The sequence below is a fragment of the Aeromonas sp. FDAARGOS 1408 genome, assembly GCF_019048665.1.
In the GTDB taxonomy this organism is placed as follows: Bacteria; Pseudomonadota; Gammaproteobacteria; order Enterobacterales; family Aeromonadaceae; genus Aeromonas; species Aeromonas dhakensis.
Genome location: NZ_CP077394.1, coordinates 4250001 through 4307671, shown reverse-complemented (window position 1 = coordinate 4307671; position 57671 = coordinate 4250001). Strand labels below are relative to the sequence as shown.

Sequence of the window (57671 nt, the reverse complement as noted above, 5' to 3'; positions counted from 1 at the left end):
CGGCAGCAAGGATTCACACCCGGCCAACGCCGCCTGGGCCGTCAGCGACCCTGCCGGCATGCTGCTGCCGCTGGATATGCCCAACGCCGACCTCACCTGGCCGGTGCACTGCGTGCCGGGCACTCGCGGCTTCGAACTGCTCGACGGCCTGCCGGCCCCGGTCGATTACGACTTCTTCGTCTGGAAGGGGGTCGAGCCGGATCTGCACCCCTACGGCACCTGCTTCCACGATCTGGCCGAGCGTCGCAGCACCGGGCTCATCGAGTTCCTGCAGTCCCGCGGCGTCGCGACCGTGCTGGCCGGCGGCCTCGCCACCGACTACTGCGTCAAGACCAGCGTACTGCAGCTGCGCCGCGCCGGTTTCCGGGTGATCGTCCACCTCGATGCCTGCCGTGGCATCGCCCCCGAAACGGTCGCTCAGGCCCACACCCAGATGATCGAGGCCGGCGCCGAACTGGCCCAGACCCTTGCCGATGTACAACGCCTGCTGGACGCCTGATATGCCTCCCATTCTCAACAGCCTGCTCGATACAGATGCTTACAAGCTGCACATGCAGCAGGCGGTGTTCCATCGCTATCCGGATGCCGAGGTGGTGGCCGAGTTCCACAGCCGCAACGAGGAAGATCTGCTGCCCATGATGGGTCAGATCGAGGAGCAGCTGCGCCTCGCCGGCTCCCTGCGGCTGACCCGGCCCGAGCTCAACTTCCTGGCGGAGCGCCCCTTCTTTACCCCTGACTACCTCGACCACCTGCGCCGCAAGCCGCTGGATGCCTCCCTGCTCAAGGTGTTCGAACAGGATGGTCGCATCAACGTGCGGGTCGAGGGCCCCTGGCAGGACGTGATCCTGTGGGAGATCCCGGTGCTCGCCATCATCAGCGAGATGCGCAACCGCTTCCGCTACCCCCAGTTTGGCGTCAGCCAGGCGCTGGAGCGGCTCGATCAGAAGCTCGACAAGCTGGAGCGGGAGCTGAGCCGGGAAGAGATGAGCGAGTTCAACCTCATCGACTTTGGCACCCGTCGCCGCTTCTCCCTCGCGGTACAGGATGCGGTGGTGGGTCGCCTCCAGGAGCGGCTGCCGGCGTTTCGCGGCACCAGCAACTACCTGCTGGCCCAGAAGTACGGCCTGCCGGCGGTGGGCACCCAGGCTCACGAGTGGTTCCAGGCCCACCAGCAGCTCGGCTTCCCGCTCGAGCACAGCCAGCGCGCCGCCCTCACCAGCTGGCTGGATGAATTCACCAACCACCTCGGCATCGCGCTCACCGACTGCATCACCATGGATGCCTTCCTGCGCGACTTCGACTTCGAGCTGGCCAGCCGCTATCAGGGGCTGCGCCACGACTCCGGCGATCCTGTGGTGTGGGGCGAGAAGGCCATCAGCCACTATCAGCGGCTCGGCATCGACCCCACCGAGAAGACGCTGGTGTTCTCCGATGGCCTCAACCTCGACAAGGCGGTCGAGTTGTTCCGTCACTTCCGCGGTCGCATCAACACCAGCTTCGGTATCGGCACCAAGCTCACCTGCGATCTGCCCGGCGTCAGCCCGATGAACATCGTCTTCAAGCTGATCGAGTGCAACGGCGGCCCGGTCGCCAAGATCTCCGACAGCCCGGGCAAGACCCTGTGCCGGGACGCGGACTTCATCCGCAACCTCAAGCAGGCCTTCCACGTCGGGGTCTAAAGCCTATTTTTGGGGACGTATCTTGCGCCAGTGGCCAGTGGCCCCCTACCATTCTCTCCTCGTCAGGTCCGACTGGTGTCGGGCCTTTCTATTGCCCGAACGACAGCCCACCAAGGAATGCACCATGACCCGCAAATGGATATTCGCCCTCACCACCCTGTTCACCAGCCTGAGCGCCATCGCCACCGAACCGCTGCGGGTCTCCGCCATCCCGGACGAGGCCCCCACCGAGCTGCAACGCAAGTTTGCCCCGCTGGGTGACTACCTGGCCGAGAAGACCGGCCGCGAGGTGGTGTTCGTGCCGGTCAACGACTACGCCGCCGTGGTCGAGGCGCTGGCCGCCGGCAAGCTGGACATGGCCTGGCTCGGTGGCTTCACCTATGTGCAGGCCCATCGTCGTGCCGACAAGGTGGTGCCCCTGGTTCAGCGCCAGGAGGATGCCCAGTTCACCTCCAAGTTCATCGCCAATGCCGACAGCGGCATCAAGACCCTGGCCGACACCAAGGGCAAGGACTTTGCGTTCGGCTCCCCCTCCTCCACCTCCGGTCACCTGATGCCACGCCACTTCCTGGCCGAGCAGGGCATCAACCCGGAGCGTGACTTCGCCCACGTCGCCTTCTCCGGCGCCCACGACGCCACCGTCGCCTGGGTCGCCTCCGGCAAGGTGCCGGCCGGTGCGCTCAACGCCTCCGTGTGGGAGAAACTGGTGGAAGAGGGCAAGGTCGACACCGCCAAGGTCAAGGTGATCTGGACCACCCCGACCTACTTTGACTACAACTGGACCGTGCGCGGCGGCCTGGATCCGGCCCTGCAAGAGAAGATCAAGCAGGCCTTCCTGAGCCTAGACCCTGCCGTCCCGGCCCAGGCCGAGATCCTCAAGCTGCAACGCGCCAGCCGCTTCATCGAGACCAAGCCCGAGAACTACCTGGGCATCGAAGCCGCCGCCACCCAGGCCGGCCTGCTGAAGTGATCGCCGTCGCGCTGGACGGGGAAGGATTGCGGCTCGGCCAGAGCCGCATCCTGCAGCCGTTCAACCTGCAGATAGCGGCAGGCGAATGCGTGGCTATCATAGGGCCAAGCGGCGCGGGCAAGACCAGCCTGCTGCGGCTGATCGGCACCGAGCTGCGTGGCGAAGGCAGGCTCGCCCTCTGGGAGCAGGATCCCTGGTCCCTCTCCACCCGGGATCGCCAGCGGCTGCGCAGCCGGATCGGCATGGTCTGGCAGCAACCGCCGCTGCCCGCCTCCCAGCAGGTGGTGACCGCCGTGCTGGCCGGCCGGCTCGGCCAGTGGTCCCTCGGCCGCTCCTTGCTCTCCCTGCTGCGCCCCTGCGACCCGCAAGGCGCGCGGGCCGAACTGGCCCGCCTCGGCCTTGCCGACAAGTGGCAACAGCGCTGCGGCGAGCTCTCCGGTGGCCAGTTGCAACGGGTCGGCATCGCCCGGGTGCTCTATCAGCAGCCTGATCTGATCCTGGCGGACGAGCCCGTCTCCGCCCTCGATCCCGTGCTCGCCCAGAGCAGCCTGGATGCCCTGCTGGCCCAGGCTAGAGCCCGGGGCAGCACACTCATCGCCAACCTGCATGCGGTCGAGCTGGCGCTCGGCCGCTTCCCCCGCATCATCGGCCTGCGCGAGGGGCGAGTGCAGTTCGACTGTCCGGCGACGGCCGTCACGCCAGCCATGCTGGCCGAGCTCTACGCCGGTGATGACGAGGCGGCTGCGTGTTTGAACTGACTCACCGCTGGCGCCATCCCCTGCCCTGGCTGTTGCTGCTCATCGGCTACAGCCTGTGGCAGCAGGCCGACGGCTGGCTCGGCCTGTTCGACGGCCAGAGCTGGCGGCAGATGGGTAACTTCCTCGCCACCAGCTGGCCACCCCGTTTTGATCGGGACTTTCTCGCCCTGACCCTGACCGCGACCCTGGAGAGCCTGGCGGTCGCCACTCTGGGACTGGCGGGCGCCCTGCTGCTCGGCGTGCCGTTTGCCCTGCTCGGCTCGCGCGCCCTGTCGCTGGCCGAACTGGGGCCGGTGCCCAGCCCGCTGCGCAGCGCCTTGCGAGCCCTCTCGCGCCTCGTCGCCATCGTGCTGCGCAGCCTGCCCGAGCTCATCTGGGCACTGCTGTTCGTGCGCCTGTCCGGGCTTGGGCCGCTGGCCGCCATCCTGGCCATCGCGGTCAGCTACGGCGGCATGCTGGCCAAGGTCTACAACGAGATCATGGAGAGCGGCGCCCAGCAACCGGCCCGCGCCCTGCTGCTGGGCGGCAGCGGCCGGCTGCAGGCACTCTGGTACGGCGTGCTGCCCGCGGTGCGCCAGGAGCTGCTCTCCTACACCGTCTACCGCTGGGAGTGCGCCCTGCGCGCCTCCGTCATCATGGGCTTCGTCGGCGCCGGCGGGCTCGGCCAGCAGCTCGAACTCTCCCTGCGCATGTTTGCCGGTGGCGAGGTGGTGACCCTGCTGCTGGCCTTTATCCTGCTGGTGACCCTGGCGGATGGCCTCAGCGCCTGGCTGCGCCACAGCCGCTCCCCCGGCCTGCTGTTGCTGATCTGCCTGGGGCTGGCCGCAACTCTCGCTCTTTATCAACTCGACTGGCGCATGCTGAGCTTCTCCTTCGGGGGGCTGGGCGCCTTTCTGGGGGAGTTCTTGCAACCGGACTGGTCATGGCCCTTCCTCAAGACGGTGGCCAGCAGCCTGCTCGATACGGTGCAGATGGCGCTGCTGAGTACCCTCTTCAGCGCCCTGCTGGCCCTGCCGCTGGCCTGTCTCGCTCGCCACTGCTGGCCGCTGCGGCTGTTGTTCAACCTGCTGCGCTCGGTGCCCGAGCTCATCTTCGCCAGCCTGCTGGTGATCGCCGTCGGGCTGGGGCCGGTGGCGGGCATACTGGCGCTGACCCTGCACACCACCGGAGTGCTGGCGCGGTTGTTCGTGGAGACCCTGGAGAACGCCGATCCTGCCCCCCGCCTCGCCCTGCAGCTGAGCGGGGCCGGGTCCATTGCCAGCTTCTGGTACGGGCTGTTTCCCCTGGTCACGCGCCAGTGGCTGGCCTACAGCCTCTATCGCGGCGAGATGAACCTGAGGGCCGCCACCATACTCGGCGTGGTCGGCGCCGGCGGGCTGGGGCAGCAGCTCTATGTCTCCCTGAGCCTGTTCCGTTACGATCAGACTGCCACCCTGCTGCTGGCCATCCTGCTGCTGGTCTGGCTGGCGGAGGCCATCAGCCGCCGCACCCGCTTGCCGCGCCCGGCCCCCACTCAGCGGGATTGCCAGATCTGACGCAGGCTCCTGATAAACAAAAAGCCCGCCGGTTTGCACCGGCGGGCTTTTTTCATGGGATCAGACGAGGTCAGTCTTTCTTGGCCAGCAGGAATTTCACCAGCTGGTTGAACTGATCCTGGGAAGTAATGGATTCGATCTTCACCATGTACTTGCCATTAACCAGGAAGGCCGGCACACCGCGGATGTTGTAGCTCTCGGTGTTGCGGTCAAACTGGGAGACCATGCCGGAGACGGCGAAGCTGTCGACGGCACCGTCGAACTCTTCGGCCGGTACGCCGTTGTCCACGAAGATCTGCTTCACGTCGGCACGGCTCTGCGGGATCTGACGCTGGGTGTGGATCTTGTCGAAGATGGCCGGGGTCAGCTTGCCTTCAACGTTCAGCAGGCTGGCAACGGCGTAGGCACGCTGCATCTCCGGACCCATTTCGCGGCCCAGGAAGGCCACCGGGTTCTTCTTCATCGGCACGCCTTCCGGCAGGTTCTTCTTCAGATCCTCGGCAATCGGCTCGAACTTGGCGCAGTGGGGGCAGTAGTAGGAGAAGAACTCCAGTACTTCCGGCTGGGCGCTACCGGTCTGCTTGACCACATCATAGTTGACGCCTTCCTTGAATTCGGGGGCGGCGTGAACCATGGGCATCATCAGCATGGCAGCAAGGAAAAACAGAATTTTTTTCATGACGTTTCCTGTTAAGGGATCACTGTGAGGCACGCCCGGCGAACCGAAGCAGTGCCAAGCCTATTGCGTCACCACTGCACAGTCAATGATCAAGCAGGGGGGCGAGTCCCATCCCTCGCGCACCAGGTCGTCAAGCTCTCTCCCCGGCGCCCGCGTCAGCGCGAACGCCTTGATAGCCTGCCGCGGGTCTGCGGCAGGCATGGCGAACGGCCGGCAACCCGCCACATCACCAGCCCGGCATCAGGGTCAGGGATGGCGCCTTGAGCGCCTCCAGCTGATCGTGCAGGGTGGCGATCTGCTGGCGCCAGTAGTGCTCGGTGTTGAACCAGGGGAAGTGACGGGGGAAGGCGGGATCCTCCCAGCGCCGCGCCAGCCAGGCCATGTAGTGAACGATGCGCATGGCCCGCAGCGGCTCGATGAGCGCCAGCTCGCGCGGGTCGAACTCCATGAACTCCTCGTAGCCCGCCAGCAGGGTATCGAGCTGGATCTGCTGCTCGCTGCGCTCGCCGTTCAGCATCATCCAGAGATCCTGGATGGCGGGGCCGGTGCGGCAGTCGTCGAGATCGACAAACATGGGTCCGTCGCGCCACAGGATGTTGCCCGGATGACAGTCGCCATGCAGGGAGATCTGCGCCACATCCAGGGTCATGGCGTCACTGACATGCTTGATCAGCTCGTCGAGCACCCCGAAGAATTGCTTGGCCAGCCCGCTCGGCAGCCACTCGCCGGACGCCAGCAGCTGACGCGGCTCGTGCAGCATGGTCTCCACGTCGAGCCGGATCCGGTGGTGAAACGGCTTGCTGGCACCGAGCTGATGGATGCGGCCGAGGTAGCGCCCCACCCACTCCAGCTGGTCGAGGTTGTCCACCTCGAACTGGCGTCCCCCCACGCTCTGCCAGATGGCAAACGGGTAGCCCTGATGCTCCAGCAGGGTCTCGCCGGCAAAGGCGATGGGAGCAGCGACCGGGATCTCCGCCTCGCACAGGCGAGCGGCAAACTCGTGCTCTTCGAGGATCTGGGCCCGGCTCCAGCGGCCGGGACGATAGAACTTCACCACGTAGCGGCGACGATCCTCGTCCTGGAACTGATAAACCCGGTTTTCGTAGCTGTTGAGCTCGATGAGGCCCGAGTCGAGCCGCAGACCGCTGAGGTCCAGCGCATCCATGATGAGGTCGGGAGTGAGATCGGAATAGTTGAAACGCATGTCATCCACCATGAGAAAGGGGCGCCGTTGCGCCCCATTCTATCACTACTGTCCGCCGTTGCCGTGCATGGCGGTGTGCCTTGCCGTCACAACCGGCTGATGAACTTGCTGGGCTGGCGCAGGGTCCCCTTGCTGTCGTCCGGCGCCGCCCCTTCGCGTTTGAGCACGAAGCGGATGTCCAGAGTCGGCTTCTTCAGGTTGAAGGGGTCGACGGCCACGCTCACCGGCAGGGTATAGATCTCGCCGGCCTTCAGGGTCACCTCGCGCGGACCGAACCACTCGTGCTCCGGCAGCCCCTCCACATCCAGCTGATAGGTCTGGGGATGCAAGGTCTTGTTGAGGATCTTGAGGGTATAGGTGTTCTCGATGAGCCCCTCGCTGTTCTCGCGGAACAGCTGGTTGCGATCCCGCAGGATGTCGAGCCCCATCGGCATGATGGACATGGCGTTGTAGACGAACACCCCCAGCATGATGGCCATCACCAGGCCGTAACCGATCAGCTTGGGCCGCGCCACATGGGTGGAGTCATTGGCCAGCTTGTGCTCTGTGGTATAGCTGATGAGCCCTTTCGGATAGCCCATCCGCTCCATGGTCTGATCGCAAGCGTCGACGCAGGCGCCGCAGTTGATGCACTCGTACTGCAGGCCGTCGCGGATGTCGATGCCGGTCGGGCAGACCTGCACGCACAGATCGCAGTCGATGCAATCCCCCAGTCCCAGCGCCTTGGGATCGGCCTTGCGGGAACGGGCACCCCGGGTCTCGCCGCGCTTGGTGTCATAGCCGACGATGAAGGTGTCCTTGTCGAACATGGCGGACTGGAAGCGGGCATAGGGGCACATGTGAATGCACATGATGGCGCGCATCCAGCCGGCGTTGCCGTAGGTGCAGGCGGCGAAGAGCACCACCCAGAAGATGACCCAGCCGCTGGCCTGCAGGGTGAAGAAGTCAGGCACCAGCTGGAACACATCCTGGAAGTAGGCGACGAAGGTGAGGCCGGTACCCAGCGACAGCAGGAGCCAGGCCAGGTGCTTGGCCCCCTTGCGGGCCAGCTTCTCGCCGTTCCAGGGCGAGGCGTCCAGCTTGCGGCGCTTGTTGGCGGAGCCTTCCAGCTTCTCTTCGAACCAGATGAACATGAAGGTCCACACCGTCTGCGGACAGAGGTAGCCGCACCAGACCCGCCCCAGGAAGGTGGTCACGAAGAAGAGGGCAAAGGCGGCGATCATGAAGACCCAGGCCAGCAGGGTGAGATCCTGCGGCCAGATGGTGGCGCCGAAGATGTGGAACTGCTGATGGCCGATATCGAACAACACGGCCTGTCGACCGTCATAGCGCAACCAGGGAATGGCGACGAAGAGCACCACGAAGAACCAGCCCATGGCCTTGCGCATCCGCTGCCAGTAGCCGGTCTGGGCCCGGACATAGATGCGGTTGCCGGGGTTGAACCTGTCGTCGCTGGCTTTGAAGGTATTGGGGTTGAACGTCCCCGTTACATCGCCGGTGACATCCTTGATATCGATCTTGTCCTGGTCGGCCATTGCAACACTTCGCTCCATTAATTAATTGTTATGGGGCGGATTATATCTTAAACAGCCTGCTAATTGTGTGGGTAAAATGTATCTAATGTTCGAGTGGTGTCGCAATTTCAAGCAACAAAAAAGACGTATCGCCAGTTGACGAAACGCCTTTTTAAGAGATTCTTTTGAAAACCCTCAAGCTTCCAGCAAGCGCACTCTTTACTTGATGCCGCGGGCCTTGAGCAGGGCTTCCTTGAAGTCGGGCACGTGGTCCTTGGCCAGACCGGGGATCATCGCCTGCTTGTCGGATTCACGCATCTTGAGGTGGTAGATCAGCATGTCGTCGGTCAGCTCGGACAGAGGCCCTTCAAATCCCGCTTCTTCGGCCAGTTTGGCAACAAACTGTACCAGGCTGAGATCCTGTTCCTTGATCCAGGCAGGCTGCAACAACTCCAGCAGCTCTTCGATACGATGACATTGCATAGACGACCTCTTTAATCTGTCTTGTGAAACTCAGGCAACCTTACCCATCAAGGCTACTTCGATACGATCCCGCCCATTATGCTTGGCCTGATAGAGGGCCGCATCCGCTTTTTGTATCAGCTCGCTGATGGAGAGGGTCTGATCCGGCACCAGGGTCGCCACCCCGAAACTGCAGCTGACCCGACCGGAAACCAGGGACTTCTGATGGGGAATGCTCAACTCCTTGAGGGCCACCCGCACGTTTTCGGCGATCTGCATGGCCCCCTGCATGCTGGTGCAGGGCAGCAGCAGCGCGAACTCTTCACCGCCATAGCGGGCGGCGAGGTCATCCTCCCGCCGCTGCACCTCGGCCAGCAGACCCGCCACCTGCTGCAAGCACTCATCCCCCAGCTGATGGCCGTAGAGATCGTTGAACTGCTTGAAGTAGTCCACATCCACCAGCACCAGCGACAAGGGAGCCCGGGCACGGTGGCAGCGACGCCAGGCGCGCTCGAGGCAGTAGTCGAGGTGGGCCCGGTTGGCGATGCCAGTCAGCCCGTCCAGCCGGGAGGTGAGCTTGAGGTGCTCGGAGACCGCCTTGAGCTCGGCCACCAGGTCGGCGTTGGAGAAACGGTGATAGAGGGAGGCCACCTGATCCCGCCGCAGGCGACGCAGCAGAGTCGGCAGGAAGACAAACAGGTAGCCGGCCAGCATGCTGGAGACGATCCGCTCCTGCTCGTTGCCCGCCCCCAGCTCGAACACCATGGCCAGCCCGAGCGGCAGCACGGCGCCATAGAGGGAGCGGCGACTGCCGAACAGCATGATGGCACTGCCGGTGAGGATCAGGCTGGCGAGCATCATCATGGCGGCGCGGTAGGTATCAGGCAGCTTGTCCATGTAGAGCAGCACGCCCAGCGCCCAGATGATGGAGGTGATGGTCACCCCGATGAAGAGTTCGCGCTCCAGCACCGGCAGCGGGATCTGTGCCAGCCTGGGCTGGCGCCAGCGCAGGTGCCAACCCCGGCAGAGCAGCAGCAGCACCACGCTCGCCAACCAGCCGAGCGCCTCGCTGGCGGGCAGGTAGTCGTGGAACAGCAGGCTCCAGCCAAGTGCCAGCAGACCCAGGCAAGGCAGGCTGAATGAGGCGTGGGTATAGAGCTGGGCCATGATGGCCTGCTTTACCTGACGTGTCACACTCTGGGTCAACTGCGTACTCCCTGTACAAGAGCCGCACAGTCTACCACTACCCCTTCGGAGCCAACAATAAAACGTCCGTTATTAAGCGGTTAGTCAGTCGATGATGCCAGACCCCAGCCTGCCGGCAGGGGCGGCTCAGCCGCGCTCCAGCTCGTCGAGGATCGGGCACTCGGGATTCTCGTCCCCGTGGCAGCAGCCGACCAGCCCCTCGAGGGAGCTGAGCATGGCCTGCAAGCCGGCGATGCGAGCGCGCAGATCGACGATCTTCTCCTGCGCCAGCTTCTTCACCTGGGCGCTGGTTCTGTGCTCATCCCGATAGAGCGCCAGCAGCTCCTGGCACTCCTCCAGATTGAAGCCGGTCTCCCGCGCCCGCTTGACGAAGCGCAGCTCGCGCAGCGCCCCCTCGGTGTAACTGCGATAGCCATTGTCACTGCGCACCGGCGCCGAGATGAGGCCGATGCTCTCGTAGTAGCGGATGGTCTTGGCGGTCAGTCCCGTCGCCTTGGCTACCTTGCTGATGTTCATGGATGACTCCTTAACGGTTCGATTCAGTGCTGACATGGTGGCTGGCATGGGCGAGCGCCCGCGGTTGCCAGCGTTTCAGTAACAGGGAATTGCTCAAGACTGTGATGCTGCTCAGGGCCATGGCCGCCCCCGCCAGCTCGGGGCTGAGGTAACCCAGCGCCGCCAGCGGAATGCCGATGATGTTGAACACGAAGGCCCAGAACAGGTTCTGCTGGATGGTGCGCCAGGTGGCCGCCGAGATGTCGATGGCATCGGCCACCAGCCGCGGATCAGAGCGCATCAGCGTGATGGCGGCGGTCTCCATCGCCACGTCAGAGCCGGAGCCCATGGCGATGCCCACATCCGCCGCAGCCAGCGCCGGGGCATCGTTCACCCCGTCCCCCACCATGGCGACCAGCCCGCGAGTTTGCGCCCGCAGCGCCTCGACTTTTTCCACCTTGCCGGCCGGCAGCACTGAGTCAAAGGCCCCGTCCAACCCCAGCTTGGCGGCGATATGGGCCACCGGCGCCGGCGCATCGCCGCTTACCAGCCAGCTGGCGATGCCGCGCTGGCGCAGGGTGGCGATGGCCTCGGGACTCTCGGGGCGCAGGGTATCGGCCAGGGCCGCTATGCCGGCCACCACTCCGTCGATGGCCACCCAGACCCGGGTCGCGCCGTCGGCGGCTTGCTGATCCTGCGCAGGCACTTCCATGCCGAGTTGTGCCAACAGATTGGCATTGCCGATAGCGACCGTGTGACCAGCTACCTGACCCACTATACCGGCCCCGACCCGCACCTCCACCGCCTCCGGCTGGGGCAGCACGGCATCTTTGCCGGCCGCCTCGCGCATGGCCAGCGCCAGCGGGTGCTCACTCGCCTGCTGCAGTGCGGCGGCGAGGCGCAGCTGCTCGTCGTTGCCACTCCAGCTCGCCAGCACCGGCCGGCCCTGAGTGAGCGTACCTGTCTTGTCGAAGATCAGCGCCTTGATGGCGTGGGCCTTCTGCAGGGTATCCACATCCTTGATCAGAATGCCGTGGCGCGCCGCCACCCCGGTGCCGGTGACGATGGCGGCCGGCGTGGCCAGCCCCAGCGCGCAGGGGCAGGCGATCACCAGCACGGCCACCGCCGCCAGCAGCGCCTGACCGAAGTCGTTGCCGATGGCGTACCACACCAGCAGGGTAAAGAGGGCGATGGCCATCACCACCGGCACGAACACGGCGGAGACCTTGTCCACCAGCTGCTGCAGCGGGGCCTTGCCCATCTGGGCGCTCTCCACCAGGGCGATGATCTTGCTGAGGCTGGAGTCCTCCCCCACAGTCGTGGCCTCGATCTCCAGCACGCCGGAGCGGTTGATGGCACCGCCGAGCACCTTGTCGCCCTCGCCGCGGGGCACCGGCAGGCTCTCGCCGGTGAGGATCGACTCGTCCAGCTCGCTCTCGCCGCTCAGGATCTTGCCATCCACCGGCACCCGCTCACCCACCAGCACCCGCAGCCGATCGCCGCGCAGCACCTCGTCGATGGCGACGCTCTGCCAGCTCTCGCCACGCCAGACGGTGGCGGTTTCCGGCCGCAGCGCCATCAGCTCGCGAATGGCGGACTGGGTGCTGCGTCTGGCGCGGGCCTCCAGCAGCTTGCCGAGGGAGATCAGGGTGATGATGATGGCGCTCGCCTCGAAATAGAGCTGGCCGCTCGCGGCCATCCCCAGGGTCAGCAGCAGATAGAGGCTGTAGAAGTAGGCCGCACTGGTGCCGGTCGCCACCAGCACGTCCATGTTGGCGGAGCGGTTCTTGATGGCGAGCCAGGCACCGCGATAGAAGCGGGCCCCGATCCAGAACTGCACCGGGGTGGCGAGCACCAGCTCCAGCCAGGCGGGCAGATGCCAGGGCAGCAGACCGGCCATTGAGAACATACCCACCAACAGCGGCAGGGTCAGCAGCGCCGAGACAATGACCCGGGTCTGCGCCTGACGGGCACTGGCGGCCTCCTGCGCTTCCCGCTCCAGCAACTGCTGGCGGCGGCCACTGGCCGAGCCCTGCGCCAGCTGGGCACCAAAGCCGAGGGCTTCGATCTGCTCGCGCAGGGCGGCGGGGGTCTGCATCCCGGGCACCAGCACGATACGGGCCTGTTCGAGCGAGAAATTGACGTCGGCGGAGATGACGCCGGGCAGCGCGGCCAGCATCTTGTTCAGACGGGCCGAACAACCGGCACAGGTCATGCCGCTGATCTGGAAGGAGAGCGTCTCGTGGCCATAGTCATAGCCCTGTGCCTGAATGCTCTCCAGCACCGCCGGCAAACGATCGGTGCTGGCCAGGTCGATGGCGGCCTGCTCCAGCGCGAAGTTGACGGTCGCCTCGACCCCCTCCAGCTTGTTGAGGGCGGTCGTGATGCGGCTGGCGCAATTGGCGCAGCTCATGCCTGTGAGCGGCAGCTGCAGATGGATGGGTAATTGAATATGAGTGGTCATCTTGTTCCTCCCCGGAACCCGTCGGCCAGAACGAGCGCCGACCAGCAAACCCTAACCTTTACTGTAAGGGTAAGCTCAAGCCACCTGACTCACTTTTTGCAGATGAAAAAACGGCGCCCGTTTGCTGCCAGAGAGCAAACGGGCGCCGCATTCAACTATTACGCGGTGTGATCGGCTCAGATGCCGTACTGGGCGCGGTACGCCTTCATGGCAGCCAGTTGCGTAGCCAGCTCCGGCTGCTCGGCCTGCTTCTCTTCCAGATAAGCGATCAGGTCGCTCATCTGGATGATGGCGATGATGTGGGCGCCGTAGTCACGCTCCACCTCCTGAATGGCGGAGAGCTCGCCCTTGCCCTTCTCCTGACGGTCCAGCGCGATCAGCACGCCGGCCAGGGAGGCACCGTTGGCCTGGATCAGATCCATGGACTCGCGGATGGCGGTGCCGGCGGTGATGACGTCGTCCACCAGCATGATGCGCCCCTTGAGCGGGCTGCCCACCAGATTGCCGCCCTCGCCGTGATCCTTGGCCTCCTTGCGGTTGAAGCACCAGGGCACGTCCACGTCGTGCTGCTCCACCAGTTGCACCGCGGTGGCGGAGGCGATGGGGATCCCCTTGTAGGCCGGGCCAAACAGCACATCAAACTCGATGCCGGCATCCATCAGGGCGGCGGCATAGAAGCGGCCGAGACGGGCCAGATCGCGGCCGCTGTTGAACAGACCGGCGTTGAAGAAGTAGGGGCTCTTGCGGCCGGATTTCAGGGTGAACTCACCGAATTTGAGGACCTGTTTCTCCAGGGCGAATTCGATAAATTGACGCTGGTAGGCTTTCATTCTGGCTCCTTGCTTGGCTTGTCGTTGTCTTGTGTGGGGGTATAAAAAAACGCGGACAATGCCGCGTTTTTAAAATCATGCAAGTGACTGCTTCTGCAGCGCAATGATGTCGGCGATGCCGCCCTTGGCGAGCGCCAGCATGGCCAGCAGCTCTTCGTGGGTGAAGGGTTCGGCCTCCGCGGTGCCCTGCACCTCGATGATGCGACCATCTTCGGTCATCACCACGTTCATGTCGGTCTCGGCGGCGGAGTCTTCGATGTACTCCAGATCACAGATGGCTTCCCCTTCGAACATGCCGACGGAGACGGCGGCGATCATCTGCTTGAGCGGGCTCTGCTTGATCATGCCCTTCTCGACCATCCAGTTCAGCGCATCCACCAGCGCCACACAGGCACCTGTGATGGCGGCGGTACGGGTGCCACCGTCGGCCTGCAGCACGTCGCAGTCAACTGTGATGGAGTGCTCGCCCAGGGCGGTCAGGTCTACCGCGGCGCGCAGGGAGCGGGCGATCAGGCGAGAGATCTCCAGGGTGCGGCCGCTCTGCTTGCCGGAGGCCGCTTCGCGGTTCATCCGGGAGTGGGTGGAGCGCGGCAGCATGCCGTACTCGGCGGTCACCCAGCCCTGATTCTTCCCTTTCAGGAAGCGCGGCACGCTGGTGTCGACGCTGGCGGTGCAGAGCACGCGGGTGTTGCCGAATTCCACCAGCACGGACCCTTCAGCATGCTTGGTGAAGTGGCGGGTAATGGTGACCGGACGAAGCTGCGCGGCAGTGCGATCGCTGGGACGTGACATGGGACGGACCTCTGGGCTGGCTGAATTGGCGCAGGAGTATAAGTGATCCCAGCCCAAATATCAGCCGCTAAAACCACGCTGTCGGCTGACGGAGCAGGTCTGGCTGAGTATACTGGCCGCACACTTCATCAAGCCCGGAACAATCAATGATTCACAGCATGACCGCCTACGCCCGCAAGGAACTCAAGGGCGACTGGGGCACAGCCGTTTGGGAAATTCGTTCGGTCAACCAGCGCTATCTGGAGACCTACATTCGCCTGCCGGAACAACTGCGCAGCCTGGAGCCGGTTCTGCGTGAGCGCTTCCGCGCCAAGCTGCAGCGCGGCAAGGTGGAGTGCAACCTGCGCTTCGAAGCCGCGCAAGCTGCCGCCAGCCAGCTGCACATCAACGAAGAGCTGGCCAAGCTCATCATCGACAGCGCCAACTGGGTGATGAAAGAGGCTGGCCAGGGTCAGCTCAACCCGGTCGACGTGCTGCGCTGGCCGGGCGTGATGGCTGCCGCCGAGCAGGACATGGACGTGGTTGCCACCGAGCTGCTCGGCGGGTTTGACCAGACCATGGAAGATTTCCTCGCCTCCCGCGCCAGCGAAGGGGCCAACCTCAAGGCGCTGATCGAACAGCGCCTGGCCGGCATTCAGGTGGAAGTGAAGAAGGTGCGCGTGCACCTGCCGCAGATCATCGAGTGGCAGCGCCAGAAGCTCACCGACCGGCTGGCCGAAGCCAAGGTGGAGCTGGATCCGGCCCGCATCGAGCAGGAGATCGTGCTGCTGGCCCAGAAGATCGACGTGGCGGAAGAGCTGGATCGGCTGGAGATGCACATCAGCGAGACCAACAAAATCATGAAGAAGGGTGGCGCCTGTGGCCGTCGTCTCGACTTCATGATGCAGGAGTTCAACCGCGAGTCGAACACCCTCGGTTCCAAGTCCATCAACGCCGAGGTGACCCAGTCCGCCGTGGAGCTAAAGGTGCTCATCGAGCAGATGCGCGAGCAGATCCAGAACATCGAGTGACATCGGTTAGATAGCGTGAAAAAGCCATTGGAGACAATGGCTTTTTCTTTTTATGCGGAGCAGGCGAGCACAGGGTGCGCGCAGGCGGTGGGCTCGGCCGCCGGGCCGAGATCCCGCACTATGTCGTGGATCACCGCATCCAGCTGATGAAGGCTGTGATGATGAGGCAGGATGATGAGGTGGGAGTGCTCGCCCGAGGTCGCCAGGCAATGGCGCTTCCAGGTGCGCTCCGAGGGGCGCGGGAAGACCACGGTAATGGAGTGCGGATGCCGCCAGGCGGGCACCCCCTGCTGATTCAGCCGCTCCACCAGCTGCTGGGCCATGGCCAGGCAGCGCCCGGTCCGCTCACGCCACTGGGCCAGCGTCCGTCCCTTGATGGCGGCCCACATCAACAGGGGCGTGAAGCCGTTGCGCGATCCGCTGATGGTCTGATCGCTGGCCGAGATGTAGTCCACCTCCACGGCGATGCGATCCACAAAACGCCGCCTGGCCAGCACGATGCCGCACGGGATCGGCGACCCCATCATCTTGTGGCCCGAGACACTGATGGAATCGATGCCGTCGGAAAATGAAAAGGCCGGCGCATCGTCCACAAACGGCAGTATCATGCCGCTCAGGGCCGCATCCGCGTGCAGGTAGTAGTCCTGACGGGGGATGCCGATGGCCGACAGCCGCCGTTGAATGGCGCCGATGTCGTCGACCGCCCCCTTCATGGTGGTACCGATATTGGCAAATATGATGGGATGACGCTCGCCATCATCCACTATCTGCTCTGCCAACTTATCGCAGTCAATTTCTCCGGTGGGCAGAGTGGGAATTTCCTTGGCCTTGATCCGCAGCAACCTGATTATTTTGGCAACCGAATAGTGTGTCTCTTGTGAATAATAGAGGGTGCCTTCAGGGAACAACTCTCTGGCAAGATAACAGCCAAACATATTGCCTTCGGTGCCGCCATTGGTCACATAACCCCAGCTCTGCTCTGGCGGGATTGAAAATAGCGATGAGAAATAGTTCATGACCTCTCGCTCAAATTCGAAGGTATTGAGCAAATAATTTCCAGGAGCGCCCCAGTCGCCACAGTTATTGATAGAAAACTGTAAAAACTTGTGCAGCTTGGAATAATCAAAGTCGGCAGCCTCCGGATAACCGACATTGAAATATTGATGGGTAAGGCAGAACTGCCAAAACTGCTCTAGCCTGTGCTGATCTTCTGCTGACAGCGTCATGATGGTGTCCGTGGCGAGCGCCATGACCTGGCGCCGCCCTTGCTGAATGATAAGAGCAATGCGTGAAATTAATTAACTATATACAGCCAGTCAGGCCGCCTGGGAGCCGCTCAGGAGCGCCCACCAGGCTGACAGGGTGGGCCTGCGCGCCAGCTCGTCAAAGCCGACATCGACCCCCTGTGCCTTCAGCTCTGCGGTAAAGCGCATGATGCTGAGGGAGTCCAGCCCATACAGCACCAGACTCTCCTCCGGATCCAGCTCCCCCTCCTCCACCAAGCTCTGTACTCGTTCATTCAACCACTCACGGGTCATGAATGTTGGTCTGCTCATGTTATTTCCTCACTGTCTGTCATGGTTATTTCTAGTCGTGATTGTTTAATCAACGCCCCCACCCAGTTGCTGAAAACTGAATCGACGGCTGCCAAAAAAGAGGTTCCGTCATACCGGCCTGAAATACCGTTCAGAGTCATCTCTGGCCACGACTGATGCCAATTTAATTAAGCGACTTATCGATATAACCATATGGGTTGATGGATTAAATTGATCTTGAAATGAAAATCATTCTCATCTTTAAATATATAAACAACGAAACACGACAAGTTGTCAACGCCATGAATGAGATGAAAGAACTGACCGCGATGCAGGCGGCTTGCTGGATGGGACGCAGCGCGCATGCCCATCTGGGGGGCGTCAGTGCCCACCTCTACGCCGAGTTTGACGGCCCGGCCCTCGATCTGGCGCGCCTGCACGGGGCGCTGGAGCGTCTCTATCAGGCGCACCCCATGCTGCGCCTGACCGTCACCCGGGACGGCGCCCAAACGTTGGGAGAGCCTGCCCCGGCCATGCTGGAGATAGATGATTTCCACTCCCTGAGCGGCCAGCCACTGGCCGATGCCCTGGCCCGCAAGCGGCAGGAGTGGACCCACCAGCAGCTCGATCTGAGCCGGGGTCAGGCGGCCCGCTTCTCCGTCACCCGGCTGGCAAACCAGCGCCAGCGGCTGCACATCGACACCGACATGATGGCCGTCGATCCCTCCAGCGTGCGGATCCTGCTCGCCGACCTGGCCCGGTGGTACGAAGAACCGGAGTGGACGCCGCCACCGGCCCCCTCGTTTTTTGCCTGGCACGAGGCGGTGCAGATAAGCCTGCGCGCGCGCCGGGAACAGGATCGGCAGTGGTGGCGACAACAGCTGCCAACGTTGGCACCGGCGCCCACCCTGCCGACCGTTCCGCAGCAGACGCCCCCCGCCAGCGAGCGTCTCAGCGCCACCCTGGATGCCGCCACCTGCCAGGCCCTCACCACCCTGGCACGGCAGCGGCGCCTGACCCTCTCCAGCCTGATGCTGGGCCTCTTCGCCCACTCCCTGGGCAAGGCCACCGGCGACAGGCGTTTTCGCCTCAATGTCCCCTTCTTCTGGCGTGAGCCCGTGCTCGGCAACGAGCAGCGGATCGTCGGCGAGTCCGCCAACCTCACCCTGGTGGACGTGGACCTTGACCAGGCCGGCACGCTGGATGCGCTGTGCCGGCAACTGGCGGCCCAATGGCACCAGCGCCTCGGTCACGGCACCTATTCCGGCGTGGCGGTGATGCGCGATCTCTCCCGCCACCACGGCTCGGCCCAGCTGGCCCCCATCGTCTTCACCGCCGCCCTGGATCTGGAAGGGGTCTCGCTGTTTGACGAACGGGTGCACAGGGTCTTCGGCGCCATGAACTGGGTCATCTCCCAGGGCCCCCAGGTGGCGCTGGATGCCCAGCTGGTGCGCCTGCGCGACGAACTGCTCATCAACTGGGACGTCCGCCTCGATGCCCTGCCGCGCCCCTGGATCACCGCCCTCTTCGACGATCTGGTGGCACAGTTGCGCCAGCTGGCGCGGGATCCCGCCCTGCTCGACACACCATTGCATCGCCGCCGTGAAGCGCCCCTGACGCCGCTGCAGCAGGCCTACCTGCTCGGGCGCACCACCCAGTTTCCGCTCGGGGGCGTGGCCATGCAGGAGTACCGGGAGTACCGCGGCAAGATGGAGCCGGCGCTGCTGCGCGCCCGCCTGCGGGAGATGGTGCAGCGCCACGATGCGCTGCGTACCCGCATCGATGCCGACCGCCTGGTACAGATCGTCGATGACGAGGCGCGCCTCAATCTGCACGAACAGGACCTGCGTCAGCTGACCGAAGAGGAGGTGGCTCCCAGGCTCGCTCGCCACCGGGAGGCATACAGCCATGCCCTGTTCGACCTGACGCAGTCCCCCTGGGAGCTGACCCTGCTGCACCTGCCGGGAGACGAGCTGGTCGCCTTCGTGCGCATCGATGCCCTAATCCTGGATGGACACGCCATCGCCACCCTGATGCGCGAACTGTTCGAAGGAATAGTGGCCCCCGCGCTGCCCTCTCCGCCCGCTCACGAGCCCACGGCGGCGCAGCGGGAGCAAGCCGGGGACTACTGGCGGCGCAAGCTGGCCAGACTGGAGGGGCCACCGCGCCTGCCATGGACCCAGCCGCTCGAAGGTCTGCGCAGTGCCCGCTACGCACGCCAGCGGCAACACATACCTGCCGGGCAGGCGGCCGCGCTCTACAAGCTGGGTGCCCGCCAGCACCTGTTCAAGAACACCACCCTGATGGCCGTCATCCTGGAGGTGCTCTCCCGCTGGCGCGACGAGGGGGATCTCTGCGTGGCCGTGCCGGTGGCCCCGCCACCCGGCGGGCCGCTGACCAACCGATCCAGCTTTATCGCTCTCACCTGGCAGCCCGCGGAGGGCACCCTGCTGGAGCGGGCCCACATCCTGCAGCAGGACGTCATGGAGGGGCTGGATCGGCTCGCCTTCTCCGGGGTCGATATCGCCCGCCAGCTGGTGGAGACCCATGGCGGCGGGCCCGCCCTGCCCGTGGTCATCACCAACGGACTGGCCTGGCCGGTGGCCGCGCCAGAGAGCCCCATGCAGTGGCAAGGGGGGCTGACCCAGACACCCCAGGTCGCCATGGACATCCGCATCAGCCAGCAGGCCGACGGCACTCTGGTGCTCGACATCGACTACGCCAGCGAGGCTCTGGAGGCCGCGCTGGTGAGCGATCTGCTCGCGGCCATGGCGCGTGCCGTGGCCCGGCTGGTGGAGGGAAAGGCATTTCACCTCCCGGATCTGGCCACCCCCACCCATGCCCGTCACAACAGCCTGCCGGACGCCGCCTGCCACACCGACTTCCTGCAGCGCATCGCCGATCGCCTGTTCCATCCGCAGCACGAGGCGGTGGCCCTGATCCAGGGGGAGCGACAACTCAGCTACCGGGAGCTTGGTCACGGCGTGGGGTGCGTGATGCATGCCCTGAGCGAGGCCGGCATCAAGGCCGGGCAGGTCGTCGCCATCTGCCTGCCGCGCAGCCCAGAACACACCATGGTGACCCTGGCCTGCGCCCTCAGCGGCATCATCTGGGTGCCCGTCGATGCCGCCTCGCCAGCCGAACGCCGCCGCTATCTGCTGGACAACTGCTGCCCCGACCTGGTGGTGGCAGAGCCAGGCGCAGAGACCGGCCACCCCACGCTGACCCCGGCCCCCCTGCTGGCCGGCTCCGACGCCCCCCTCGGCACGCCCTGGGCGGGGAGAAGTACCTACACCACGCCGGCCTACTACCTCTATACCTCCGGCACCACGGGGCGCCCCAAGTGCGTGGTGCTGAGCAACCAGGCCACCGCCAACGTGATCGGCAGCACTCTGCTGCGTTGGGGCATTACAGAGCAGGACAGGTTTCTCTCCGTCACCCCGCTGCACCACGACATGTCGGTCTTCGACGTGTTTGGCTGCCTGACCGCCGGCGCCACCCTGGTGCTGCCGGAGCCCGGCGCCGACAAGGATGCGGTGCACTGGGGCCGACTCATCGCGCGCCATGGCGTCACCCTCTGGTGTTCGGTGCCGGCCATGCTGGAAATGCTGCTCGCCTGCCACCCGGTCGACACGCTGCAGAGTCTGCGGCTCGTCGCCCAGGGAGGGGATTACATCAAGCCGGGCATCATAGAGCGCCTGCGCACCGGCCTGCCTGCCACCCGCCTCTTCTCCCTCGGCGGGCCGACTGAAACCACCATCTGGAGCATCTGGTATGAGATAAGCGCCGACGATCGGCAGCGCATTCCCTATGGCACACCACTGCCGGGCAATGCCTACTGGCTGCTGGACGAGCGCGGTGAACACTGCCCGCTCGGGGTGGCGGGCCGCATCCATACCAGCGGCGTCAACCTGGCCCTCGGCTACCTCGAACAGGGGCAGCTCGTCCAGACCGACTTCGTCACCCTCACCGATGACAGGGGCCAGCCGGTGCGTGCGTTTCGCACCGGCGACCGGGGCCGCTACCGCCGCGACGGCACCCTGCTGTTCGACAGCCGGGTCAACGGTTACATCAAGGTGCGCGGGGTGCGTGTCTCGCTGCCCGACGTCGAGAGTGCCCTCATCACCCATCCGGCCCTCGCCCAGGTGCTGGTGGTGGAGTACGGCGACGAGCAACAAGGAGAGCTGGGGATCGGGCTGCTCTACGTCTGCGCCACCGGCCACCGGCTGGACCCGGCCGCCCTGCGCGAGTTTGCCCGGGCGCAGTTGCCGGCCTCCCATGTGCCGACCCGCGCCCTGGCCGTCGCGCAGCTGCCCCTCACCGCCAACGGCAAGCCGGACAAGCCCGCCGCACGCCACCTGCTGGCGCAACCCGCCCCCCGTCACGGGGTACTCGACATCTATCTGGAGGTGCTGGGCGCGGCACCGGGCAGTGCCGACAGCCGGCAACCCTTTACCGCACTGGGGTTGCGGCCCCAGCACCTGAAGACCATTTCGGCCCGGCTGCGCGAACGCTTCGCCGTGGAGCTGTCACCGGGCCAGCTGCTGGCCTGCCGCACGGCAGCCGACGTCGAGGGGCTGCTGGCCAGCGTGCACACCTGACCCTGCGCCCCGGCATGGCCGGGGCGCATCACCTTTCCTTTGGGAGTGTTTATGGAGACCACACACGTGGATATCGCCGGGGTCGGCATCGGCCCCTTCAACCTGGGGCTGGCGGCCCTGCTGGACCGGCATCCCGAGCTGAGCGGGGTGTTTCTGGACCGCAAACCGGCCTTCAGCTGGCACCAGGGGCTCCTGCTGCCGGGCACCACGCTGCAGGTGCCCTTCCTGGCCGATCTGGTCACCCTGGCCGATCCGACCCATCCGCTGAGCTACCTCAACTATCTGCACCGGCACGACCGGCTCTACCCCTTCTACTATTACGACCACTTCCAGATCCCGCGCCGCGAGTATGACCACTACTGCCGCTGGGCCGCCGAGCAGCTCCCCGGCTGCCGCTTTGGCGAAGAGGTGGTGGCGGTGCATTACGATGCGGGCAAGGAGCGTTTCTGCCTCGAGAGCCGCGACGCCGACGGCCAGCCCCACCACTACCAGAGCCGTGATCTAGCCATCGGCATCGGCACCCGCCCGGCCCTGCCAGCCTGGGCGCAGGGGATCGATCATCCCAATCTGCTGCACTCCGCCGACTTCCTGCACGCCAGGGAGCGCCTGGCCGCCTGCCGCCGGGTGACCGTGGTCGGCTCGGGGCAGAGTGCGGCTGAGTGCGTGCTGGCCCTGTTCCAGACGCTCACGCCGGAGCGGGTGGCCGCCGGGGCGGCCATCCAGTGGATCACCCGGGCCCCCGGCTTCCACCCCATGGAGTACTCCAAGCTGGGGCAGGAGTGCTTCACCCCCGGCTACATGGACTATTTCCAGCGCATCCCGCGGGAGAAACGGCGCGCCATCGTGGCCGGGCAGGGGATGCTCTACAAGGGGATCAGCTTCGCGACCATAGGCGCCCTGTTCGACCTGCTCTACGAGCGATCCATCGGCGGCCAGACACCCGGGCTGACCCTCTTCTCCAGCTGCAATCTGGAGGCGGCCGAAGTCCTGAGCGACGGCGCCCTGCGTCTGACCTGCCACCACACCCAGCTCGATCAGCGTTGTACCCTCGAGGCCGATGCCGTGGTGGCCGCCACCGGCTATGCCCACGCCTGGCCCGCCTGGTTCGAACAATTGAAGGGCGAGGTGCTGGCCGTTGATGAACAGGGGGACTGCATAGTGCAGGAGGACTTCACTGCCCGCCGCGCCGATCGGGGCACTGGCCGGGTCTTCATCCACAACGCCGACATCTTCCAGCAGGGGGTAGGCTCGCCGGATCTGGGGCTCGGGCCCAACCGCAATGCCTGCATCCTCAATCAGCTGCTGGGGCGCGCCCACTACCACCTGCCAGCCCGCACCACCTTCCAGCACTACGGTCTGCCGACCGACTGAGTCAAACAGTGAGCCCCCTTGCGGGGGCTCACGCCATCACACCTGTGGGGCCAGGGCCGCGAGCGGGCTGGCAGTCCCCTCCCGCACCAGCTGTTCGAGCAACCGGTCAAGCAGGGCACAGAGAGTCTGTATCTGGGCCGGGCTGTAGCGTCCGTCCCGGTAGGTAATGACCAGCCGCAGCCGCCGCTCATCGTCCAGCACATCCTCCATGATCTCGAACTGCAGGCCGAACATGGTTTCGGTCTTGTCCGCATCGATCTGGCGGTAGCGCAGCCCCTCGCCCGCCGGGGTCGGCAGACGGCCGTTGAGGGCGTTGCTGGCGTGGATCTGGATGTAGACGTCGAACAGCAAGCCGTCGGCCGGCGTCATGCCCAATCCCTGCTGGATCTGTTCGAGCGGCACGTCCGCGTAGCACAGTGAGTCGTTGATGGTGCGGGTCACCTGACGCAGCAGATCGCCAAACCGGGTGGTCGCGGCAAACGACACCCGATGCGCCACCATGGTGGTGAAATAGCCCACCGAGTCGAAGAAGGCGGGATCGGTGCGCCCCGAGGTCGAGGTACCGATCAGGATCTCCTCGGCCTGACCCAGCTGGTGCAAGGAGAGGGCGATGGCCGTGTACATCAGGGTAAAGAGGGAGGCATCGTGGGCGCGGGCCAGCTCATAGAGCCGGGCCAGCGTGCCCCCGGCCGGCTGCCACTCGTGCCAGCGGGCGGCCCAGGTTTCCCCCTGCAGGGGCATCACCGGCAAGGGAGGACGGCGGGAAGCCGGCACGGCGCCGTGCAGCAGACGGGTCCAGTAGGCCAGGTGCGTCTCGTTGATCCCATCCGCCGCCTGCCGGCGGGCAAAATCGTGAAACGCCGGCGCCGGTGCATCCCAGCGGGGGGCAATTCCGGCGGCGCGAGCCAGGTAAGCCTGGGCCAGCTCCCCCATCATCAGGTTGATGGACCACTCGTCCACCACCATGTGGTGTACCAGCAAGGAGAGCTGCTGGCGCCCCGTGGCCGGATCGCGCAGGAAACGGATCCGCAGTGGCAGCTCCCGGGTCAGGTCGAAGCGATGGGCCGCGGCGTCGGCCAGGGTCATCCCCTGCGACTCGGCACTGCCCCAGAACCAGCGATAGCCAGCCAGCTGATCGGCCGGGAGAATACGTTGCCGCACCTCGCCATCCTGCGTCATGAACAGGGTCCGCAAACTGGCGTGGCGCTCGATAATATCGGCAAAGGCCTGGGCAAACAGGGACTCGTCCACCTCGTCAATAAAGTCGAGGGCAAAGGGAAGATTAAAAATGGTGCCAAAGTCGTGGGCTTCATAAGCCCGCCACAGAGAGGCCTGCGCCAGGGCGAGCGGAGCCGGTGCCCTGTTATTTGCCGGGACGGCTTCCGGCAATGAAGCCTGCTCTGATATCACGGCCTTGCGTGCCAGGGCAGCCGCCGTCGGCGATTCGAAAAAGTCGTTGAAGCGGCACTCGATACCGTGCTCGCTCAGTAATTTCCCAATAATTCTGGTCGCCAGCAGGGAGTGGCCACCATTATCAAAAAAGTCATCATCCGGTCCCATATCGGGCGATGACAAGGCACGGCGAAATTCCTCAAGAATAATCCGTGAAATATTCTTGCCGACATAATGAACAGGGACACAAGAGGCTGGTTCGGCAAGGTGTGCCGGGGATGATAGCAGCAGCGGTACTTGCCCGGCCTGACCGCTAGCCAACCGATCGTAGTGCTGCTTCAACGCCGCCATCAGGGTCTGTGGCGAACCCTGTTCCGCAAGCACAGGATGCAGCACCAGCGCCAGTATCACACTACTTTCTGCGTTGATAATCAATGCCTTGAAAGGCGGCTGGCGGGTACTGTCCCAGGGGGCCTGCTGCACTCGCCGTACCAGCTCATCCACCTCGTCAGCCGCCAGACGATGAAATTCCAGACAGGGATACCAGCCATTTATCTGATATTTAAATAGATCTCCATCGGCACTGAAAAAATAACGGGTATTGAGTTCCGGCTGCTCCTTTATTAATAACTCAACACTCAATATCAACAGCGAAATATCAATATCGTCAGGGAGCGGCCAACACATCGCCTGTTTAATTATCTGCTCGGGCTGCTGTTGTTGTAACAACCAGCAGCTCTCTTCATGGGCACTGACAGGCAGCTCAAGCAGCCCCTCATTATGGAATTGCAGCAAAAGCCATCTCCTTCTCTGTGGAAATATAACCCTGTGAATTACGTCTGTTTTATTTGAAATAACCACGGACGCATGCCCCTCCCCCCTAATTGGCGGGAAAGGCATTGCGATATATCGATGAACACGATACCGTGCAAATGATTACCATAATGATTTTCATTCTCAAATAAAAATAACACGAGGTTCAGGAGAGAAATCGTGGAAATGGGCACAGGCTCCTTCCAGGCGCAGTTGCATCGTCTGTATCAGGAACATCACGGATGGCTCTGCTCGCTGCTAAGACGCAGGTTGGGCAATAGCTGCGACGCCGCGGATCTGGCGCACGACATCTACCTTCAGCTGCTGCGCAAGGGACACATCCCCACGGCGGCCGAGTGCCGTCGCCATCTGATGCAGATCGCCAAGGGCAAGGTGATCGATCTCTACCGCCGGCGTGCGCTGGAGGCCCGCTACCTCGAGCAGCAGAGCTACCAGCCCGACGCTCAGGCCCCCTCGGAAGAGCTGCGCGCCATGCAGCGCGAGGCGCTGGGAGCCGTCGCATCGGCCCTGCAACGCCAGTCCCCCAAGATCCGCCAGGCCCTGCTGCTCTCCCGCCTCGGCGGCCTCGGTTATCAGGACATCGCCAGCCAGCTGCAGGTGTCCGTTTCATCGGTCGAGAAGTATATCGCCCAGGGCATGCAAAGCTGCCATCGCAGCCGGCCCGGCGGCGGCATCTGACCCGGATGGGGGAAATGAAAAGATTCATTTGAGGTTTTTTGTCCCCCATACGGAAAACCACAGAGATCCGGTCGCTCGTTGCGGCCACCATCACTTCACCGTGGAGAAATAGCCATGAAGGCAGACGATGTGCAGTGCCCCGAGGCCAATGCTGGCGGGCCCATCAGCCGCGTGCTGGCCCCCATTCGCGGCCACCTGATCGCCGCCGCCCTGCTGGCGGCCATCGGCGCCATGCTGACCCTGGTCCCGCTGGCCGGGATCGCCCACCTGGCGGGCCTGATGCTGGCCGATGCCGCCGTGCCAGGCGACGCAATCACCGCAGTGCTCGGGATCAGCCTGGCCTGCCTGTTTGGCGGCATGCTCCTGCTCAGCGCCGGCGATCTGGTGGCCCATCTGGCCGACAACCGCATCACCGGCCAGTTGCGCCAGGCCCTGACCCGGCGGCTGGCCCGGGTGCCCCTTGGCTGGTTCACCGCCCGCGCCTCGGGGGAGGTCAAACAGGCGATGCAGGACGACATCGGCACCCTGCACAGCCTGACGGCCCACTTCTACACCACCCTGGGCCGCTGCAGCGGCGCCGTGCTCATCTCCCTGATCTACCTCTTCGCCATGGACTGGCGGATGGCCCTCATCGCCCTCTCCCCCTTCCCGCTCTTCTTCCTGTTCTCCGCCCGCGCCCACCGCGCCAGCGCCGCCAACATGCAGCAGTTCGGCGCCGGCATGGCCCGCATCAACAACGCCGTGGTGGAGTTCGTGAGCGGCATCCCCGTGGTCAAGGCCTTCGGCGTGCAGGGCCGGCTGCACACCAGCTACCGCAACGCCATCGATGACTTTGCCCGCGCCTTCACCGATTTCACCCGTCCGCTGGTCGCGGCCATGGCCAACGCCAACGCCATCATGGCCCCCGCCTCGGTCTTGGGGGTGGTGCTGGCCGGCGCCGTGGTGATGGTACGAGCGGGCGCCATGACACCTGCCGAGGTGCTGCCCTTTGTGCTGGTAGCGCCGGGGCTGTGCGCCCCCCTGATGCTGCTGAGCTACCTCAAGCACGATCTCGGCAGCGCCACCGCGGCCGCCGAACGGCTCCACGCCCTGCTCGCCACCCCGGTATTGACGGAGCCCGCCGCCGGCACCGGTTTGCAGCCGGCCGACAACACCCTGCACCTCGAGCAGGTGAGCTACCGCTACGACGACCAGACCCCGGTGCTCAGCGAGCTGACCGTCCCCCTGACCCCGGGCACGGTCACCGCCATCGTCGGCGCCTCCGGGGCCGGCAAATCGACTCTGGCCAGGCTGCTGCTGCGCTTCTTCGACCCGAGCGAGGGGCGCATCACCCTGGGCGGGGTGGACCTGCGCGATCTCGAGAGCCGCGAGCTCTATCGCCACATCGGCTTCGTGCTGCAAGAAGTGCGCCTGGTGCACGCCAGCCTGCACGACAACATCGCCCTCGGCCGCCCCTGCGCCAGCCGCCAGGAGGTCGAGGCCGCCGCGCGCCGCGCCAACATCCACGACCGCATCCTGGCCCTGCCGCGGGGCTACGACGCCGTGGTCGGTGAGGACGCCAACCTCTCCGGCGGCGAGCTGCAACGGGTCAGCATCGCCCGCGCCCTGCTGCTCGACCCACCGGTGCTGGTGCTCGACGAGGCCACCGCCGCCGCCGACGCCGACAACGAGGTAAAGCTGCAACAGGCGCTCTCCACCTTTGCCCGCGGCCGCACCCTGGTCGTCATCGCCCATCGGCTCGACACCGTGATGCACGCCGACCGGATCCTGGTGCTCGACAACGGCATCCTGTGCGAACAGGGGCGCCACCACGAACTGCTGGCCCGCCGCGGCCGCTATGCCCGTCTGTGGGAACAGGGGGGATACGACATTCCCACCCAGACCCACACCCCTCATCAGGAGGCCGTCCCCACATGCTGAACACCTTCCTGCGCCTGCTCGGCGACGACGCCGTCCTGCTGCGCCGCTACGGCCTGCTGGCCCTGCTCTACGGCCTGCTCTGCGGCCTGACCCTGGTCTGCCTCATCCCGGTGCTCACACACCTGCTGCGCGCCGAGACCGACGCCGCCACCGGCTGGCTGCTGGTGCAGCTGATCGGCGTGCTGCTCTGCTGGAACCTGCGCCGCCGGGTGGAAAAGGCCGGCATCGCCGTGGGGATCGCGGTGCTGCGCACCGGCCGCCACGCCCTGGGCGAGCACGTGGGCAGCCTGCCCATCGGCTGGTTCACCCCGGCCAACACCGCCCGCCTCAACCACCTGGCCTCGCAAGGCATGATGGAGCTGGCCCAGCTGCCGGCCCACGTCTTCACCCCCCTGCTCGGCGGGGTGATCACCCCGCTGGTGGTGCTGGTGGCCCTGTTTGCCCTCGATGTGCAGCTCGGCCTCATCGCCCTGATCGCCCTGCCGCTGCTGGTGGCGGTCTTCCTGCTCACCACCCGCCTCAACCAGCACGCCGACCAGACCTTCCACCAGCATGCCGCCGATACCAGCCAGCGCATGGTGGAGTTTGCCCAGGCCCAGTCGGTGCTGCGCGCCTTCAACGGCGAGCAGGGGGGGACCCGCTTCCTCGAGCAGGCCATCGCCCAGCAGCAAGCCTCCGGCAGGCAGCTGATCCGGCTCACCGCGCTGGCCTCCGGGCTCAACGTCTGGGCAGTGCAGGCCTGCTTTGCCACCCTGTTGCTGGTGGCCACCCAACACCTGGGCGGTGCCGACAGGGAGAGCCTGATCGCCGCCCTGGTGACCCTGGTGCTCATCAACCGCTTCATCGACCCCTTGCTCGACGTGGCCGGCTACAGCGACGTGCTGCGCGGCGCCCGTGCCCAGCTGGCGGCCCTGCAAACCATGTTCGACTACCCGGCCCAGCCGCAGCCGGCCACTCCTGCCACCCCGCTGGATGGCTCAGTGGAGCTGCGCGGGGTGCACTTTGGCTATGACCCGGCCCACCCGCAGGTGCTCAAGGGGGTGGATCTGGCGGTGGCGCCCGGCAGCATGACCGCGCTGGTCGGTGCCTCGGGCTCGGGCAAGAGCACTGTGCTGCGGCTTATCGCCCGCTTCTTCGACGTCGGCGAGGGTGCCGTGCTGGTGGGAGGGGTGGACGTGCGCGCCATGAGCGGTGAGACCCTGGCCAGTCACATCAGCCAGATCTTCCAGGATGCCTATCTGTTCCAGGGCACCATTGCCGACAACATCCGCATCGGCAAGCCCGAGGCCAGCGATGCCGAGCTGCTGCACGCCGCCCATCAGGCCGGAGTGAGCGAGATAGTCGAGCGCCTGCCGCTCGGGCTCGACACCCAGGTTGGCGAGGGTGGTGCGCGCCTCTCGGGGGGCGAGCGCCAGCGGATCGCCATCGCCCGCGCCCTGCTCAAGGACGCCCCCATCCTGCTGGTGGATGAGGCCACCGCCGCGCTGGATGCGGAGAACCAGGCCGCCATCACAGAGACGCTGGCCCGGCTGCGGGGCAAACGCACCCTGATCGTCATCGCCCACCAGCTCTCGACCGTGGCCATGGCCGATCAGATAGTGGTGCTCGACGATGGCATGGTGTGCGAGCAGGGCCCCCACGCCGTGCTCAGTCGCCAGCCGGGGCGCTACGCCCACTTCCTGGCGCAGCGCGCCAGCGCCAAGGGGTGGCGCCTGACCGGAGAGGACGCGTGAGGGCGCTCCTGCTGCCGGCGACCCTGCTGGTGCTGGCCGCGTGCTCCCTGCTGATCGGGGCGCGCCCCCTCCCGCTGGCGGAGCTCTTCGCCGGGGATGGCCTGCTCACCCTCACCGCCAGTCGCCTGCCGCGGCTGGCGGCGGTGCTGTTGACCGGCGCCGGGCTGGCGGTGGCCGGCGTCATCCTGCAGCAGATAGTGCAGAACCGCTTTGTCGAGCCCGCCACCTCCGGCGGGCTCGACGCCGCCAAGCTCGGCATCCTGATCGCCCTGACCCAGCTGCCCGCCACCGGCACCACCGGCCGCATGCTGGTGGCGCTCGCCTTCTGCTTTGCCGCCAGCCTGCTGTTCATCGTCATCGTGCGCCGTATCCGCTTCAAGAATACCGTGCTGATCCCGGTGATCGGCCTCATGTATGGCAGCGTGCTGAGCGCCCTCGCCGAGTTCTACGCCTACCAGCACAACATCCTGCAGAGCATCCAGGGCTGGATGCTGGGGGATTTTTCCAAGGTGGTCGAGGGCAACTACGAGATCATCTACCTCATCCTGCCCATCACCCTGCTGACCTATCTCTACGCCCACCGCTTCACCGTGCTCGGCATGGGGGAGGAGGCCGCCGCCAGCCTGGGGCTCGGGTACTCGGCCACCGCCACCCTCGGCCTGCTGCTGGTGGCAGTCACCGTGGCCGCCACCGTCATCACGGTCGGCGCCATCCCCTTCGTCGGGCTGGTGATCCCCAATCTGGTGGTGCTGCGCCACGGCCAGCACCTGAGAAAGACCCTGCCGCTGGTGGCCCTCTACGGTGCCCTGCTGCTGCTGGCGTGCGACCTGCTGAGCCGGCTGCTGATCCACCCCTTCGAGGTGCCCATCGGACTCACCGCCGGCAGCCTCGGCGGCGTGCTGTTCCTGCTGCTGATCCTCTGGCAGCGCCGATGAGAGAGACTCTTATGCGTTACGGGATCTGGGGACTGCTGGCCCTGCTCGCCGCGACCTTTGTGCTGTTCGGGTCGGATCTCGACACCGGCTACATCATCCCCCAACGGCTGTTGCGCCTGGCCGCCATCACAGTCGCCGGCGTCTGCATCGCGGTCTCGGCCATCAGCTTCCAGACCCTGGCGGGCAACCGTATCCTGACCCCCGCCATCATGGGGTACGAGGCGGTCTATCTGCTGCTGCAAGCCCTGCTGGTGCTGGTGCTCGGCAGCCAGAGCCTGCTGCTGCTCGGGCGCGAGGAGAACGGCGTGCTGTCGCTGCTGCTGATGCTGGGGTACTCGGCCATCATCCACCGCTGGCTGTTTCGGCCCGGGCAGAGCGACCTGTTCCAGCTGCTGCTGACGGGGCTGGTGCTGACCATGGTGTTTGGCACCCTGACCCAGTTTGTCCAGCTCAAGACCAGCCCCGGGGAATTCGCCATCCTGCAGGGGTTCGGCTATGCCTCGTTCAACCGGGCCCAGCCGCTGGAGCTGCTGATGGGGGGCGGTCTGGTCGCCCTGGTCTGTCTCGTCATCGCCCGCCGCCAGGCCGAGCTCGACGTGCTGGCGCTCGGGCGCGAGCAGGCCAGCTCGCTCGGGGTGGATTACCGGCGAGTGGTACGCCTGCACCTGGCACTCATCGCCGTGCTGGTGGCCGTCTCCACCAGCCTGGTCGGCCCCACCGCCTTCATGGGGGTGTTCGTGGCCAACATCAGCTATGCCCTGGCGCGCACCTTCCGCCACCGGGTCACCCTGCCGCTCGGCTGCGCCATCGCCATCGCGCTCTTCATCCTGGCCCAGTTCCTGGTGGAGCAGATCTTCAACTACCGCACCACGGTCAGCATCCTCATCAACCTGGTGTGCGGCATCTACTTCCTCGCCCTGATGGTCAAAACCAGAGGATCGCCATGATCTCCCTCGAACAGGTTCACCAGCGCTACGGCGATCGCGCCGTCCTGCGCGACATCACAGTCGACTTCCCGGCCGGTCGGGTCACCTCGCTGATCGGCCCCAACGGCGCCGGCAAGAGCACCCTGCTGATGGCCATGGCCCGCCTGCTGCCCATCAGCCAGGGGCGGATACGCCTGGGGGGCACCGACCTGCACCGCTTCACCGCCCGTGACTACGCCAAGCGGGTCGCCACCCTGCGCCAGTCGCCGGACGTGGGGCTGCGACTGACGGTCGACGAGCTGGTCGCCTTCGGCCGCTTCCCCTACAGCCAGGGCAACCTGACCCGGGAAGACCGCATCGCGGTCGACGAGGCCATCGACTTTCTCTCCCTCTCCCCCTTGCGCCGGGCCTACCTCGACGAGTTGAGCGGCGGGCAGCGGCAGCTGGCCTATCTCGCCATGACCGTCGCCCAGCAGACCGACTGCCTGCTGCTCGACGAGCCCCTCAACAACCTCGACATGAAGCACGCGGTGCAGCTGATGCAGGCGATCCGCCGCCTCAGCGACGAGCAGGGGCGTACCCTGATCCTGGTGGTGCACGATATCAACTTCGCCGCCAACTATTCCGATCACATCGTCGCCATGAAGGGGGGCCTGCTTGCGGGCAGCGGCCCGGTCGCCGAGATGGTCACCCCGGCCAACCTGGAGGCGCTCTACGACCTGCGCTTCGACATACTGCCGAGCCAGCGCGGCCTGCTGTGCAACTACTTCAACCCAACCCCGTCTGGAGAATTGTTATGAGGATCAATACGATCACCGCCGTGCTGCTGGCCGCCATCGCAGGGCTCACCGGCTGCGACGCCCCCAGGGAGCAGGCCGCCACCGGGGCCAACGGCACCGTGGTCACCGTGACCCACCAGCTCGGCACCACCCGGGTCGTCACCCCGCCCAAGCGGGTGGTGGCCTTTGACATGAGCGAACTCGATACCCTGGATCAGCTGCAGGCTCCGGTGGCCGGCATCGCCAAGGATTACGTGGCGCACTTCCTGCAGCGTTACCGGGACGACCCGGCCGTGATGGACGTGGGCACCACCATCCAGCCCAACCTGGAGCGGCTACACAAGCTCAAGCCGGATCTCATCCTCATCTCCCCCCTGCAGGCCCAAAGCTACGAGGCGCTGAGCCAGATAGCCCCGACCCTGCACTACGACATCGACATGACCAACCGCGACGGCCACATCCTGGAGGCCGCCAAGGCCCACCTGCTCACCCTCGGCACCCTGCTCGGCCAAGAGGAGCTGGCCAAAGAGAAGGTGCAGCAGATGGACGCCAAGATCGCCGAGGTGCAGGCGCTGACGCGGGATCGCCCGGAAAGAGCGCTGATCGTGCTGCACAACAACGGCGCCTTCACCGCCTTTGGCACCCAATCCCGCTACGGCTTCCTGTTCGACACCCTGGGGGTCAAGCCGGCCGGATTGGAGCGGGACACCGGCATGCACGGCCAACCCATCTCCAACGAGTTCATCCAGCAGGCCGACCCGGACATTCTGTTCGTCATCGACCGCACCGCCGTGATGGAGCGACGCACGGCCATCGACGCCAGCACCCTGGACAACCCGCTGCTGCGCCAGACCAAGGCGTGGCGCAACGGCAAGGTGCGCTTCGTCGACCCCGAAACCTGGTACCTCTGCACCGCCAGCTTCACCTGCCTGAACCGCATCGCCGACGAGGTGATGGCCGCCTATCGCAGCTGATCCCCCGTGCCCGGCCAACGCCGGGCATCAATACGCAAATGAGAGTTATTTTTATTTGAGGATTTAAGAGTGTCATCCGGAAAGCATAAGGAGACAAAAACGCACTCCTCACCCTGAAAGGAATCCTGCATGCAGACATTGCACTCATCCTCCCTTGCCGTGCCGCGCCACGGACTCTCCCGCCTGACGCTGGCCATCCTGGCCGGCCTGCAACTGGGTAGCGCCTGGGCCGCCCCGGCTCCTCGTGAAGAAGCCACCCCCCGTCCCGACGAGGTCGTGGTGGTGGAGGGTCGCAAGGCCTACGCCGGCGGCCAGGTCGCCGCCGACAACCGGGTCGGCCTGCTCGGCAACAAGCCCTTCCTTGAGACGCCGTTCAACACAATCAGCTACACCGAGGAGTACATCGAGGATCGCCAGGCCCAGGACATAGGCGCCGTGGCCGGTGCCACCAACCCCTCGGTCTATGTGCCGAGCAAGCGCAGCCTGTTCGAGACCTTCTACATCCGCGGCTTCAACACCAACGCCAACGACATCACCTTCAACGGCCTCATCGGCATGGCGCCGAACATGCGCAGCTCCACCGAGATGGCCTCGCGGGTCGACGTGCTCAAGGGGCCATCGGTACTGCTCAACGGCATGCCGCCGGATGGCAGCGTGGGCGGCAACATCAACATAGTGCCCAAGCGCGCCGGCAAGACCCCCCTGGCCAAGGTCACCGCCAGCTATGAATCGGACGGCCTCGGCGGCGTGCACCTGGACCTGGGTCGCCGTTTCGGCGACGAGCAGCAGTGGGGGGTACGCTTCAACGGCGTCTATCGGGACGGGGACACCGCGGTCAACGACCAGCAGCACAAAATGGAGCTCACCTCGGTCGGGCTGGACTGGCGTGGCGAACGGGCCCGCGCCTCGGCCGATCTCTACCGGCAGCACGAGCGGGTGGACGGGGTGAACTACTTCGGCATCTTCTCGGTCGCCAGCCAGGTGACCCAGCTGCCCGAGCCCAAGCGTGGTGACTACTCCCTGGCGCCGGCCTGGGCCTACACCATCAACGACACCAAGGCCGCCGTGCTGCGCGCCGAGTATGATCTGACCGACAACCTCACCGCCTTCATCGCCTGGGGCCAGCGTGACGGCGGCTACAGCGCCCTCATCACCCGCAACACCCTGCTCAACGACGCCGGCGACATCAATGCCATGGCGGCCCGCTCCGAGCGGGACGGCACCCAGCGCTCCGGCGAGGCGGGTCTGCGCGGCACCTTCGGCACCGGCCCGGTCGATCACGCCTGGTCGCTGGCCGCCACCCGCTACACCTCGGAGCAGACCTTCCGGGACAAGATGTTCTTCAACCACGCCATGACCAACTACGACCAGCTGGACTTCGGGCCCGCGCCGGATCTCGCCGGGTACGGTGCCGTCACCTCGCGCAGCGAGGCGACCCTGGCGAGCGTGGCGCTGGTCGATACCCTCTCCTTCCTCGATGGCGACCTGCAGTGGACCCTGGGGGCCCGCCGCCAGACGGTCGAGAGCAGCAACTTCAACGGCAGCGGCGACCAGACCGCCCGCTACGAGGAGAGCCGGGTCTCGCCCGCCACCACCCTGCTGATCAAGCTGCGCGACGATTTCGCCGTCTACACCAACTACATCGAGGGGTTGAGCCAGGGGGGGGCGGCGCCGAACACCGCCAGCAATGCCGGCGAGATCATGAAGCCCTATCAAACCAAGCAGTATGAGGTCGGTGCCAAGCTGGATCTGGGCCACTTCGCCCATACCCTGAGCCTGTTCCAGATCGCCAAGCCGAGCGCCTACACAGACCCCAGCTCCAACGTCTACGGGGTCTACGGGGAGCAGCGCAACCGCGGCATCGAGTGGGATCTGTTCGGTGAACTCACCCCCGAGCTGCGCCTGCTGGGCGGGGCCTCTTACACCCAGGCTGAGCTGACCAAGGCGCTCAACGAGAGCAACGTCGGCCACCAGGCCACCGGGGTGCCCAAGTGGATGGCCAAGCTCGGCGCCGAGTACGATCTGGCCGCCGTGCCGGGGCTGACCCTGACCGGCAACACCCAGTTCATCGGCGAGCGCTTCGTCACCGATGACAACCGCCTCTCGCTGCCCTCCTACACCACCTTCGATCTGGGTGCCCGCTACACCATGCGGATCGCCGATCACGCCCTGACAGTGCGGGCCGCGGTGCAAAACCTCACCGGTCGCGACTACTGGATCGGCTCCTGGTCCGGCGGCGACGGCAGCGGCCTCTCCGGCGGCCTGGGGGCGCCACGCACCTTCCAGCTCTCCACCTCGCTCACCTTCTAAGCAGCAGAAAAGCCATTGTCAAAATGGCTTTTCTTTTATGTGCCTCGGATGCCGGCCCGGCCGGCTTGCGCCAGATCGGATTTTCACGCCGCACCGACAGCATCTGACTCACTTGTGCGGTATGCTGTCACGCTCACGATCAACCATGACCTCTGTTGAGGCCTGCCTTATGAAATACCTAGTAGTTCAAACCAAACAGATAGGGGATGTACTGATCTCCACCGCGCTGTGCAACAACCTCAAGCAGAATGACCCAAGCGGCGAGGTTCACTATCTGGTCATGGATTATTGCGCGGGTATGGCGCAGGGCAATCCCAATATCGATCGGCTCATCATCATCGAGAAGGCCAGGCGCAACGAGTGGCGCTACATGAAGGATCTGCTGCTGGCCATTCGCCGCGAACGCTACGATGTGGTGGTCAACAGCCAGGGCCAGATGATCGGCCTGCTCAGCTGCCTCTTCTCCGGTGCCCGCCTGCGCATCGGGTTTGACTCCTTCCCCTGGCGGCTCGGCCACAACCGCATCGTCCGTTTTCGCAAGGACACCGAGTTTCAGGGCAACAGCACCCTGGTCGACGACCGCTTCTCGCTGCTCAAGCCGCTCAAGCTGGCCCGCGAGGATCGCAACTACTACCTCTGGCTGAGTGAAGAAGAGAAACAACAAGGAAGGGATGCCCTGCTGACCGCTGGCGTCGACCTGAACCGCCCGCTGATCGCCATGGGCGTCAACTCGCTAGGACACTACAAGCGCTGGCCCATCGACTGTTTCGCCAAGGTCGCCCAGTGGCTGATCGAGCAGCGCAATGCCCAGATCCTGATTTACTGCGGGCCGGGAGAAGAGGAGTACAACCGCGGCCTGAAACCGCTGCTGCCCGCCACCCTGCAAGCCAGCGTCTTCGACCACATCAAGACCCGCTCGGTACGAGAATTGGTGGGGCTGTTCGCCCACTGCCGGCTGTTTGTCGGCAATGACACCGGCCCCCGCCACATGGCGCAGGCCATCGACCTGCCCCTGCTGACCATAGTGGCCCCCGGTGGCGACAAGATCATCGCCAACCCGGTCAACCACCCCCGCTATCAGGCCATCGATGTGTTCGATGCCAAGGGGCCCGGCTTCCAGCTGCCGCAGAACGCGGAGAAGGACTTCATCGACGAAGCCCTGCTGCGCGCCATCACTCCCGAGCTGGTGATTGCACGGCTGACAGCGCTGCCTGATTGGCAAGCAGCCACGCCCTGAAAGTACGCTCGAATTCGGCCAGATCGAGGGAGTTGATATCCTGCTCCCTGGTATTGGTCGAGAACAGCACTGTGGCTGACGGGGAGTTGGGGTGCCACTCGAGGAAGTTCTCGTTGCCGCCACCTATGTCCGGGTTGTAGAGGCCAAGAATGGGCTTGTGCAACCCGGCGGCGATGTGCACCGTCGCCGTGTCCACCGAGATCAACCCCTGACACTGGCGCAGCTGGGCAAACAGCCCGGCCAGCGAGGGTGCATCCGGTGACAACAGCAGGCGCTCCGGTTGACTCAGGCCGGCCCGGATCCCGGCCACTTCTTCTTCCATGCCCGGCGGATAGAGCAGGCAGATGGCGCAAGAGCCGGCCGCCAGCATCTGCTCAATCATCTGGCTGATAAGCTCGGGCCGCAGACGGCGGGAGCTGCCACTGCCGTACGGGTTGAAACAGAGGACCGGCGCGGCCGGCCACCAGCCGGCCAGCGCATCGGGCGGGCTCATGGTCGGGACTATGTACTGCTGATCCGGATTGCTCACGCCGAGCCGCTGCAGCAGCAGGGCAAACTTGTCGGAGAAGTGCATGCCGCTGGAGGCCTTGCCCAGCTTGAGGTTGACCGCCTGCAGGGCATCGTCCATGCCGGCGACCCAATCCGCCCTGACCTGACTGATGAAGAAGATATCCTTCATTTTCAGCATCTTGCCAAAATGCACCAGGCACTCCACTTCCCCCAGCGAATGGGCCAGCCGCTTGAGCTGGCCATAGCCCGGCCGCTTGGGCACCTCTATCACCTTGTCCATGCCGAAATGATCGCGAAACAGGGGCGCCATGGCCGCGGTCGTGACGATCCACACCTCCCGCTCCGGGCTGGCGCGCTTGATCTCGCGGGCCACCCAGGACGAGACGATGGCATCGCCCAGTTTGGCATCCCAGCGCAGCAACACTATCTTCCCCTTGCGCTCGTGCAGCGGAGCCGGCCGCTTGCGATCGAACAGCAGCTGCCCCAGCTTGCGGCGAAGAATGTCACGCTGGAGTTGCAGATCGTTGATTAATGACATGAATCCACCAGAAGGGCCGTTGAATTGGGAGAACGATAATACCAGCCTGACGCGGCTAGAGCGCCATCAGGGCATCGACCTGACGACTGATCTCGGCCGGCGACAGGGCCGCCAGCTGATCCGTGGTCGAGCGCAGGATGATATTGCGACCCGCCAGCGGAATGAAGGCATCGCGCCAGCGCTCGTTGTTCATCAACACCAGGGTGGGCACCCCGAAGGAAGAGGAGATATGGATGATGGAGGTATCGGTGGAGATGACCCCTCGCGCATCCTTGATAATCTTGGCGGCATCGAGAATGGTGTCGGGAAACAGCGCTCTCATGTCTTGCCGTGAACAGACCACGGGCTGCCTGGAGAAGACCAGGTAGGAGATCCCCTCATAGGCAGGCAACTGCGCCAGGATGCCGTCAATCTGCGCCTCCGTCATCGAGTTGCCGACCTGGCTCCCCGTCAGGTTGACCAGCAGATAACGGCCATACGCACGGGTATCCAGCTGCTCATTGCAGGGGGACGGTATGCAGACCGGCACCCCGGTCTGCTCGCCGGTCACGCTGAGCATGCGATAGACGAAGTGATCCCGGCTGGGACGTGACGACACTATGGTGGCCTTCTTGTTGAACAGCGGCAGCAACTTCTGCTGCCCTTCGCTCTTGAAGCGCAGGGGCAACGACTGCAAGCGCCCGTTGGCCAGCAACAGCAACTTGGCCATGGCGATATCGTCAGGCTCGTCAAACAGATTGATCACCAGGTCATATCGCCGCTGCCTGAGTTCACGCAGCTTGCACCACATGCTCACCGGCAACAGGGTGTCGTTGAGGGTGATCACGTGACATTCGTCGATCCCGACGACCGACGCCGCCAGCAGCTGGTTGCGCTGGCTGCACACCAGCTCGAGGCGCGCGGCGGGGTACATCTCCCTGAGCCGGGCAATGGCGGGCAGGGTAAGAATGAAGTCGCCGATGGCGTCATAACCGACCACCAGCACCCTCTCCACCTGCGCTCCGGCAGGGCATGGGGCGGCGTCAGGCTCTCTGCCAATCAGCCATCTGGCAATGGAATGGGTAAGCAACTTTTTGAGGTTCATGGGTCATCCAGCATGTGTGGCCGCTGCTTTGGCAAGGCCCGCAGGGTGCCGACCCGCCGCCGGCACGCTCCGCCCTATTTCAGATAGTGGCCGTAGGCCCTGTCATCTATGGTGGTGGTGAACAGATCCACATCCAGACAGCTGGGCTCCACCCCGGATGCGGTCAGGCCATTGAGCTGCAACCGGCCGGTCAGATAGTCGGAAGGCATCCGCAGCGGATAGGCGCACTGCAACAGCTTCTTGGCCCCGGTCAGACTCAGCACATACCCTGCGGTAGAGAGCACACCTCGTTTGGAGGTGCGGCTGGGGGTCAGGTATCTGGCGAGTCGATAACCACCCGGCAGGGATGACAGGAACGGCCAGCGTTTGGCTTTGCCATGGTGCAGGAAGACGATTTCCGATTTGCAGGAGTGCACTATGGCCTCGATGATGGCCTTGCTGTGCATGTGCAGGTAGATGTCATCCTCCAGCACCACGCAGCGTTCAATGCCCTCGGCGACGATGCGCTCATAAAGCCGGATATGGCTCATGGCACAACCTATCTCGCCAAAGCTCAGCGCATGGCCGCACACCTCCTTGGCCAGTTCAAAATCCACCTTGGCCAGTTCGGCACTGCTCAACGCCTTCCCGTCGGTTGCGTCTACAAATTCGAAATCTATGCCCAAATGCGCCATCTGCTGGACAACCATCGCCCGTCGCTCAACGCTGCGAGCCAAACTGATGACAAAAACTGGAATCATGACGTACGGGTATCCTTTTTCAACTCATGGGCAAACCAGATGAAAACCAGGCTGAGCGTGTACAGATAGAGCACCCCTTGATGCTCAAACGGCACATCACTCAATGAATTAACTGAAAACGCCAGCGGCACCAGCACTCCGGCGGAAATCTTGCTGATGTTGGTCGCGGCAAGGTAGAGAGGCCAACCCAGAAAAACCAGCAGCGCGACAAAGCCGATGCCGCCCCGGATCACCAGGTTCTGCATGTACTGGTTATGGGAATGAGCCAGCGCCGGATGAAAGATCAGCTCGGAAATCTGATGGTTGTTGACCTGCGTCTGCTTCAGCGCATCAAAACCATCGGTACCCACCCCGACAACCGGCGAATCCAGAAAGCCCAGCCAGGCGCTCTGCCAGGCAATCACCCGCAGGCCCCAGGAGGAATCAAAAGAGCCGTTTTCTGCCGATTTAAGATCCGACACGGCTTCGGCAACCCGCACCTGTACCAGCTGGTTGGTCTGATAGATGGCGCCTGTCGTGGCCATGCAGAGCACGGCGACGGCAATGTATTTCCACGGTTTGAAGTAGGCCTTGTAGCAGATGACGTAGGCGAGAATGATCCCGAAGGCGAGCCAGACCCCCCGACTCTGGGAGAGATACAGTGCAAACAGGGCAGCGAGCAGGCCAACCAGAGCCCCCCCTCTCAGCCAGGCGGCCAGTTGCCCCTGCTGAAAGACAAACCAGTTGAGAATCGCCAGGGCAAGTGCCGCCTGCGAGAAGAGAATGGCATTGGTGAACCCTTCCACCCTGACGATACCGTGATGGTACTGCCAGAAGCTGAGGATCCCGAGCCCGACGCCACCCAGCACGATGGCCAGGTACCCCAGCATCAGCAGCACGGGTTTGCGCGGCATCATCAGCGCGAAGACAGCGACATAAAACAGCCCCCGCATCACCCCGTACTGATCGCCATGGATCAACCGGTTCACGAAGATCATGACGGCGTACACCAGCAGGCCCCAGAGAATCAGGCGATCCCTGAGACCAACATCCCGCTGCTTGCCGACAAAGCAGTTCAACAGACCGAAGATCCCGGTCACCGCCAGCAGGTTGGACTGCATGCTCTGGCCGGCTGGCACCAGAAACAGGCCGCAAAAGGCAAAGATGATGGTCAGTCCGAACAGGGCTGTCGTCACCTTATCGAGCAAAACGAGGCTTCTGCTGAGCATCAATCACGATTTCCTGAAGACATAGTTACCCCGGATCTTGCGCCACAAGCCAAACACATCGGTACGCGGGAAGATGGCGATGCGGCGGATCCGGAAGGGGTCCTGGTGCATGGCTCTGGGCCCGCTGTTGGTGGCCACGGCAAAACGGTAGCCCGCCGCCATCGCCTGCGCCTTGGCGCTCTCATCCATATCCCCATAAGGGTAGGCGAACGACAGCAAAGGGTGGCCAAGCAGAGTCTCGAGTTGCCGCTTGTTCTCTTGTATTTCATGGGCTTGCTGCTCGGGTGCAAGCTTGCTCAACCTGGGGTGGGTCAGGGTATGGCCGCCGATCTCCACATGGCCGGAGGCCACCAGCGCCTTGAGCTGCTCGCCATTCATCAGGTCCACCCGGGTGTCCGGGTTGCTCGTCTGCTCCACGTCCCAGCGGTTATACCCTTCCCCCGTGACCACGTATACCACGGCTTTGTAACCATATTTTTCCAGCAGCGGCAGCATGCGGGTCAGGTTGTCCTGATAGCCGTCGTCAGCCGTGATCATCAGGTATCTCTTGCCGTATTGCAGACGATGGATGAACCCCTTGTCCGCCAGGTCACGAAAGGTAAGGGTCTCATAACCCAGCCACTTCATCAGTCGCAGGTGTTTTTCGAACATGGCGATCGGCATCCAGGTACCGTGCACCCCCTTCTCGCTCTCGTGCTCGATGAAGCGGTGGTACATGATGACCGGCATCTCGCGGCGCAGAGTCTCGACCACCGCATCCTGATAGATGACTTCGAGACTGGATACTACCCCCGCCAAGCCATACTCGACCTGAATGCGCAGACGGATCACGTCGGAGACGCTGCCGCTGGCCAGGGCCGGGGCAATCTGCGTCTTCAGCGCGGCAAAATCGATAGCCAGATCCCTTGGGCCTATGTCGCCGAAGTTGCTGGCCAGCGCCTCATCCAGATTCTGTCCGGTCACCAGGCCGATGGCCTTGGCCTCGCCGATGGCAAACGCCGGACGACCGCACAGCAGGGCCTCCATCGCTACCCGACCGGCACCGATCACCAGATCGCATTGCGCCATCAGGGCAGGGACATCCTCCACGTAACCGACGAAATCGACCCGGTCACGAAAACGCACAAAGCGCTCGGGCACCTGGCTGCCGCTCACCACCTTCACCTGGCAGGCATCCAGATCCAGCACTTCATCCAGCAACCGGTAGCAGAGCTCCCCCTTGGGGCCGCTCAGCCGACCTATGATGGCGATCACCGGCTTGGCGTTGTCCGGAGCAGGCACAGGCTGGAACTTGTCGGTCTCGATGCCGTTGCGCAGCACCTGTACGATGGCCGGATCCACCCCCAGATTGTCGATGATCTGGCTGGCTATATCTTCGCACACCGCCACCGCCCGAAAACCGAGGGCATGAAAGGCCTTGCGCGAGGCATGCACCGGCTGGCGCCCGTGTACCGTGGTGATCATGGGGGTGCCGGTCAGCTTGCAGGCCACATAGCTGCTCCAGCCGGAGGCGCGCGAGTGGGCGTGCACCAACTGGATATGATACTTCTTGATGAGGTAGACGAGGTAAAACACGTGCCAGAAGCGGCGCAGTATGCTGCGCTTGTTGAATCGCAGCTTGAATACCTGGCCCAGCGTGGGCTTGGTCAGGGTGTCCGATACGTAGAACACCTGGTGGCCACGCCGGGTCAATTCGTTACCGACCGTGGTGGCATAGACCTCAGCTCCCGTCACTTCGAGCTGGGAGAGTGCCATCAATATATTCATGGGAGGGTATCCGAACGACGGGTGGCCAGCAGCCACCCGTCAGAGGGGGATCAAGCCCGGTTCAACCAGGCCATGTAGTCGGCCACGCCTTCGGCCACTGTCTTGAACTCGGCGTCATAGCCGACACCGCGCAGCTTGGTCATGTCCGCCTGGGTGAAGCTCTGATAGCGGCCCTTGAGGTGATCCGGGAAGGGAATATACTCGACGGCGCCCTTCTGGTGATGCTTGATCACCGCCTCGGCCACGTTCTGGAACGGCTCGGCACGACCAGTACCGCAGTTGAAGATGCCGGAGTGCTGCGGATTCTGCCAGAACCAGAGGTTCACCTTGCAGACGTCATCCACATAGATGAAGTCGCGCATCTGACCGCCGTTGGGGAAACCGTCGCAGCCTTCGAACAGCTTGGGATTCTCGCCCTTCTTCACCTGAGTGTTGAGGTGGAAGGCAACCGAGGCCATGGAGCCCTTGTGCTGCTCGCGCGGGCCATAGACGTTGAAGTACTTGAGGCCGACTACCTGAGAGTTGATCTCCGGCATCCAGCGGCGCACATACTGGTCGAACAGCTGCTTGGAGTAACCGTAGACGTTGAGCGGCTGCTCGAACTTGGGATCTTCGATGAAGTTGTCGTTGCGCCCGCCGTAGGTCGCGGCGGAAGAGGCGTAGATGAACGGAATTTCCCGTTCGATGCAGTAGTGGAACAGATCCTTGGAGTACTCGTAGTTGACCTCCATGATGAACTTGCCGTTCCACTCGGTGGTAGCGGAGCAGGCACCTTCGTGGAAGATCACCTCGATGCCGTCCCACTCTTCAAACTCGTCACCGGAGACGATCCGCGCCTGGAACTCATCCTTATCCATGTAATCGGCAATGGTCAGCTCGACCAGATTGACGAACTTGGTGCCGTCGGTCAGATCATCGATGACCACGATGTCGGTCCGTCCTTGAGCGTTCAGCTGCTTGACCAGATTGCTGCCGATAAAGCCAGCACCGCCAGTTACTACGATCATGGAGTTTGCCTCGCGTACGTTGATGGTCACATGTGACTGCCTGTTAAAGCTGTGTATAGTGAGCCAATTTAAAATTGCCGAAAAGTTTATCACGGGCCGCAGGGGGATTCGACCTTGACGAGATCGCCCCCGGGACCCGGCAGAGGGAGCAGCGATGAAAACCAGAGACAGGATCATTCACAGCGCCACCGAGCTGTTCAACGATCAGGGTGAGCGCAACATCACCACCAATCACATTGCCGCCCACCTCGGCATCAGCCCGGGCAACCTCTATTACCACTTCCGCAATAAAGAAGACATCATCCACTCCATCTTCGACCAGTACGCCCGTCACCTGAGCGAAAGCTTCACACCGGCCCGCAGCGATGAGATCAAGCTGGAAAACCTGATGGGCTATCTGGATGCCATCTTCTATCTGATGTGGCAGTTCCGCTTTTTCTACGCCAACCTGCCGGACATTCTCAGTCGCGACGAGCCGCTGCAGCAGAAGTACCTCAAGGCCCAGGAGCAGCTACGCGCCACCGTGGTGGCCCTGCTCAGAAGCCTGCGCGAGGGCGGCATCATAGACGTCAGCGACGAGGATCTGCCGGATCTGGGCCAGACCATCAAGATGGTGGTGACCTGCTGGATCCCGTTCCAGATCGCCCAGGCTCCCAGCACCCGCATCACCAAGCCACTGCTCTATCAGGGCGTCTTGCGGGTGCTGTTTCTGCTGCGCCCCTATGTGCAGCCACAGGTGGCCGAACAGATCCGCCAGCTGGAGCAGCATTACCGTCAACTGGCCCAACCAGCTGGGTGAGATCTGTTTCACATTTGTTGAACATCAGCACAATAATTTGAATTCACCGCAACAGATTGCAGTAAAATGTCGTCCTCTGTTGATACGCAGCTGAAATAGCCAATGAGGATCGAGGATGTCTAACGGATTCTATCGTCACCTGACCGAGCAGCTTGAGCAGGTACAGGCTGAAGGATTGTACAAGCAGGAACGCGTCATCACCTCGGCCCAGCAGGCCCGGATTGCGGTGGGCGGCGAGCAGGTGCTGAACTTCTGTGCCAACAACTATCTGGGGCTGGCCAACCACCCCGATCTGATCGAAGCGGCCCACCAGGGGCTGGACAGCCACGGCTTCGGCATGGCCTCGGTCCGTTTCATCTGCGGTACCCAGGATCAGCACAAGGCGCTGGAGCAGAAGCTGTCAACCTTCCTCGGCACCGAAGACACCATCCTCTACTCTTCCTGCTTCGATGCCAACGGTGGTCTGTTCGAGACGCTGTTCGGCGCCGAAGACGCCATCATCTCCGATGCCCTCAACCACGCCTCCATCATCGATGGGGTCCGGTTGTGCAAAGCCAAGCGCTATCGCTACGCCAACAATGACATGGCCGAGCTGGAAGCCCAGCTCAAGCAGGCCAATGCCGATGGTGCCCGCTTCAAGCTGATCGCCACCGACGGCGTCTTCTCCATGGATGGCGTCATCGCCGACCTCAAATCCATCTGCGATCTGGCTGACAAGTACGATGCGCTGGTGATGGTGGATGACTCCCATGCCGTCGGCTTCATCGGCGAGAACGGCCGCGGCACCCACGAATACTGTGGCGTGATGGAGCGGGTCGACATCATCACCGGCACCCTGGGCAAGGCGCTCGGCGGCGCCTCCGGCGGTTACACCTCCGGCAAGAAAGAGGTGATCGACTGGCTGCGTCAGCGCTCCCGCCCCTATCTCTTCTCCAACTCGCTGGCCCCCTCCATCGTCGCCGCCACCATCAAGGTGATCGACATGCTGGCCGACGGCCACGATCTGCGTGCCCGCCTGAAGGAGAACAGCCAGTACTTCCGCGAGCGGATGAGCGCCGCCGGTTTTACTCTGGCCGGCGCCGATCACGCCATCATCCCGGTGATGCTGGGGGACGCCAAGCTGGCAGCCGAGATGGCGAGCCGCATGCTGGCCGCCGGCATCTATGTGGTGGGCTTCTCCTTCCCGGTGGTGCCCAAGGGCCAGGCCCGCATCCGCACCCAGATGTCCGCCGCCCATACCCGCGAACAGCTGGATCAGGCCATCGATGCCTTCATTCGCATCGGCCGCGAACTCGGCATCATCTGATTTGAATCAAGGGGCCCGGCGCCCCTTTTTTCTGCGTTCATCGTGAAGGAACAACCATGAAAGCACTCTCCAAACTGCACAAAGAAGTCGGCATCTGGATGACGGACGTACCGGCCCCCGAACTCGGCCACAACGACCTGCTCATCAAGATCCGCAAGACCGCCATCTGTGGCACCGATATCCACATCTACAACTGGGACGAATGGTCACAGAAGACCATCCCGGTCCCCATGGTGGTCGGCCACGAATACGTCGGTGAAGTGGTCGCCGTGGGCCAGGAAGTGCGCGGCTTCGCGGTCGGTGACCGGGTCTCCGGCGAAGGCCACATCACCTGCGGCCACTGCCGCAACTGCCGTGCCGGCCGCACCCACCTGTGCCGCAACACCATAGGCGTCGGCGTCAACCGCCCCGGCGCTTTTGCCGAGTACCTGGTGATCCCGGCCTTCAACGCCTTCAAGCTGCCGGACAACATCCCGGATGAGCTGGCCGCCATCTTCGATCCGTTCGGCAACGCGGTGCACACCGCCCTCTCCTTCGACCTGGTGGGTGAAGACGTGCTGATCACCGGCGCCGGCCCCATCGGCATCATGGCTGCCGCCGTCTGCCGCCATGTGGGTGCCCGTCACGTGGTGATCACCGACGTCAACGAGTACCGGCTCGAGCTGGCCCGCAAGATGGGCGCCACCCGCGCCGTCAACGTGGCCAAGGAGCAGCTCTCCGACGTGATGAGCGAGCTTGGCATGACCGAGGGGTTCGACGTGGGGCTGGAGATGTCCGGCGTCCCCTCCGCCTTCCAGGACATGATCGACAAGATGAACCACGGCGGCAAAATCGCCATGCTCGGCATTCCCCCCGCCACCATGGCCATCGACTGGGGCAAGGTGATCTTCAAGGGACTGTTCATCAAGGGGATTTACGGCCGCGAGATGTTCGAAACCTGGTACAAGATGGCGAGCCTCATCCAGTCCGGGCTCGATCTCTCCCCCATCATCACCCACCGCTTCCACATCGACGACTTCCAGCAGGGCTTCGATGCCATGCGCTCCGGCCAGTCCGGCAAGGTGATCCTCAGCTGGGACAAATAAGCCTTTCAGCACGTCAATCAGATGAAACCCGGTGAAAACCGGGTTTCTTTTTTGCAGGCCGGCCTCGCCAGTTTGTGATCCGACGAAGAAACTTTGCACGCAGAGTGCTTAACACTTCACACACAAGCGTTTAAATGGCTGTAACTATTCGGTTATAATCCAGTCGTTTTCTAGGGATAATAAAAGCCTGCTGGGAGTACATGAGCGTGTTGAAAAAACTGAGCTATTTGCTGGCGGTCGGGATGACGGCCGCCAGTTTGTCCGGTGCCGTGCTGGCTGCCGATGATATGTCGCCGGAGGCCATTGCCGAGCGCATCAAGCCTGTCGGTCAGGTCTACACCGCCAAGGATCTGGAAGGGATTGCGACCGCAGGCGCAGCCCCTGCGGCGGCCGCGTCATCCGGCCCGCGCGACGGAGAAGCCGTGTTCAAGGGCGCCTGCTTCGCCTGTCACGATGCCGGCATCGCCGGCGCGCCCAAGCGCGGCGACAAGGCTGCCTGGGAGCCTCGTATCGCACAAGGCATTGAAACGCTTAAGAAACATGCCATTGCCGGCTTCGCAGGCAAGACCGGCGTCATGCCCCCCAGAGGGACTTGCGCCACCTGTAGCGATGAAGAGATCGAAAACGCCATTCACTACATGATCGACAAGCTCTAAGTGATTGAAAGGGCCGCATATGCGGCCCTTTCAATCTGATGACTTCCGACTACTCTTTGAAGGGTAGATAAATCGGGAGTCACTCATGTCAGCGCAACCCACAGCACCACATTACTCGACTCCCTTGCTGGCGTTGGTTTCCGCTATTATGGATTTCCCCGCCCCCTCCGTCGCCACAGCCAAAGATTACGACACCCTGATCCAGCAGCTGAACCAGCTCTGCCCGTTGCAACATTTCGGCATGCTCGGCCTGTCGGAAGCCGGACTGCACTGGGTGTGTGAATACCAGGTCCCCGACAGTTTCAAACTGCAGCTGGGGCTGGAAGAGTCACGCATCACGGATCAACTGACCCAGCTGGACGAAGCCGAGGGTTGGTGCACCCTGCCGGTCGAACACGGTCAGATCCAGTGGTTGCTGGCCTGCTGCCAGCCCAAGGAGCTGCCGACACTGCGCCTGTTGCTGGAGTGCCTGGCCAAACGGCTGAACGAGACCCAGGCTGGCTCCCAGCTGTCAGAGCTGGCCTCGCCGCTCATTCGCAAGGATCCGGACTGGCAGAGAAAGATCGAGAGCATCAACCGCATCATCCGGCTGGCCAACACCCTGCCCAGCCAGGCGCTCTTCTCCCAGCTCGAGGCTGTGTTGCGCCAGATGCTCGCCATTCAGGACATGCTGCTGGTACGTATCGACAGCCACCGGCTCGAGAAGATCTACCCGGAACTGCCCCACCACAGCGACGAATTCATCACCGGGCTCTGCCACAGCACCAACAACATTGAGCAGCACAAGGAGCAGCTTTACTGGTACAGCCAGCCGCTGCGTCTCCAGCAGCAGTACTTCGCCCACTTCCTCATCAGCCTGCAGCAGCCGCTGGAAACCGACGACCGGCTGTTTCTCGACTTCCTGCGCAGCCAGCTGACTCTGCTGCTGGAGCTGAGACGGATCCGCCAGCAGCTCCACGACATCAACTCGGAAGACTCCATCAACCAGCGGCTGCAGCAGTTGCGCCAGACCAACCTCAGACTGCAGAAGCAGTTGAAGCAGCACCAGGAGCTGGAACGCCGACTGCAGTTCGATGCCCTGCACGACCCGCTGACCCAGCTACCCAACCGGGCACTGTTGATGAACCACCTCAACCACGCCATGACCCACTTTCACCGCTACAAGTCGCCCGGGTTTTCGCTGATCTTCATCGATGTGGACCACTTCAAGCAGGTCAACGACACTCTCGGCCACAGCGCCGGCGACCAGCTGCTCAAGGAGATGAGCCGCCGCCTGCAAACCTGCATACGACAAAACGACATGGTGGCAAGGCTGGGGGGGGACGAGTTCGTCATCTATCTGGACAGCAGCAAGACCGAGGAAGATATCAGCCCGGTGCTCAACCGCATCATCAGCCGCCTCTCCTATCCCTTCCGGCTGATGGGCAACGAACTCGGCATCACGGTGAGTCTCGGGGTCGCCAGCGTATCGGAACAGACATCCGACATCAGCCAGCTGTTGCATCAGGCCGACCTGGCCATGTACCAGGCCAAGCGCAACGGCCGCAGCCGCATCGTCAGCTATTCGGAGGAGTGCTCGGCCCAGACCTGGGCCTCACCGGAAGAGATGCTGGCCAGAGCGCTGCGGGCAGGCCGCATCGTGCCCTATTTCCAGCCGGTGATCCGGCTCAAGGACAGCCGCCTGACCGGGCTGGAGGTCATGGCTCGCTGGATCACCGAAGAGGGGGTACTCAAGGACGCATTCGACTTCATCCCGCTGGCGGAGCAGTGTGGCCTCATCCAGGAGCTGGATTACCAGATCCTGCGCCACACCTGCCAGCAGTTGAAGGAGTGGCTGCCGCTCTCCGGCCAGAGCAAGTTCAAGGTGGCCATCAACCTGTCCGGCAAGCATCTGGTCAGCCATGAACAGATCATGCAACTGGTCGAGATCATCGAATCCGAGGGGATCTCCCCCGGCTATCTGATTTTCGAATTCAACGAGCGCGAGTTGTCACGGCAGGATTCCGATGCCCTCACCTCCCTGCACGAGCTGAGGGCCAAGGGCATCCAGATCAGCCTGGATGACTTCGGTACCGGCTTCTCTTCCCTCAATGCCCTGTTCCACTTCCCGGTGGACTACATCAAGGTGGATGACAGCTTCACCCATCGCATGCTGCAATCTCCCAAGGATCTGGCGCTCATTCGCGCCATGCGCGACATCTGCCAGGATCTGGACTTCACCCTTGTGGTGGAAGGGATAGAGAACCAGCAGCAACTGCAGAAGCTGATCGACCTGGGCTGCCTGATGGGCCAGGGGCGCTACATTTCACCGCCCATGCCGGGCGCCGACATCACGCCCCTGCTGACCCAGAGCAAATAAGCGGAGCGACTCAATCCTTCTTGAACATGGCGCGCAGATTGGCCACCGCCATCTGCCCCTTCTGCTGGCGCTCCTCTGCGGTCACCTTCTTCTGGTTCTCCCACTCCAGATCATCCTGCGGCAGTTCCAGCAGGAAGCGGCTCGGCTCCGGTCGTACCGACTCGCCAAACTGGCGCCGCTCCTTGCAGAGGGTGAAGGTGAGCTCGGTCTGGGCCCGGGTGATCCCCACGTAGGCGAGGCGCCGCTCCTCTTCCACGTTGTCCTCGTCGATGCTGGTCTGGTGAGGCAGCAGACCCTCCTCCATACCCACCATGTAGACATAGGGAAACTCCAGCCCCTTGGAGGCGTGCAGGGTCATCAGCTGCACCTGATCCGCCTCATCCTCCCCCTCGTTGCGCTCCATCATGTCGCGCAGAGTGAGACGGGTCACGACTTGAGCGAGCGTCATCGACTCTTCCAGCTCGTCCCCCTCCAGCATCTCGCTGATCCAGCGATAGAGGGTGGAGACGTTCTGCATCCGCATCTCGGCCGCCTTCGGGCTGGGGGAGGTCTCGTAGAGCCACTCCTCGTAGTGGATCTCCTTGATCATGTCACGCACCGCCTCCACCGGGTTGCCGCGCAGGGCCTGATCACCGAGCCGCACCAGCCAGTTGGTGAAAGCCTGCAGCGCGGTGAGGCCACGACCGGATAGGTGCTGTTCCAGCCCCAGCTCGAAGCTGGCGGAAAACAGGCTCTTGCCGCGCTGATTGGCGTACTGACCCAGCTTCTCGAGCGTGGTGGGACCGATCTCGCGCCGCGGCAGGTTGACCACTCGCAGGAAGGCGGTGTCCTCGTCCGGATTCACCAGCAACTTGAGGTAGGCCATGATGTCCTTGATCTCGGTACGAGAGAAGAAGGAGGTGCCGCCCGAGATGCGATAGGGGATGCGGTTGGTCATCAGCGCCTTCTCGAAGATGCGCGACTGATGGTTGCCCCGGTAGAGGATGGCGTAATCCTTGAAGCGGGTGCGATTCATGAACTTGTGACCCATCAGCTCGGCGGCGATGCGCTCCGCCTCGTGCTCCTCGTTCTTGGCAAACAGCACCTTGAGCTTCACCCCCTCGTCCAGCTCGGAGAAGAGGGCCTTGTCGTAGACGTGGGGGTTGTTGGCGATCAGGATGTTGGCGCACTTGAGGATGCGCCGCTTGGAGCGGTAGTTCTGCTCCAGCTTGATGAGCCGCAGATTGGGGAAGTCCTCGTTCAGCAGCACCAGGTTCTGCGGCTTGGCACCGCGCCAGGAGTAGATGGACTGGTCGTCGTCTCCCACTACGGTGAAGCGGGCCCGCTCGCCGACGATCTGCTTCACCAGCTCGTACTGGCTGGTGTTGGTGTCCTGGTATTCATCGACCAGCAGATAGCGGATCTTGCTCTGCCAGCGCTCGCGCACCTCCTGGTTGCTCTTGAGCAGCAAGGTCGGCATCACGATGAGGTCGTCAAAATCCAGCGCGTTGTAGGCCACCATCTGGCGGTGGTAGCGCTCGTAGAGCTGGGCCATCAGCACCTCTTCCGGCCCGCGGGCGATGCGCATGGCCCGAGCCGGCAGGATGAGGTCGTTCTTCCAGTTGGAGATCTGGCTGATAAGAGCCGAGAGCTTGTCCTTGTCGTTGTCGAGCTCCTCCTCGGTCAGCTCCTTGAGCAGCGCCAGCTGATCGGTGTCGTCGAACAGTGAGAAGTTGGCCTTGAGGTTCAGGCTCTTGTGCTCGCGGCGAATGATCTCGAGCCCCAGGGTATGGAAGGTGGAGACCATCAGCCCCCGCGCCTCCTTGCGACCCAGGGTCTGGCCGACCCGCTCCTTCATCTCCCGCGCCGCCTTGTTGGTAAAGGTGACCGCCGCTATGTTGCGCGCGTTGTAGCCGCACTGCTGCACCAGATAGGCAATCTTGTTGGTGATGACGCGGGTCTTGCCCGATCCGGCACCCGCCAGCACCAGGCAAGGGCCGGAGACATACTTGACCGCTTCGTTCTGATTGGGGTTGAGCTTCATGGGCCGGATCTCTTGGCTTATGATGAGGGGCGGCATTGTAACAGAAATCACCCGGCCAGCCCCATCGAGCAATAGCTCGCCAGATGCCTTGTGTTCGGCGGCGGTTTTCAGGATCATGACCGACTTTTCGAGATGATGACCACTTTTCCAGACAGTGAGGGGAGCATGAACCAGCAACAGCACGACCGGCTGCGCAGCCAGTTTCCGGCCTTGGCGCAGGAGGTCAACGGCCACCCGCTGGTCTATCTGGACAATGCCGCCACCACCCAGAAGCCGCAAACCGTGCTGGATGCGATCAATCACTACTATCGGGCCGACAACGCCAATGTGCACCGTGCCGCCCACGCCCTGAGCGGCCGGGCCACCCGCGCCTTCGAAGATGCCCGCGAGACTGTCGCTCGCTTTATCAATGCCCCTCGCAGCCACGAGGTGATATGGACCCGTGGCACCACGGAGGCGATCAACCTGATGGCCCAGAGCTGGGGGATAAGCGAGCTGAGGGCGGGGGATGAAGTCGTGCTCAGCACCCTGGAACACCACGCCAACATCGTCCCGTGGCAATTGGTCGCCCAGCGCACCGGCGCCGTCATCCGGGTCGTCCCCCTCGATGAGCGGGGCGATCTCGACATGGCCGCCTATCTGGCCATGCTGGGACCACGTACCCGACTGGTGAGCGTGGCTCACGTCTCCAATGCCCTCGGTACCGTCAACCCGGTCGAACAGATAGTGGCGGCCGCCAAGGCGGTCGGCGCCCTGACCCTGATCGACGGCGCCCAGGCAGTGGCTCATCTCGAGGTAGATGTGCAGACAATCGGCTGCGACTTCTACGTCTTCTCCGGCCACAAGCTCTACGGCCCGACTGGTATCGGCGTGCTGTGGGGGCGCACCGAACTGCTGGAGCGGATGCCGCCCTGGCAGGCCGGCGGCGAGATGATCGACAGGGTCAGCTTCAGCGGTACTACCTTCAATAGCCTGCCCTTCAAGTTCGAGGCGGGTACGCCCCATATCGCCGGCGCCATCGGCCTAGCCGCCGCCATCGACTTTGTGATGGAGCAAGACCGGGGGTTGCTGGCCAGCCATGAAGCGGTGCTGACCGACTATCTGGTCGCCGGCCTGCGGCAGGTGCCGGGGCTGCATCTTGTCGGCGAACCTCGCCAACGCGCCGGCGCGGTCTCCTTCCTGCTAGCGGATATCCACCCCCAGGATGCGGCTACCCTGCTCGACATGCAGGGGATCGCCCTGCGGGTCGGCCACCACTGCGCCATGCCGTTGATGGAGAGCCTTGGCATAGGCGGCACAATGCGAGCCTCGCTGGCCTGTTACAACAACCGTGACGATGTGGACGCCCTGCTGGCCGCCCTGCACAAACTCAGTGACTTCTTCTAAGGCAGACAACCCGATGAACAGCCTCGCAACCTATACCCGGATCGGCCTTGAGCCCGATGCCGATACCATCCGCCAGCAGTTTGCGGCGGCGAACGGCTGGGAGAACCAGTACCGCCTTATCATACAGCTCGGCAAGCTGCTACCCACCTTGCCCGCAGAGTGGCAGCAGGAAGAGAACCGCTTGAAAGGGTGCGAGAGCCAGGCCTGGCTGAAGGGTGAAAAGAGTGAGGATGGCAACTGGCACTTTGCCTGCGACTCCGATGCCCGCATCGTGCGTGGCCTCATCGTCATCGTGCTGGCGGCGCTCAATCATCAGAGTGCCAACGCTATCCAGGCTTTTGATATGGATGCCTATTTCAGTGAATTGGGGCTCGAGAAACACCTGAGCCCGTCGCGGGGCAACGGGCTCAGGGCCATAGTATTGGCTATCCGGCAACAGGCAGTCTAACCCGCCTTGTTCAGTGGTCGATCAGGCTTCGCCAATCGACCCTGTTTCTTCATTCCCGGCCTCTTTCTCGGCACGGGCTCCTCGTTCGGCAATCTTCCTCAATACCCGGGAGGCGGCGACCAAGCCAAAGGTGGCCGTCACCGGCGTCACGGCGCCAAAGCCAGAGGCGCAATCCATCTTCATATTGCCATCGCTGGCCGCCTTGGCCTGACAGGTGCCGCCATTACCATCCGGGTAGCTCAACTGCTCGGTTGAAAAGACACACTCCACCCCGAACTTGCGCGCCGGATTCTTGCTGAAACTGTGTAGCCGGCGCAGGTCAGAGCGCACCTTGGCGGCCAGCGGATCCTGAATGGTCTTGGCCAGATCGGCCACGGTGATCTGCGTCGGGTCCATCTGCCCACCGGCGCCGCCCGCCACAATCACCGGGATCTTGTTGCGCTTGCAGAAGGCAATCAGCGCCACCTTGGCCTTGACCGAGTCGATGGCATCCACCACATAGTCAAACTCCCGCTTGATATGCTCGGCCAGGTTGTCAGCGGTAACGAAGTCATCCACCTCGATCACCTCGCAATCCGGATTGATGGCACGGATGCGCTCGGCCATCACCTCCGTCTTGAGGCGACCGACCGTGCCCTGCATGGCGTGGATCTGGCGGTTGGTGTTGGTGATACAGATGTCGTCCATGTCGATCAGGGTGATCTGGTTGATGCCGGCACGGGCCAGCGCCTCTGCCGCCCAGGAGCCGACGCCGCCGATCCCGACCACACAGACACGCGCCTGGCTGAAGGAACCAAGTGCACTCTGACCATAAAGACGGGCAATGCCCCCGAATCGCTGTAGATACTCTGCTTTCATACCACCACCTTGATTGAGGGCGGCCATTATAGCGACAACCATGGGCGGCGGCGAATTTCAGATAAACATGAAACGGGATGGAGCAACGAAATCGGGCTAACCGAGATGAGATAGAGAGATCGTAGAGACGAAAAAAAGCCCAGTCTTTCGACTGGGCTTCTTAAGTAGTGGCGGAGCGGACGGGACTCGAACCCGCGACCCCCGGCGTGACAGGCCGGTATTCTAACCGACTGAACTACCGCTCCGCATTCGGTTAGCTTTCGCTAAATCTTTTGCTGCTTCTTTATGAGGTGTCATCCTCGCAGCCGGCCATGTCTTTCACATCACCGTTTAATTGGGTGCCTGGCAGTGTCCTACTCTCGCATGGCGAATGCCACACTACCATCGGCGCTACAGCGTTTCACTTCTGAGTTCGGCATGGGGTCAGGTGGTTCCACTGCGCTATTGCCGCCAGGCAAAAATCTTCAATCTGAAAAAGCTGATTTAGTTATTCGTTCTCGGTATCTGCTACAAGCCTTAGAACACTTCTTGGGTGTTGTATGGTTAAGCCTCACGGGTAATTAGTACGGGTTAGCTCAATGCATCGCTGCACTTACACACCCCGCCTATCAACGTTGTGGTCTCCAACGGCCCTTTAGGACCCTCAAGGGGTCAGGGATGACTCATCTCAGGGCTCGCTTCCCGCTTAGATGCTTTCAGCGGTTATCGATTCCGAACTTAGCTACCGGGCAGTGCCACTGGCGTGACAACCCGAACACCAGAGGTTCGTTCACTCCGGTCCTCTCGTACTAGGAGCAACTCCCTTCAATCATCCAACGCCCACGGCAGATAGGGACCGAACTGTCTCACGACGTTCTGAACCCAGCTCGCGTACCACTTTAAATGGCGAACAGCCATACCCTTGGGACCGACTTCAGCCCCAGGATGTGATGAGCCGACATCGAGGTGCCAAACACCGCCGTCGATATGAACTCTTGGGCGGTATCAGCCTGTTATCCCCGGAGTACCTTTTATCCGTTGAGCGATGGCCCTTCCATTCAGAACCACCGGATCACTATGACCTACTTTCGTACCTGCTCGACCTGTCCGTCTCGCAGTTAAGCTGGCTTATGCCATTGCACTAACCTCCTGATGTCCGACCAGGATTAGCCAACCTTCGTGCTCCTCCGTTACTCTTTGGGAGGAGACCGCCCCAGTCAAACTACCCACCAGGCACTGTCCGCGAGCCCGATTCAGGGCCCTGCGTTAGAACATCAAACATACAAGGGTGGTATTTCAAGGACGGCTCCAGCGCAACTGGCGTCACGCCTTCAAAGCCTCCCACCTATCCTACACATGTAGGTTCAATGTTCAGTGCCAAGCTGTAGTAAAGGTTCACGGGGTCTTTCCGTCTAGCCGCGGGTACACCGCATCTTCACGGCGAATTCGATTTCACTGAGTCTCGGGTGGAGACAGCATGGCCATGGTTACACCATTCGTGCAGGTCGGAACTTACCCGACAAGGAATTTCGCTACCTTAGGACCGTTATAGTTACGGCCGCCGTTTACCGGGGCTTCGATCAAGAGCTTCGCTTGCGCTAACCCCATCAATTAACCTTCCGGCACCGGGCAGGTGTCACACCCTATACGTCCACTTTCGTGTTTGCAGAGTGCTGTGTTTTTGATAAACAGTCCCAGCCATCTGGTCACTGCGACTCCCGTCAGCTCCATCCGCAAGGGACTTCACCAACAAGAGCGTACCTTCTCCCGAAGTTACGGTACTATTTTGCCTAGTTCCTTCACCCGAGTTCTCTCAAGCGCCTTGGTATTCTCTACCCGACCACCTGTGTCGGTTTGGGGTACGATGACTTGTAATCTGAAGCTTAGAGGCTTTTCCTGGAAGCAGGGCATCAATGGCTTCCGCACCGTAGTGCGTTCGTCTCGTGTCTCAGTGTTGTGTCTCCGGATTTGCCTAGAAACACCACCTACGCACTTTCACCAGGACAACCGTCGCCTGGCCCACCTAGCCTTCTCCGTCCCCCCATCGCAATTACAAGTCGTGCAGGAATATTAACCTGCTTCCCATCGATTACGCCTTTCGGCCTCACCTTAGGGGTCGACTCACCCTGCCCCGATTAACGTTGGACAGGAACCCTTGGTCTTCCGGCGAGGAGGCTTTTCACCCCCTTTATCGTTACTTACGTCAGCATTCGCACTTCTGATATCTCCAGCATGCCTCTCGACACACCTTCGCAGACTTACAGAACGCTCCCCTACCACTCACGCTTAGCGTGAATCCGCGGCTTCGGTGCCTGGTTTGAGCCCCGTTACATCTTCCGCGCAGGCCGACTCGACTAGTGAGCTATTACGCTTTCTTTAAATGATGGCTGCTTCTAAGCCAACATCCTAGCTGTCTGAGCCTTCCCACATCGTTTCCCACTTAACCAGAACTTTGGGACCTTAGCCGGCGGTCTGGGTTGTTTCCCTCTTCACGACGGACGTTAGCACCCGCCGTGTGTCTCCCGGATAGTACTTACTGGTATTCGGAGTTTGCATGGGGTTGGTAAGTCGGGATGACCCCCTAGCCCAAACAGTGCTCTACCCCCAGTAGTATTCGTCCGAGGCGCTACCTAAATAGCTTTCGGGGAGAACCAGCTATCTCCGAGTTTGATTGGCCTTTCACCCCCAGCCACAGGTCATCCCCTAACTTTGCAACGTTAGTGGGTTCGGTCCTCCAGTTGATGTTACTCAACCTTCAACCTGCCCATGGCTAGATCACCCGGTTTCGGGTCTACACCTTGCAACTAGACGCCCAGTTAAGACTCGGTTTCCCTACGGCTCCCCTATACGGTTAACCTCGCTACAAAATGTAAGTCGCTGACCCATTATACAAAAGGTACGCAGTCACCCCGAAGGGCTCCCACTGCTTGTACGTACACGGTTTCAGGTTCTATTTCACTCCCCTCACAGGGGTTCTTTTCGCCTTTCCCTCACGGTACTGGTTCACTATCGGTCAGTCAGGAGTATTTAGCCTTGGAGGATGGTCCCCCCATATTCAGACAGGATGTCACGTGTCCCGCCCTACTCGATTTCAC

General features: G+C 63.1%; 44 protein-coding genes, 1 tRNA gene and 2 rRNA genes (2 of these 47 cut by a window edge). 24 read left to right on the top strand and 23 right to left on the bottom strand.

Annotated features, from left to right (window positions below; translation table 11 throughout):
- The 5 genes from I6L38_RS19935 to phnE all read left to right on the top strand — a co-directional run.
- Positions 1 to 499: the 3' portion of a nicotinamidase gene (locus tag I6L38_RS19935; protein ID WP_043170538.1), read on the top strand. Its footprint begins 137 nt before the window's first position; the window shows 499 of its 636 coding nt (coding positions 138-636); the start codon falls outside the window, past its left edge; it ends in the stop codon at positions 497 to 499.
- A 1-nt stretch (position 500) separates the two neighbouring features.
- On the top strand, positions 501 to 1679 hold the full coding sequence (gene pncB / locus I6L38_RS19930) for a nicotinate phosphoribosyltransferase (protein ID WP_010635704.1): 1179 nt from the start codon (positions 501 to 503) through the stop codon (positions 1677 to 1679).
- A 124-nt stretch (positions 1680 to 1803) separates the two neighbouring features.
- Entirely contained in the window at positions 1804 to 2649 is an 846-nt protein-coding gene (locus I6L38_RS19925) for a putative selenate ABC transporter substrate-binding protein (protein WP_010635703.1), read from the top strand.
- Positions 2646 to 3407, top strand: a complete 762-nt coding sequence (locus tag I6L38_RS19920; RefSeq protein WP_043170537.1) for a phosphonate ABC transporter ATP-binding protein — start codon at positions 2646 to 2648, stop codon at positions 3405 to 3407. Before I6L38_RS19925 ends, I6L38_RS19920 begins: the two co-directional genes overlap by 4 nt.
- A complete protein-coding gene (gene phnE / locus I6L38_RS19915; RefSeq protein WP_043170536.1) occupies positions 3395 to 4942 on the top strand; it encodes a phosphonate ABC transporter, permease protein PhnE in 1548 nt (515 codons plus the stop codon). Before I6L38_RS19920 ends, phnE begins: the two co-directional genes overlap by 13 nt.
- Positions 4943 to 5012: 70 nt before the next feature.
- Here phnE and I6L38_RS19910 read toward each other — a convergent pair whose 3' ends face one another.
- From I6L38_RS19910 to rph, 9 genes are all read right to left on the bottom strand, one after another.
- Entirely contained in the window at positions 5013 to 5621 is a 609-nt protein-coding gene (locus tag I6L38_RS19910; RefSeq protein WP_017784248.1) for a thiol:disulfide interchange protein DsbA/DsbL, read from the bottom strand.
- A gap of 226 nt (positions 5622 to 5847) precedes the next feature.
- Positions 5848 to 6837, bottom strand: coding sequence for a serine/threonine protein kinase (locus tag I6L38_RS19905; RefSeq protein WP_216988875.1), 990 nt, complete (start codon positions 6835 to 6837; stop codon positions 5848 to 5850).
- 74 nt (positions 6838 to 6911) lie between these two features.
- On the bottom strand, positions 6912 to 8360 hold the full coding sequence (gene ccoG / locus I6L38_RS19900) for a cytochrome c oxidase accessory protein CcoG (RefSeq protein ID WP_005306854.1): 1449 nt from the start codon (positions 8358 to 8360) through the stop codon (positions 6912 to 6914).
- 198 nt (positions 8361 to 8558) lie between these two features.
- The gene (locus tag I6L38_RS19895) at positions 8559 to 8822 is read right to left on the bottom strand and encodes a YihD family protein (protein WP_005306857.1); all 264 of its coding nucleotides are present in this window, start codon (positions 8820 to 8822) and stop codon (positions 8559 to 8561) included.
- 30 nt (positions 8823 to 8852) lie between these two features.
- Entirely contained in the window at positions 8853 to 10007 is a 1155-nt protein-coding gene (locus I6L38_RS19890; protein WP_185450482.1) for a GGDEF domain-containing protein, read from the bottom strand.
- A 126-nt stretch (positions 10008 to 10133) separates the two neighbouring features.
- Positions 10134 to 10523 carry a Cu(I)-responsive transcriptional regulator gene (gene cueR, locus I6L38_RS19885; protein WP_010635698.1) on the bottom strand — a complete coding sequence of 130 codons (390 nt, stop codon included), beginning with the start codon at positions 10521 to 10523 and terminating at the stop codon, positions 10134 to 10136.
- 10 nt (positions 10524 to 10533) lie between these two features.
- A complete protein-coding gene (locus I6L38_RS19880) occupies positions 10534 to 12966 on the bottom strand; it encodes a heavy metal translocating P-type ATPase (RefSeq protein ID WP_216988874.1) in 2433 nt (810 codons plus the stop codon).
- Between the two features lie 176 nt (positions 12967 to 13142).
- On the bottom strand, positions 13143 to 13796 hold the full coding sequence (pyrE, locus tag I6L38_RS19875; protein ID WP_010635696.1) for an orotate phosphoribosyltransferase: 654 nt from the start codon (positions 13794 to 13796) through the stop codon (positions 13143 to 13145).
- Positions 13797 to 13871: 75 nt separating this feature from the next.
- Positions 13872 to 14588 (bottom strand): ribonuclease PH, encoded by a 717-nt coding sequence (gene rph, locus I6L38_RS19870; protein WP_026141559.1) that lies wholly within the window; start codon positions 14586 to 14588, stop codon positions 13872 to 13874.
- Positions 14589 to 14734: 146 nt separating this feature from the next.
- Here rph and I6L38_RS19865 point away from each other — a divergent pair, with 146 nt between their 5' ends.
- The gene (locus I6L38_RS19865; RefSeq protein WP_054543738.1) at positions 14735 to 15598 is read left to right on the top strand and encodes a YicC/YloC family endoribonuclease; all 864 of its coding nucleotides are present in this window, start codon (positions 14735 to 14737) and stop codon (positions 15596 to 15598) included.
- A 50-nt stretch (positions 15599 to 15648) separates the two neighbouring features.
- On the opposite strand, the gene I6L38_RS19860 is transcribed toward I6L38_RS19865, so the two are convergent.
- Positions 15649 to 16848, bottom strand: coding sequence for a histidine decarboxylase (locus I6L38_RS19860; RefSeq protein WP_367948956.1), 1200 nt, complete (start codon positions 16846 to 16848; stop codon positions 15649 to 15651).
- A 66-nt stretch (positions 16849 to 16914) separates the two neighbouring features.
- Positions 16915 to 17154 carry a phosphopantetheine-binding protein gene (locus I6L38_RS19855; protein ID WP_005306882.1) on the bottom strand — a complete coding sequence of 80 codons (240 nt, stop codon included), beginning with the start codon at positions 17152 to 17154 and terminating at the stop codon, positions 16915 to 16917.
- 290 nt (positions 17155 to 17444) lie between these two features.
- Between I6L38_RS19855 and I6L38_RS19850 the strand changes: the two genes are divergently transcribed.
- Positions 17445 to 21734, top strand: a complete 4290-nt coding sequence (locus tag I6L38_RS19850; protein ID WP_216988872.1) for an amino acid adenylation domain-containing protein — start codon at positions 17445 to 17447, stop codon at positions 21732 to 21734.
- Positions 21735 to 21800: 66 nt separating this feature from the next.
- Positions 21801 to 23105 carry a putative histamine N-monooxygenase gene (basC, locus tag I6L38_RS19845; protein WP_322111693.1) on the top strand — a complete coding sequence of 435 codons (1305 nt, stop codon included), beginning with the start codon at positions 21801 to 21803 and terminating at the stop codon, positions 23103 to 23105.
- A gap of 36 nt (positions 23106 to 23141) precedes the next feature.
- Here the strand turns inward: basC and I6L38_RS19840 are convergent, their stop codons facing one another.
- Positions 23142 to 25292: a condensation domain-containing protein gene (locus tag I6L38_RS19840; RefSeq protein WP_216988871.1), complete on the bottom strand. Its 2151-nt coding sequence runs from the start codon at positions 25290 to 25292 to the stop codon at positions 23142 to 23144.
- Positions 25293 to 25496: 204 nt separating this feature from the next.
- Here I6L38_RS19840 and I6L38_RS19835 point away from each other — a divergent pair, with 204 nt between their 5' ends.
- The 9 genes from I6L38_RS19835 (at position 25497) to I6L38_RS19795 (ending at position 36823) form a co-directional block, all read left to right on the top strand.
- The gene (locus I6L38_RS19835) at positions 25497 to 26009 is read left to right on the top strand and encodes a sigma-70 family RNA polymerase sigma factor (RefSeq protein ID WP_043170526.1); all 513 of its coding nucleotides are present in this window, start codon (positions 25497 to 25499) and stop codon (positions 26007 to 26009) included.
- A 114-nt stretch (positions 26010 to 26123) separates the two neighbouring features.
- A complete protein-coding gene (locus tag I6L38_RS19830) occupies positions 26124 to 27929 on the top strand; it encodes an ABC transporter ATP-binding protein (RefSeq protein ID WP_201882933.1) in 1806 nt (601 codons plus the stop codon).
- Positions 27923 to 29662, top strand: a complete 1740-nt coding sequence (locus I6L38_RS19825) for an ABC transporter ATP-binding protein (RefSeq protein ID WP_043170524.1) — start codon at positions 27923 to 27925, stop codon at positions 29660 to 29662. Before I6L38_RS19830 ends, I6L38_RS19825 begins: the two co-directional genes overlap by 7 nt.
- On the top strand, positions 29659 to 30597 hold the full coding sequence (locus I6L38_RS19820) for an ABC transporter permease (RefSeq protein ID WP_042005554.1): 939 nt from the start codon (positions 29659 to 29661) through the stop codon (positions 30595 to 30597). The genes I6L38_RS19825 and I6L38_RS19820 overlap by 4 nt, the downstream gene beginning before the upstream one ends.
- An 11-nt stretch (positions 30598 to 30608) precedes the next feature.
- Positions 30609 to 31544: an iron chelate uptake ABC transporter family permease subunit gene (locus tag I6L38_RS19815; RefSeq protein ID WP_302055690.1), complete on the top strand. Its 936-nt coding sequence runs from the start codon at positions 30609 to 30611 to the stop codon at positions 31542 to 31544.
- A complete protein-coding gene (locus I6L38_RS19810; protein WP_216988869.1) occupies positions 31541 to 32323 on the top strand; it encodes an ABC transporter ATP-binding protein in 783 nt (260 codons plus the stop codon). Before I6L38_RS19815 ends, I6L38_RS19810 begins: the two co-directional genes overlap by 4 nt.
- On the top strand, positions 32320 to 33276 hold the full coding sequence (locus I6L38_RS19805) for a siderophore ABC transporter substrate-binding protein (RefSeq protein WP_216988868.1): 957 nt from the start codon (positions 32320 to 32322) through the stop codon (positions 33274 to 33276). The genes I6L38_RS19810 and I6L38_RS19805 overlap by 4 nt, the downstream gene beginning before the upstream one ends.
- Positions 33277 to 33405: 129 nt before the next feature.
- Positions 33406 to 35586: a TonB-dependent siderophore receptor gene (locus tag I6L38_RS19800; protein WP_216988867.1), complete on the top strand. Its 2181-nt coding sequence runs from the start codon at positions 33406 to 33408 to the stop codon at positions 35584 to 35586.
- A gap of 169 nt (positions 35587 to 35755) precedes the next feature.
- Positions 35756 to 36823, top strand: a complete 1068-nt coding sequence (locus I6L38_RS19795) for a glycosyltransferase family 9 protein (protein WP_216988866.1) — start codon at positions 35756 to 35758, stop codon at positions 36821 to 36823.
- Here the strand turns inward: I6L38_RS19795 and I6L38_RS19790 are convergent.
- The 6 genes from I6L38_RS19790 to rfaD form a co-directional block, all read right to left on the bottom strand.
- On the bottom strand, positions 36759 to 37871 hold the full coding sequence (locus I6L38_RS19790; protein WP_216988865.1) for a glycosyltransferase family 9 protein: 1113 nt from the start codon (positions 37869 to 37871) through the stop codon (positions 36759 to 36761). The genes I6L38_RS19795 and I6L38_RS19790 overlap by 65 nt on opposite strands.
- Before the next feature lie 55 nt (positions 37872 to 37926).
- Entirely contained in the window at positions 37927 to 38955 is a 1029-nt protein-coding gene (locus tag I6L38_RS19785) for a glycosyltransferase family 9 protein (RefSeq protein WP_216988864.1), read from the bottom strand.
- Between the two features lie 74 nt (positions 38956 to 39029).
- Entirely contained in the window at positions 39030 to 39695 is a 666-nt protein-coding gene (locus I6L38_RS19780; protein ID WP_005306929.1) for a glycosyltransferase family 25 protein, read from the bottom strand.
- Positions 39692 to 40906, bottom strand: coding sequence for an O-antigen ligase (locus I6L38_RS19775; RefSeq protein ID WP_216988863.1), 1215 nt, complete (start codon positions 40904 to 40906; stop codon positions 39692 to 39694). Before I6L38_RS19775 ends, I6L38_RS19780 begins: the two co-directional genes overlap by 4 nt.
- Positions 40907 to 42670, bottom strand: coding sequence for a polysaccharide deacetylase family protein (locus I6L38_RS19770; protein WP_043170516.1), 1764 nt, complete (start codon positions 42668 to 42670; stop codon positions 40907 to 40909).
- Between the two features lie 50 nt (positions 42671 to 42720).
- Positions 42721 to 43677: an ADP-glyceromanno-heptose 6-epimerase gene (gene rfaD, locus I6L38_RS19765; RefSeq protein WP_216988862.1), complete on the bottom strand. Its 957-nt coding sequence runs from the start codon at positions 43675 to 43677 to the stop codon at positions 42721 to 42723.
- A gap of 154 nt (positions 43678 to 43831) precedes the next feature.
- On the opposite strand from rfaD, the gene I6L38_RS19760 reads away from it, so the two are divergent.
- The 5 genes from I6L38_RS19760 (at position 43832) to I6L38_RS19740 (ending at position 49882) form a co-directional block, all read left to right on the top strand.
- Positions 43832 to 44476, top strand: coding sequence for a TetR/AcrR family transcriptional regulator (locus I6L38_RS19760; RefSeq protein WP_043170515.1), 645 nt, complete (start codon positions 43832 to 43834; stop codon positions 44474 to 44476).
- A 115-nt stretch (positions 44477 to 44591) separates the two neighbouring features.
- A complete protein-coding gene (locus I6L38_RS19755; protein WP_043170514.1) occupies positions 44592 to 45782 on the top strand; it encodes a glycine C-acetyltransferase in 1191 nt (396 codons plus the stop codon).
- Positions 45783 to 45838: 56 nt separating this feature from the next.
- Complete coding sequence (gene tdh / locus I6L38_RS19750; protein WP_005306946.1) at positions 45839 to 46867, top strand: L-threonine 3-dehydrogenase; 1029 nt, start codon at positions 45839 to 45841, stop codon at positions 46865 to 46867.
- Positions 46868 to 47067: 200 nt separating this feature from the next.
- Positions 47068 to 47523, top strand: coding sequence for a cytochrome c5 family protein (locus tag I6L38_RS19745; RefSeq protein ID WP_017786998.1), 456 nt, complete (start codon positions 47068 to 47070; stop codon positions 47521 to 47523).
- Positions 47524 to 47608: 85 nt separating this feature from the next.
- Complete coding sequence (locus I6L38_RS19740; protein ID WP_026141315.1) at positions 47609 to 49882, top strand: bifunctional diguanylate cyclase/phosphodiesterase; 2274 nt, start codon at positions 47609 to 47611, stop codon at positions 49880 to 49882.
- 10 nt (positions 49883 to 49892) lie between these two features.
- Here the strand turns inward: I6L38_RS19740 and rep are convergent, their stop codons facing one another.
- Positions 49893 to 51905: a DNA helicase Rep gene (rep, locus tag I6L38_RS19735; RefSeq protein ID WP_017779449.1), complete on the bottom strand. Its 2013-nt coding sequence runs from the start codon at positions 51903 to 51905 to the stop codon at positions 49893 to 49895.
- Between the two features lie 165 nt (positions 51906 to 52070).
- On the opposite strand from rep, the gene I6L38_RS19730 reads away from it, so the two are divergent.
- Together I6L38_RS19730 and I6L38_RS19725 are read left to right on the top strand one after the other, a co-directional pair.
- On the top strand, positions 52071 to 53291 hold the full coding sequence (locus tag I6L38_RS19730) for an aminotransferase class V-fold PLP-dependent enzyme (protein WP_043170512.1): 1221 nt from the start codon (positions 52071 to 52073) through the stop codon (positions 53289 to 53291).
- A 13-nt stretch (positions 53292 to 53304) separates the two neighbouring features.
- Entirely contained in the window at positions 53305 to 53739 is a 435-nt protein-coding gene (locus I6L38_RS19725) for a SufE family protein (RefSeq protein ID WP_042049994.1), read from the top strand.
- Between the two features lie 21 nt (positions 53740 to 53760).
- Here the strand turns inward: I6L38_RS19725 and tcdA are convergent, their stop codons facing one another.
- From tcdA to I6L38_RS19705, 4 genes are all read right to left on the bottom strand, one after another.
- Positions 53761 to 54597: a tRNA cyclic N6-threonylcarbamoyladenosine(37) synthase TcdA gene (gene tcdA, locus I6L38_RS19720; RefSeq protein WP_043170509.1), complete on the bottom strand. Its 837-nt coding sequence runs from the start codon at positions 54595 to 54597 to the stop codon at positions 53761 to 53763.
- Between the two features lie 168 nt (positions 54598 to 54765).
- Positions 54766 to 54842, bottom strand: a tRNA-Asp gene (locus I6L38_RS19715).
- 95 nt (positions 54843 to 54937) lie between these two features.
- A 5S ribosomal RNA gene (rrf, locus tag I6L38_RS19710) occupies positions 54938 to 55052 on the bottom strand.
- Between the two features lie 84 nt (positions 55053 to 55136).
- Positions 55137 to 57671, bottom strand: a 23S ribosomal RNA gene (locus I6L38_RS19705); it runs 354 nt beyond the window's last position.

Excerpts from the sequence above, each read along its gene's own strand:
- pncB (WP_010635704.1), top strand. The coding sequence starts at position 501 with ATGCCTCCCATTCTCAACAGCCTGCTCGATACAGATGCTTACAAGCTG.
- I6L38_RS19925 (WP_010635703.1), top strand. The coding sequence starts at position 1,804 with ATGACCCGCAAATGGATATTCGCCCTCACCACCCTGTTCACCAGCCTG.
- I6L38_RS19910 (WP_017784248.1), bottom strand. The coding sequence starts at position 5,621 with ATGAAAAAAATTCTGTTTTTCCTTGCTGCCATGCTGATGATGCCCATG.
- I6L38_RS19905 (WP_216988875.1), bottom strand. The coding sequence starts at position 6,837 with ATGGTGGATGACATGCGTTTCAACTATTCCGATCTCACTCCCGACCTC.
- ccoG (WP_005306854.1), bottom strand. The coding sequence starts at position 8,360 with ATGGCCGACCAGGACAAGATCGATATCAAGGATGTCACCGGCGATGTA.
- I6L38_RS19895 (WP_005306857.1), bottom strand. The coding sequence starts at position 8,822 with ATGCAATGTCATCGTATCGAAGAGCTGCTGGAGTTGTTGCAGCCTGCC.
- cueR (WP_010635698.1), bottom strand. The coding sequence starts at position 10,523 with ATGAACATCAGCAAGGTAGCCAAGGCGACGGGACTGACCGCCAAGACC.
- I6L38_RS19880 (WP_216988874.1), bottom strand. The coding sequence starts at position 12,966 with ATGACCACTCATATTCAATTACCCATCCATCTGCAGCTGCCGCTCACA.
- pyrE (WP_010635696.1), bottom strand. The coding sequence starts at position 13,796 with ATGAAAGCCTACCAGCGTCAATTTATCGAATTCGCCCTGGAGAAACAG.
- rph (WP_026141559.1), bottom strand. The coding sequence starts at position 14,588 with ATGTCACGTCCCAGCGATCGCACTGCCGCGCAGCTTCGTCCGGTCACC.
- I6L38_RS19865 (WP_054543738.1), top strand. The coding sequence starts at position 14,735 with ATGATTCACAGCATGACCGCCTACGCCCGCAAGGAACTCAAGGGCGAC.
- I6L38_RS19860 (WP_367948956.1), bottom strand. The coding sequence starts at position 16,848 with ATGGCGCTCGCCACGGACACCATCATGACGCTGTCAGCAGAAGATCAG.
- I6L38_RS19855 (WP_005306882.1), bottom strand. The coding sequence starts at position 17,154 with ATGAGCAGACCAACATTCATGACCCGTGAGTGGTTGAATGAACGAGTA.
- I6L38_RS19850 (WP_216988872.1), top strand. The coding sequence starts at position 17,445 with ATGAAAGAACTGACCGCGATGCAGGCGGCTTGCTGGATGGGACGCAGC.
- I6L38_RS19835 (WP_043170526.1), top strand. The coding sequence starts at position 25,497 with ATGGGCACAGGCTCCTTCCAGGCGCAGTTGCATCGTCTGTATCAGGAA.
- I6L38_RS19830 (WP_201882933.1), top strand. The coding sequence starts at position 26,124 with ATGAAGGCAGACGATGTGCAGTGCCCCGAGGCCAATGCTGGCGGGCCC.
- I6L38_RS19825 (WP_043170524.1), top strand. The coding sequence starts at position 27,923 with ATGCTGAACACCTTCCTGCGCCTGCTCGGCGACGACGCCGTCCTGCTG.
- I6L38_RS19815 (WP_302055690.1), top strand. The coding sequence starts at position 30,609 with ATGCGTTACGGGATCTGGGGACTGCTGGCCCTGCTCGCCGCGACCTTT.
- I6L38_RS19810 (WP_216988869.1), top strand. The coding sequence starts at position 31,541 with ATGATCTCCCTCGAACAGGTTCACCAGCGCTACGGCGATCGCGCCGTC.
- I6L38_RS19805 (WP_216988868.1), top strand. The coding sequence starts at position 32,320 with ATGAGGATCAATACGATCACCGCCGTGCTGCTGGCCGCCATCGCAGGG.
- I6L38_RS19800 (WP_216988867.1), top strand. The coding sequence starts at position 33,406 with ATGCAGACATTGCACTCATCCTCCCTTGCCGTGCCGCGCCACGGACTC.
- I6L38_RS19795 (WP_216988866.1), top strand. The coding sequence starts at position 35,756 with ATGAAATACCTAGTAGTTCAAACCAAACAGATAGGGGATGTACTGATC.
- I6L38_RS19790 (WP_216988865.1), bottom strand. The coding sequence starts at position 37,871 with ATGTCATTAATCAACGATCTGCAACTCCAGCGTGACATTCTTCGCCGC.
- I6L38_RS19785 (WP_216988864.1), bottom strand. The coding sequence starts at position 38,955 with ATGAACCTCAAAAAGTTGCTTACCCATTCCATTGCCAGATGGCTGATT.
- I6L38_RS19780 (WP_005306929.1), bottom strand. The coding sequence starts at position 39,695 with ATGATTCCAGTTTTTGTCATCAGTTTGGCTCGCAGCGTTGAGCGACGG.
- I6L38_RS19770 (WP_043170516.1), bottom strand. The coding sequence starts at position 42,670 with ATGAATATATTGATGGCACTCTCCCAGCTCGAAGTGACGGGAGCTGAG.
- rfaD (WP_216988862.1), bottom strand. The coding sequence starts at position 43,677 with ATGATCGTAGTAACTGGCGGTGCTGGCTTTATCGGCAGCAATCTGGTC.
- I6L38_RS19760 (WP_043170515.1), top strand. The coding sequence starts at position 43,832 with ATGAAAACCAGAGACAGGATCATTCACAGCGCCACCGAGCTGTTCAAC.
- I6L38_RS19755 (WP_043170514.1), top strand. The coding sequence starts at position 44,592 with ATGTCTAACGGATTCTATCGTCACCTGACCGAGCAGCTTGAGCAGGTA.
- tdh (WP_005306946.1), top strand. The coding sequence starts at position 45,839 with ATGAAAGCACTCTCCAAACTGCACAAAGAAGTCGGCATCTGGATGACG.
- I6L38_RS19745 (WP_017786998.1), top strand. The coding sequence starts at position 47,068 with ATGAGCGTGTTGAAAAAACTGAGCTATTTGCTGGCGGTCGGGATGACG.
- I6L38_RS19740 (WP_026141315.1), top strand. The coding sequence starts at position 47,609 with ATGTCAGCGCAACCCACAGCACCACATTACTCGACTCCCTTGCTGGCG.
- rep (WP_017779449.1), bottom strand. The coding sequence starts at position 51,905 with ATGAAGCTCAACCCCAATCAGAACGAAGCGGTCAAGTATGTCTCCGGC.
- I6L38_RS19730 (WP_043170512.1), top strand. The coding sequence starts at position 52,071 with ATGAACCAGCAACAGCACGACCGGCTGCGCAGCCAGTTTCCGGCCTTG.
- I6L38_RS19725 (WP_042049994.1), top strand. The coding sequence starts at position 53,305 with ATGAACAGCCTCGCAACCTATACCCGGATCGGCCTTGAGCCCGATGCC.
- tcdA (WP_043170509.1), bottom strand. The coding sequence starts at position 54,597 with ATGAAAGCAGAGTATCTACAGCGATTCGGGGGCATTGCCCGTCTTTAT.